Source organism: Bacillus sp. EU52, from assembly GCF_037964975.1.
In the GTDB taxonomy this organism is placed as follows: domain Bacteria; phylum Bacillota; class Bacilli; order Bacillales; family Bacillaceae; genus Bacillus; species Bacillus subtilis.
This window is the reverse complement of the sequence record NZ_CP150177.1, coordinates 4,002,513-4,058,924: the sequence shown is the minus strand read 5'-3', so window position 1 is coordinate 4,058,924 and position 56,412 is coordinate 4,002,513. Positions and strand designations below refer to the sequence as shown.

Genomic DNA, 56,412 nt, shown 5'->3' with positions numbered 1-56,412 from the left:
AATATAATAAGTAAGACTGTCTTTAACAGCTATTCCTCGAGGGAGGTGTCATAAATGAAAAGAACATTCCAACCGAATAACCGTAAACGCAGCAAAGTTCATGGCTTCAGAAGCCGTATGAGTTCAAAAAACGGTCGTCTAGTTTTAGCACGCCGTCGCCGCAAAGGCAGAAAAGTATTATCAGCTTAGGCCACTGAATAATGTCAGTGGTCTTTTTTCACGTTATGGGAAAAGATAGATGTGATGCGTAATGAACCGGGGCATGCTTCCTGGTTCAGATGCATCTCATGTTCATAATAAATTTTAAAAGTTTCTGCCAGCCAGTATCGGAGTGAGTCATTTGAAGAAGCGAAATCGTTTAAAGAAAAATGAAGATTTTCAAAAAGTGTTTAAACATGGGACATCAGTTGCAAACCGCCAGTTTGTCTTATATACGCTTGATCAGCCTGAAAATGATGAACTGCGTGTCGGGCTTTCCGTCAGCAAAAAAATTGGCAATGCTGTGATGCGAAATCGGATCAAACGTTTGATTCGGCAGGCCTTTCTTGAAGAGAAAGAGAGACTGAAGGAAAAGGATTACATCATTATTGCCAGAAAACCGGCGAGCCAGCTGACATATGAGGAAACGAAAAAAAGTCTGCAGCATCTATTCAGAAAGTCTTCATTATATAAGAAATCTTCGTCAAAGTAGGCATCACCACTGCTTTCTTACAACTTTTAAAAGCGCTTCCTTTCTGGTTGATCAGAAAAAGACACCATTTAAAACTGAAAGATGCTAAAATACATACAAGTATGCTTTGCAATAAAAGAGTGTAAAGATTAATTATAGGAGGAAATGTTGTTGAAAAGGAGAATAGGGTTGCTATTAAGTATGGTTGGCGTATTCATGCTTTTGGCTGGATGCTCGAGTGTGAAAGAGCCGATCACTGCAGATAGTCCGCATTTCTGGGACAAGTACGTAGTATATCCATTGTCTGAGCTCATTACTTATGTAGCGAAATTGACGGGAGATAACTACGGGCTTTCAATTATTCTAGTTACCATTTTAATTCGTTTATTAATTTTACCGCTGATGATTAAGCAGCTGAGAAGTTCGAAAGCGATGCAGGCTTTACAGCCGGAAATGCAAAAGCTTAAAGAAAAATACAGCTCAAAGGATCAAAAAACGCAGCAAAAGCTTCAGCAGGAAACAATGGCTTTATTCCAAAAGCATGGTGTCAATCCATTGGCGGGATGTTTCCCGATTTTGATCCAGATGCCGATTTTAATTGGATTCTATCACGCGATCATGAGAACACAGGCGATTTCAGAGCACAGCTTCTTATGGTTTGACTTAGGAGAAAAAGATCCTTACTATATTCTTCCTATCGTTGCTGGTGTTGCTACATTTGTTCAGCAAAAACTGATGATGGCGGGCAATGCGCAGCAAAATCCGCAAATGGCGATGATGCTTTGGATTATGCCAATTATGATTATCGTATTTGCGATCAACTTCCCGGCGGCTCTTTCTCTTTATTGGGTAGTTGGTAACTTGTTTATGATTGCGCAAACTTTCCTCATTAAAGGACCTGATATTAAAAAAAATCCTGAGCCGCAAAAAGCCGGAGGAAAGAAAAAGTGAGGAATGTGACTGCTGCAGGGCGAAATGTCGATGAAGCAGTACAGTCCGGATTGCAAGAGTTGGGATTAACGAAGGATAAGGTAGAAATTACTGTTATTGAAGAGGGAAACAAAGGGTTTCTCGGTATTTTCGGTAAAAAGCCTGCGATCGTAAAGCTGGTTGAAAAGATTGATCCGATTCAGCAAGCGAAGTTATATCTTCAAACGATTGCCGAAGCCATTGCCGGGAAGTCTGATGTGACTGTTCAAGAAAGCAAAAAGACAGTGAGATATCATATAACAGGTGAAAAGGCAGCATTGTTGATTGGGAAAAGAGGACAAACCTTAAACGCCCTTGAAACTTTGACACAGCTTGCCCTTAACCGTTATCCAGGCCAATATAAAAATGTGACGGTGGATGCAGAAAACTATCGTTTGAAAAGAAAAGAAACACTGAGCCAGCTGGCCATCAAGCTTGCTGACCAGGTTTTGAAAACGAAAAAATCCATCCAGCTTGAGCCCATGCCGTCCAGCGAAAGAAAAATTATTCACGATACTCTTTCTGGATATGCAAACCACCAGATCAAAACATATTCAATGGGTGAAGGCGAAAATCGTCATCTCGTTATTTCCCATAAAAGATAGCATAAAACCGAAGTCCGATAAAAATCGGATTTCGGTTTTTTTGTATCCGAAAAATCTACTTTTCCTAGTAATATCAAGGTTTTGCCGTTTAAGTTTTTTCTTTTTAGGTGTATCCTGTTGATAAAAAGGAAGTTCAGGAAATAAAATTAATTGTTATTCACATGTGGATAAGTTAAAGTAATAAGGGACGAATTTCTATTTCTGTGGATAACAAATCTTCCACTTCGAACTAAACTATGTTATCTTTTAGTTTTGGCATAATAAAAATTTTTTTATATAGATGAAGTATAAGTAAAGAGAGGTGAACAACATGGATACAATTGCGGCAATTTCCACACCGATGGGAGAAGGCGCGATTGCGATTGTACGGTTGAGCGGACCAGAAGCCATTCAAATCGCAGATAAAATTTATAAGGGACCGAAGGGGAAAACACTCAGCTCGGTCGAATCACATACGATTCATTATGGTCATATCGTAGACAGACCTTCGGATCGTGTCGTTGAGGAAGTAATGGTATCAGTGTTAAAAGCGCCGAGAACTTTTACACGGGAAGATGTTATCGAGATAAACTGTCACGGGGGAATTGTGACTGTGAACCAAGTGCTTCAGCTCGCATTGAGAGAGGGAGCGAGACTGGCAGAGCCTGGCGAATTTACGAAACGTGCGTTTTTAAACGGGCGTATCGATCTTTCACAGGCGGAAGCGGTTATGGACTTAATCAGAGCGAAAACGGACCGGGCAATGAACGTTGCTATGAATCAAATGGAAGGGCGTCTTTCTGCTTTGGTGCGCCGTTTGCGCAGTGAGATTTTAGAAACACTGGCCCATGTTGAGGTGAATATCGATTATCCGGAGTATGATGATGTAGAGGAAATGACGCATCAGATTTTAGTCGAAAAGGCAACCGCCGTGAAAAAGGAAATTGAGGCGTTGCTGAGGACTTCTGAGCAAGGAAAAATCTTACGTGAAGGTCTTTCTACCGTCATTATCGGCCGGCCAAACGTAGGAAAATCATCTCTTCTGAACAGCCTCGTTCATGAGGCAAAAGCCATTGTAACCGATATTCCCGGAACGACACGGGATGTGATTGAGGAATACGTGAATGTAAGGGGCGTCCCGCTTCGTCTGGTTGATACAGCAGGTATTCGTGAAACAGAGGATATTGTTGAGCGAATCGGTGTTGAACGTTCTCGCCAGGTTCTAAAGGAAGCGGACCTGATTTTACTTGTGCTTAATTATAGTGAAGAGCTTTCTGAAGAAGACGTGAAGCTTTTTGAAGCCGTTGAGGGCATGGATGTTATCGTGATTTTGAATAAGACTGACCTTGAGGCGAAGATTGACACTGAACGTGTCCGTGAGCTTGCCAATGGACGTCCAGTTGTTACGACATCTCTTTTAAAAGAGGAAGGCATCAATGATCTGGAAGAAGCGATTCAATCACTGTTCTACACGGGTGCCATTGAAAGCGGTGATCTGACTTATGTCAGCAACACACGTCACATCTCTATTTTACAGCAAGCAAAACGCGCCATTGAAGATGCGCTTAGCGGCATCGAACAGGATGTCCCGATCGATATGGTGCAAATTGACCTTACAAGATGCTGGGAGCTTTTAGGGGAAATCATTGGAGATTCTGTCCACGAAAGCTTAATTGATCAGCTCTTTTCTCAATTCTGTTTAGGAAAATAATTAAAGGAGGAACTAGAATCATGGGGTATGAAGCAGGCCAATACGATGTGATTGTGATTGGCGCCGGGCATGCCGGTGTTGAGGCTGCCCTCGCATCTGCACGCCAAGGCGCCAAAACGCTTGTCTTGACCATCAACCTAGATATGGTTGCATTTATGCCATGTAATCCGTCTGTCGGCGGCCCCGCAAAAGGGATTGTCGTCCGCGAAATTGACGCGCTCGGCGGAGAAATGGGAAGAAACATCGATAAAACGCATATTCAAATGAGAATGCTGAATACAGGAAAAGGTCCTGCGGTTCGTGCATTGCGTGCGCAAGCAGACAAATTCCAATATCAGCACGAAATGAAAAATACGCTTGAAAAAGAACCAAACTTAACATTGCTGCAAGGAATTGTGGAGCGGCTGATCGTTGAAGACGGCGAATGCCGAGGCGTTATTACACAAACCGGCGCACATTATCGTGCGAAAGCAGTTGTCATGACGACAGGGACATATTTAAGAGGACGTATCATTCTTGGCGATCTGTCTTACTCAAGCGGCCCGAATAACCAGCAGCCTTCTATTAAGCTTTCTGAGCATTTGGAGGAACTCGGTTTTGACCTTGTTCGTTTTAAAACAGGTACGCCGCCTCGCGTTAAAAGCGACACGATTGATTACAGTAAAACGGAAATTCAGCCTGGTGACGATGTGCCTCGCGCTTTCTCATATGAAACAGTGGAATATATCACAGATCAGCTCCCTTGCTGGCTGACATATACAAGCCCTGAGACACATGAGATTATTGACAGCAACCTGCACCGTTCACCGATGTATTCCGGTATGATCAAAGGTACGGGCCCAAGATACTGCCCATCCATTGAAGACAAAGTTGTCCGTTTTAATGATAAACCGCGTCACCAAATCTTCCTTGAGCCGGAAGGCAGAAATACACAGGAAGTCTATGTCCAAGGTTTATCTACAAGTCTTCCAGAAGACGTACAGCAAAGAATGCTTGCAACGATTCCTGGACTTGAAAACGTGCAAATGATGAGAGCCGGCTATGCGATCGAGTATGATGCAATCGTACCGACACAGCTCTGGCCGACACTTGAAACAAAAAAAATCACAAACCTTTACACTGCAGGCCAAATTAACGGAACATCCGGTTATGAAGAAGCTGCGGGACAAGGGATTATGGCGGGAATCAATGCAGGACGAAAAGCGCTTGGAAAAGAAGAAGTAATTCTAAGCCGTTCTGACGCCTATATTGGTGTTCTGATTGATGACCTTGTGACAAAAGGTACCAATGAGCCATATCGTCTTTTGACATCACGTGCTGAATACAGATTGCTGCTTCGCCATGACAATGCTGATTTGCGTCTGACAGAAATCGGACACCGCATTGGATTGATTTCTGATGAGCGCTATGCGGCTTTTGAGAAGAAAAAAGCGGCGATCGAGGCGGAGAAAAAACGTCTTCATTCTGTAATTATCAAGCCGTCTCCGGAAAATCAAGAATATATCCGTTCTCTTGGCGGAAGCGAATTGAAAGATGGAGTTCGCGGCACAGACTTGATGAAACGTCCTGAAATGAACTATGAAACAGTCACAAAACTGGCGCCGCCAGAAGTGCCGGTTCCTCAAGACGTGGCAGAACAAGTAGAAATCCAAGTGAAATATGAAGGATATATTGAAAAATCTCTTCAGCAAGTGGAAAAACTGAAGAAGATGGAAAATAAAAAAATTCCAGACCGAATTGATTATGACGCAATTAAGGGGATTGCGACCGAGGCGCGTCAAAAACTGAAAAATGTACGGCCTTTGTCTGTTGCCCAAGCTTCCCGCATTTCCGGTGTAAACCCGGCGGACATTTCAATTCTATTGGTGTATTTAGAGCAGGGACGCATTGCGAAGATAGCCGAATAGAAAGGATGACGGCATGAATATTGAAGAATTTACTTCTGGTTTGGCGGAAAAAGGGATCTCCCTTTCTCCCCGTCAGCTAGAGCAATTTGAGCTGTATTACGACATGCTGGTTGAATGGAACGAAAAAATCAATCTGACTTCAATAACAGAGAAAAAAGAAGTGTATTTAAAGCATTTTTATGATTCCATTACAGCTGCTTTTTATGTCGAATTCAATCAGGTGAACACGATTTGTGATGTCGGAGCGGGAGCGGGTTTTCCAAGTCTGCCGATAAAAATATGCTTTCCGCACCTCAATGTCACAATCGTGGATTCACTGAACAAACGGATCACGTTTTTAGAAAAGTTATCTGAGGCTTTGCAATTGGAGAATACAACATTCTGCCATGACAGAGCTGAAACGTTCGGGCAACGGAAAGACGTGCGTGAAAGCTATGATATTGTGACAGCGCGAGCAGTTGCGAGATTATCTGTTTTGAGTGAGCTTTGCTTGCCTCTGGTGAAGAAAAACGGTTTATTTGTTGCTTTAAAAGCCGCATCAGCAGAAGAAGAACTGAATGCAGGCAAAAAAGCAATCACGACGCTTGGAGGAGAACTTGAGAATATCCATTCTTTTAAGCTGCCTATTGAAGAAAGCGATCGTAATATTATGGTGATACGCAAAATAAAAAATACACCTAAGAAGTATCCAAGAAAACCGGGAACTCCTAATAAATCGCCAATTGAAGGGTAATTTAGACAGCCTGATATGACAATACCATCATATTTTCATCAAAATTGATGGATGTACAGCAGGAAAAACCATGAGAAAATAGAATTATAAAAATGGCAGTTTTTAAAGGTGGTGTAGGTACATGAAGCATTCATTCTCTCGTTTCTTCGGGCTTGGTGAGAAGGAACAGGAGCCGGAGATTGCTGAACATGATACAAATAAAGAAGAGATTCTGGAAATACCGGTAAATGCTATCGTTCCCAACCGTTTTCAGCCACGCACCATTTTCTCAGATGAAAAAATCAAAGAGTTAGCAATGACCATTCATACACACGGCATTATTCAGCCGATTGTTGTTAGGCATACAGAAGAAGAAGGCCAATACGAACTCATTGCAGGTGAAAGACGCTGGAGAGCGGTGCAATCGCTTGAGTGGGAAAAGATTCCGGCAATTATTAAGGATTTTTCCGACACGGAAACCGCTTCTGTGGCGTTAATCGAAAACTTGCAGCGGGAAGAACTGTCTTCTATTGAGGAAGCGCATGCTTATGCTAGGCTGCTTGAGCTGCATGATTTAACACAGGAGGCACTCGCACAGCGCTTAGGAAAAGGGCAGTCTACAATCGCGAATAAGCTTCGGTTATTAAAGCTGCCTCAGCCGGTCCAAGAGGCGATTATGGAGAAGAAAATCACCGAGCGCCATGCCAGAGCGCTGATTCCGCTGAAACAGCCTGAGCTCCAAGTCACACTGCTCACAGAGATTATTGAGAAAAGTTTAAATGTAAAGCAGACGGAAGACCGCGTGGTGAAAATGCTGGAGCAAGGCAAGAGAAAGCCAAAGCCGAGACGCAAAGCATTCAGCAGAGATACAAGAATTGCGATGAACACGATTCGCCAGTCACTATCAATGGTGGAAGACAGCGGTGTAAAATTGAATACAGAAGAAGAAGAATTTGAAGAATATATTCAATTAACGATTCGCATACCAAAATAGAAGCTCTCCTGAAAAGCAGGAGAGCTTTTTATATTTTGCATAAAAGGTAATTACTAATCAAAAGGTAATTACTTACTTTTAGTGAATATTATTATATTAGAATTCTTTTCTTTGAGCTTGTGGATAAATTCTTCAGATTTTTGCGGTGAAATCACTGCATGTCCCCATCCCCCCTGATAATATATCGTGATGGCATGGCGAGAGCCGATCAGACGAAAACCGGACCACAGTTTCTTTTTTTGAACGACTTTATCGATGTTTTTGTAAGGAATTTGATGTTTGATCAGTCCGGCTTTAATGATCAGGTGGTGTTCCTTCAATACATATTTCAGGTCAATAAAGCTCCAAATGATGAGTCCATTTAAAAGAGTCAGCAGAATAAAAATGATCCAGCCGGAAACTCTCATATTTCCCAGCACAAAAGGAACAATGGCATCTGCTTGTATCAGTAATATGAGAAACACAATCATCAGCGTAACGGGTACATCTCTCTTCGTTTGATAAACCATTTTCTCACCATCCTGTTTCCACGTTCTGTACTGTGACTTCTTCTTTTTTTCTTTAAGAAATTCTTTTTTTAAGTCAAAAAAACATAGAAATTGCAGAATTTATAAGAGAAAGCATAAAGCGTGCTTGAATTTTCAATTATTTCCCTTCTGATTCGGAACAAAATGATGAAAAAAATGAAACGCTTTAATCTTTTTTTGATAGAATAGAAGCAAGATAGTACATGTTCATGTGAAAGTAGGTGACATCGTGGGAAAAATCATAGCAATTACGAACCAAAAAGGCGGGGTCGGCAAAACAACGACGTCTGTCAACCTTGGGGCATGTTTGGCTTACATAGGGAAAAGGGTTCTGCTGGTAGATATTGATCCGCAGGGAAATGCGACAAGCGGATTAGGGATTGAAAAAGCCGATGTAGAGCAGTGTGTGTACGATATTTTAGTAGATGATGCAGATGTAATAGATATTATTAAAGCAACGACAGTAGAGAACTTGGATGTGATTCCTGCGACGATTCAGCTTGCAGGGGCTGAAATCGAGCTGGTTCCTACAATATCAAGAGAAGTGAGATTGAAGAGAGCGCTTGAAGCAGTAAAGCAAAATTATGATTATATTATCATTGATTGTCCGCCGTCATTGGGCTTGCTGACGATTAATGCCCTTACTGCCTCGGATTCCGTTGTGATTCCTGTACAGTGCGAATATTATGCCTTGGAGGGTCTCAGCCAGTTATTAAATACAGTACGTCTTGTGCAAAAGCATTTGAATACTGATTTAATGATTGAAGGTGTATTGCTGACAATGCTTGATGCCCGGACAAACCTTGGCATTCAAGTGATTGAAGAGGTTAAAAAGTATTTTAGGGATAAAGTATATAAGACAGTTATTCCGCGTAATGTCCGTCTGAGTGAGGCACCGAGTCACGGAAAACCCATCATTTTATACGATCCGCGGTCAAGAGGTGCGGAAGTATATTTAGATTTAGCAAAGGAAGTGGCTGCGAATGGCTAAAGGCCTTGGAAAAGGGATTAATGCGTTATTTAATCAGGTAGATTTGTCTGAAGAGACAGTTGAAGAAATTAAAATTGCCGATTTACGCCCTAATCCTTATCAGCCAAGAAAACACTTTGATGACGAGGCATTAGCTGAACTAAAAGAATCTGTGTTGCAGCATGGCATTCTTCAGCCGCTTATCGTCAGAAAATCTTTAAAAGGCTATGATATTGTTGCAGGTGAACGGCGTTTTCGAGCGGCAAAGCTGGCAGGTTTAGATACAGTTCCGGCCATTGTCCGTGAATTATCAGAGGCGTTAATGAGGGAAATTGCTTTATTAGAAAACCTTCAGCGTGAAGATTTATCTCCGCTTGAAGAGGCTCAGGCATATGATTCCTTGTTGAAACACTTAGATCTCACACAAGAGCAGCTTGCCAAACGTCTTGGGAAAAGCAGACCGCATATTGCGAATCATTTAAGACTGCTGACACTGCCAGAAAATATTCAGCAGCTTATTGCCGAAGGTACGCTTTCTATGGGACATGGACGCACGCTTCTTGGCTTAAAAAACAAAAATAAGCTTGAACCGCTGGTACAAAAAGTGATTGCGGAGCAGCTCAATGTTCGCCAGCTTGAGCAGCTGGTTCAGCAGTTGAATCAGAATGTTCCACGTGAAACAAAGAAAAAAGAACCTGTGAAAGACGCGGTTCTAAAAGAACGGGAATCCTATCTCCAAAATTATTTTGGAACAACAGTTAATATTAAAAGACAGAAGAAAAAAGGCAAAATCGAAATTGAATTTTTCTCTAATGAAGACCTTGACCGGATTTTAGAGCTTTTGTCTGAACGAGAATCGTAAATGAAGAAACCATCTTTCAAGCGAAGATGGTTTTTGTTTTATATGCGCCCAGTGAGCCTTTGCAACGGGTTAAGGCGTTCTTGCCTCCACTCTGTCCGATCTGTTAAACTCAATCCTTCCGCGAGAACATTGGCCATATTCATGACCAAGTTGAGTCTTGTATTTTGCAATACAAAATATTCCATGAAACCGCTAACATTCACGATTCCGTTAATATGAAGATCTCCCACTTCAGGAAGGTCTTTTTGTACACCGGCTCCGGGCTTTAATGGCCCGTCCCCGATTTGAAATGAACCCACACTCTTAACGCGGCCTAAGCATGCATCGACTGCTATAACAAATGGGTTTTTATGTAATTTATGAATGTCATTGATTTTATCCTTCATGTTCACAGCATGGACGGGGTCAGATAAGGTTCCGTAGACATGGAATCTGGTGAGCTGCATCTGTTTGAGTTTCATTCCTACGAGCGGGCCCAATGAATCACCGGTTGAACGGTCTGTTCCGATACAAACCACAACAATTGGTTTGCCGGCAGCTTTACGTAAGGATGAAGAAAGGATGGTTTGGATTTGTTTTGCCGCTGCAGCATCTGTATGTGAAACATATTGCTTTACTCGTTCCTGAGAGGAAAAAAGCCCGCCTTTTCGATTCATGGGTTTCACTTCCTTGTTATAGTAGGTAACAGAATTGCTATGGTGTGTGTTTCGTTATGTAAGGTTGTTTACAGTATATCCAGCAGTACGGTTTTTTATGCTTTGTGTATGGCACCGGAGATTTTAAAAAAGTAGAGGGCATGATATGAATGGTTAGTGGGCGATTACAAGTATTGTCCCTCATTGCCTCGATCATGATCAAGCAATTGTCTGCTTATGAAACACTTTATAGATAGGAATGGTTAATGAGGTTCATTCCTTCATTCCACTGCAAAATGATATATTTTTAGACTGCCTCCATTAGCAGTCTTTTTTTTATGTGTATTTCGTATGATAATTTCACCTTGTGTTCAAATGTCTATGAAAATATGGCATGTTTGCTTTCCTTTATTTATATAGTAACAATAACGGGAACAAGCTGAACTTTGTCTATGAGGTGATAGTGTTGTGGAGAGCCGGAATGAAGTGGATGCTGCTCATATTAGGGAGCCTGATCGGGGCCGGATATGCGAGCGGTCAGGAGATATGGCAGTTTTTTGGGGCGGAAAGCGGACTTGCTATTGTGCTGTTTACAATTATGTTCATTTTCTCGTCTTATATTGTGATGAAAATCAGTTTTAAGGTTCAATCCACTCATTTTCTGCCGGTTCTGGAGCATTTAATGGGGCCATGGCTGGCGAAAATTTATGATGTCCTCATCATTTTTTATTTGTTTTCGACGACTATGGTGATGATTGCCGGAGGCGGTGTGACCCTGCAAATGTACAAGCTTCCTTTCTGGTGGGGAATCACGCTGATTTGCATCGTGACAGTGTGTTTGTTTTTGTGGGATGTGAAAGGAATATTATCTATAAATAGTATTTTGATTCCTGTGTTAGTAGCGGGGCTTTTATATGCGCTGATCTCCTTTCAGAGCACACATCACCATACGTGGACGATTGATTTGTCCCAGCAGTATAACTGGCCTGCGAGCATTACGTTTACCTCTTTAAACATCCTTTCAGTTGTTGCGATTTTATCCTCTGTTGGGAAAGAGATGAAAGGGCTCGGAGAAGCAAAAATCGCAAGTGTGGCAAGCGGTCTTATTTTTGGCGTGATCTCATTTGTTTATAATGAAACGTTGGTGGAGCTGGCGGGCTCCCTTTCTCAGTTTGAAATACCGCTGTTTGCCGTTCTGGAGGGTGCGCCTTATTTCCTTTTTTTATGTATGACGGCGGTGCTGTGCCTGGCGATTTACACAACGACGGTAGCTGGTTTGCTGGGGCTGTCCAGCCGGCTGATGGCGTTTATTCATATGCCTAGATGGATGATTGTGTTGATTTTGTTAGTGTTAATGGTACCTTTTACTTCTTTCGGATTTTCTGATTTGATCGCGTTCTTGTATCCGATATATGGGATGCTCAATTTGTATTTGTTAGTTTGTCTGCTCTTATATCCTATTTTGAGTAAATGGAAATAAGAGGATGGATTTCTTTTCGGGTATCTTGATTGCTCTTATGATCAGTTTTTTTGTACAATAGATACAGCAGTTTAGGAAAAGAGGTGAAGGGTCTTGGCGGATAAAGACTTTGGCCTGAATGATATCGTAGAAATGAAAAAACCGCATCCATGCGGAGCGAACAGCTGGAAAATTATACGCATGGGAATGGATATTCGAATTAAGTGTGAGGGATGCTCTCACAGTGTTATGATTCCGAGAAGAGAATTTGAAAGAAAACTAAAAAAAGTACTAGTCAAGCATGAGGAGCCTACTTCATAAATAGGCCGACACTCATGCTTTTTCATATAGAAGGTAAGGAGAAGACGGCGATGAGCAAAGTGCATCAGTCGGCATGTCCGCTGAATTGTTGGGACAGCTGCGGCTTTTTGGTGACTGTTGATGATGGAAAGGTAACAAAAGTGGACGGAGATCCAAACCATCCGATTACGGAAGGTAAAATCTGCGGCCGCGGCAGAATGCTTGAGACAAAAACAAATTCTCCTGATCGGCTTCGCTATCCAATGAAAAAACAAAATGGCGAGTTTGTGCGGATTTCTTGGGAGCAGGCACTTGATGAAATTGCCGATAAACTTCGGGAAATCAAGGAAATGTCGGAGACGACTGCTGTTTTGCACAGCCATGATTATGCGAATAACGGTCTGTTAAAAGCGCTTGATCAGCGTTTTTTTAATGGATATGGAGGCGTGACTGAAATCGTCGGAAGCATATGCTGGGGCTCCGGCATCGAGGCGCAAAGCTGGGATTTTGGCCGTTCGTACGGTCACGGCCCGCTTGATATTTACAACAGCAAGCATGTTGTTGTGTGGGGAAGAAATGTATCCAGAACAAATATGCACTTATACCATCACTTGCAGCAGGTGAAAAAGAAGGGCGCCACGATTACGGTGATTGATCCGATCTTCAACCCGACTGCTAAGCTTGCTGACCGCTATATCTCTGTAAAGCCTGGAATGGACGGCTGGCTTGCGGCAGCCGTTTTGAAGGTTCTGATTGAGACGGGAAGAACGGATGAAACGTTTATTTCTGAGCATTCTGTCGGTTTTGATGATGTGAAAGAGCTTTTGAAAACTGTTTCTCTAGAAGAGTTTATTGTGAAAACAGAAACTTCTATGGAGGAGCTGGAGTATCTGGCCGGTTTGTATGCTGATGGTCCGGTGTCTACTTTTATGGGGCTTGGCATGCAGCGATATAAAAACGGCGGCGGAACGATTCGTTGGATTGACGCACTCGTTGCGGCAAGCGGAAATGTCGGAATTAAGGGCGGCGGCGCGAATTTCGGAAATGTCCAGATTGGCGAGAGCTTTGCAAAAACAAAGCTGACGTTGCCGGAATTAAAAACAACATCACGTTCTTTTTCAATGATGACGCAGGCTGAAGAAGTGTTGACCGCTGCTGATCCTGCGATTGAGATGATTATTGTGACGTGCGGAAATCCGCTGACTCAGGTGCCGAATACAAATAAGGTGAGACAAGCTTTTGAAAAGGTTCCCATGACGGTTGCGATTGATTCCATTATGACAGATACCGCAAAGCTGTGTGATTATGTTTTGCCGACTGCCACTGTTTTTGAAGAAGAAGATATCTACTATTCCAGTATGTATCATCATTATGTTCAGTACGGGAAGAAGCTTGTGGAGCCGCAGGGTGAAGCGAAGTCGGACAGCTGGATCTGGTCAGAGCTTGCAAAACGTCTTGGGTTTGGCGAGCTGTTTGAATACAGCACTCAAGAATTTTTAGAGATGGGGCTTTCTTCATTGGAAGCAGAGGATGTGACACTTGAGCGTTTAAAAGAAAAAGGCCACCTCCCTCTTCCAGTAAAACAGGTGCCGTGGGATGATTATCAGTTTTTGACGCCGAGTGGAAAATTTGAATTTACTTCGTCGCTAGCTGAGCAAAAAGGATTTAGCGGCTCGCTTCAATTAAATGTGCCCGAAGAATCTGTTTTCCATAATGAGGAGTTAGCTGAAAAGTACCCTTATACGCTGTTATCCATTCATCCGCAGCGTTCCAACCATTCACAGCATGTGCCGTTTATTGAAAAGCTTCAGCACGTTCAGGTCGATATTTCTCCAGATATAGCGGCTGAGCAGGATCTTCAGGATGGAGACGAAGTTGTCATCTTTAATGACCGCGGAAGCTTGAAGGGCAAGGTGAAAGTGATGAAGCAGGCTCATGCGAAGACGATTAATATAGATGAAGGCATGTGGGCGGCTTTTGGAGGGTCAGTAAATGCACTGACAAATGATACAAATTCTGATAATGGACTGGGAAGTACGCTTTTTGACTGTTTAGTAGGCTTGAAAAAAGCATAATCAAAGGGATTGGCAGGCTGAAAATGCTTTTTTGTCAGCTTGTCTTTTCCAGTGAACCTCCTTATAATTGCTCTAGGTTCAAAATACGTTCATACAATGACGGTTTTATATAGAGGAGATGAAAGAATGGCTTTAACAGCTGGAATTGTTGGTTTGCCGAACGTCGGAAAATCAACACTATTTAACGCAATTACACAGGCCGGTGCCGAATCAGCCAACTACCCGTTCTGTACAATTGATCCGAACGTGGGAATTGTAGAGGTGCCGGATGATCGTCTGCAAAAGCTGACTGAGCTGGTCAACCCGAAGAAGACTGTGCCGACTGCTTTTGAATTCACTGATATTGCAGGGATTGTAAAGGGCGCATCTAAAGGAGAAGGACTCGGCAACAAGTTCCTATCTCATATTCGCCAAGTTGACGCGATTTGCCACGTTGTCCGTGCTTTTTCCGATGACAACATTACACACGTTTCCGGAAAGGTTGATCCGATTGATGACATTGAAACGATCAACCTTGAGCTGATCCTCGCTGATATGGAAACGGTTGAAAAGCGGATTACACGCGTCAGCAAGCTTGCGAAGCAAAAAGATAAAGACGCTGTATTTGAGTTTGAGATTTTATCTAAACTGAAAGAAGCGTTTGAGAGTGAAAAGCCTGCTCGATCTGTAGAATTCACTGAGGAGCAGCAAAAGCTTGTGAAGCAGCTCCATTTACTGACTTCGAAGCCTATTTTGTACGTGGCCAACGTAAGTGAAGATGAAGTTGCTGATCCATCTGGCAATGAAAATGTAGCGAAGATTCGCGAGTACGCTGCCGGCGAAAACGCAGAAGTTATCGTTGTGTGTGCAAAAATCGAATCTGAAATCGCTGAGCTTGAAGGCGAAGAAAAGCAAATGTTCTTGGAAGAGCTGGGCATTCAAGAATCAGGTCTTGATCAGCTGATCAAAGCGTCTTACTCTCTTCTCGGCCTCGCAACATATTTCACAGCCGGAGAACAGGAAGTCAGAGCTTGGACATTCAAAAAAGGCATGAAAGCCCCTGAGTGTGCAGGAATTATTCATAGTGACTTTGAGCGGGGCTTCATTCGTGCTGAGACAGTTGCTTATGAGGATCTTCTTGCGGGCGGCGGTATGGCAGGAGCTAAAGAGGCAGGAAAAGTCCGCCTTGAAGGGAAAGAATATGTGGTTCAAGACGGAGATGTTATTCATTTCCGATTTAATGTATAGGATGCAGTTGTAAAGGGACAAGAGCTTTGGTATAATATAAAATTGTGAGTAATAGAATTATTGCTCCTTGCCCATTATGGGCCGCTTAGTCCAAAAGGAGGTGCAAACAGATGAGAAAGTACGAAGTTATGTACATTATCCGCCCAAACATTGACGAAGAGTCTAAAAAAGCAGTTATCGAGCGTTTCAACAACGTTCTGACTTCTAACGGTGCGGAGATCACTGGAACAAAGGATTGGGGTAAACGTCGTCTTGCTTACGAAATCAACGATTTCCGCGACGGTTTCTACCAAATCGTAAACGTTCAATCTGACGCTGCGGCAGTTCAAGAATTTGACCGTCTAGCTAAGATCAGTGACGATATCATTCGCCACATTGTTGTTAAAGAAGAAGAATAAGCAATTTTGAAATATATAATGGTAAAAGGTGGTCTTTCTTATGCTTAACCGAGTTGTATTAGTCGGAAGACTGACAAAAGACCCAGAGCTTCGTTATACGCCAAACGGTGCGGCTGTTGCTACGTTTACTCTTGCTGTGAATCGTACATTTACGAACCAGTCCGGAGAACGTGAGGCCGATTTCATTAATTGTGTCACTTGGAGAAGACAAGCCGAAAACGTTGCAAACTTCTTGAAAAAAGGAAGCCTTGCAGGCGTAGATGGCCGTTTACAAACAAGAAACTATGAAAACCAGCAAGGACAGCGTGTCTTCGTGACAGAGGTCCAAGCTGAAAGTGTTCAATTTCTTGAGCCGAAAAACGGCGGCGGTTCTGGTTCAGGTGGATACAACGAAGGAAACAGCGGCGGAGGCCAGTACTTTGGCGGAGGCCAAAATGATAATCCATTTGGGGGAAATCAAAACAACCAGAGACGCAATCAGGGGAACAGCTTTAATGATGACCCATTTGCCAACGACGGCAAACCGATTGACATCTCGGATGATGATCTTCCATTCTAATGTGATTATCACCTAAAATGAAAAAGAAAGGAGGGAAATGACAATGGCAGGAGGACGCAGAGGCGGTCGTGCGAAACGCCGTAAAGTGTGTTATTTCACTTCTAACGGTATCACGCACATCGACTACAAAGATGTAGATCTTCTTAAAAAGTTTGTTTCTGAGCGCGGTAAAATTTTACCACGTCGTGTAACTGGAACAAACGCTAAATACCAACGTAAATTGACTGCAGCGATCAAACGCGCACGTCAAATGGCTTTACTTCCATACGTAAGTGGTGAGTAAGCTGATGCGTAAAGAGCAAGAACCTTCGGGTTCTTGCTCTTTTTTATAGGGGGGAGGATGAAACATGAAGTTGATTTCATGGAATGTAAACGGCCTGCGGGCTGTGATGAGAAAAATGGATTTCCTCTCTTATTTGAAAGAAGAGGATGCAGATATTATATGTCTTCAGGAAACGAAGATACAGGACGGCCAGGTTGATCTCCAGCCTGAAGGCTATCATGTGTACTGGAATTATGCAGTGAAAAAAGGATATTCCGGCACAGCTGTTTTTTCTAAGCAAGAACCGCTGCAGGTCATCTACGGTATCGGAGTAGAAGAGCATGACCAAGAAGGCAGAGTGATTACGCTGGAATTTGAAAACGTGTATGTGATGACTGTTTACACGCCCAATTCCAGAAGGGGATTAGAGCGGATTGATTACCGCATGCAATGGGAAGAGGCTTTATTGTCTTATATTCTTGAATTGGATCAGAAAAAACCAGTGATTTTATGCGGTGATTTGAATGTAGCCCATCAGGAGATTGATTTGAAAAATCCAAAGGTGAACCGGAATAACGCTGGATTTTCAGATCAAGAAAGAGGGGCATTCACTCGTTTCTTAGAAGCTGGCTTTGTTGATTCTTTCCGTCATGTTTATCCTGATCTTGAAGGCGCTTATTCCTGGTGGTCGTATCGTGCCGGCGCCCGGGACAGAAATATCGGATGGCGGATTGATTATTTTGTTGTTTCTGAAAGACTTAAGGAACAGATTGAAGATGCCAGCATATCAGCGGACGTCATGGGTTCCGACCATTGTCCTGTTGAACTTATCATCAATATATGATGAGATAGCAGTAAGGATTTTACACTTACTGCTTTTTTTATATGAAAAGGAGAAAGAGATGGCAAATATAAAAGAGATCGCAAGACTGGCAAATGTATCTGTTTCGACTGTCTCGCGTGTATTGAATCATCATCCTTATGTGTCTGAAGAAAAGAGAAAGCTTGTTCATCAAGTCATGAAGGAATTGGATTATACGCCAAATCGAACCGCAATCGATCTCATTCGCGGGAAAACCCATACGGTCGGTGTGATTCTGCCTTATAGCGATCATCCCTGCTTTGATAAAATCGTTAACGGAATCACCAAGGCGGCTTTTCAGCATGAGTATGCAACGACCCTCCTCCCCACCAATTATAACCCCGCTATTGAAATCAAATATTTAGAGCTGTTAAGAACGAAGAAAATAGACGGTCTCATCATTACTTCCCGCGCCAATCATTGGGACAGCATTTTAGCTTATCAGGAATATGGGCCGATCATCGCTTGTGAGGATACCGGATACATTGATGTCCCTTGTGCTTTTAATGACAGAAAAGCTGCTTATGCAGAGAGCTTTCGCTATTTAAAGAGCCGCGGACATGAGAATATTGCTTTTACGTGTGTCAGAGAAGCTGATAGGAGCCCGAGCACGGCTGATAAAGCTGCGGCCTATAAAGCTGTCTGCGGAAGGTTGGAAGACCACCATATGCTGTCCGGATGCAACGATATGAATGATGGTGAGCTGGCAGCTGAACATTTTTATATGAGCGGGCGGGTTCCGACTGCTATTTATGCAAATAGTGATGAAGTGGCAGCTGGAATTCATCTATTTGCCAAAAAGAATAATTGGGATGTTGAAATCATAGGCGAGGGAAATACTTCTATCAGCCGTGTTCTTGGTTTTCCGTCGCTTGATTTGAATCTTGAGCAGCTCGGCATCGCAGCATTTTCTCTATTTTTGCAGGATGAACCCGCTGATATCAAAATTCAGCATAAATTTAAGAAAAAAGCTTGAACTGAAATGCATTTCATACCTTATAACTTCATTGAAGGCGAAGGAGGAGGAAGAAATGCAGATTGAACATACAGCGGTCTGGGTCAATGATTTAGAGCGAATGAAGTCTTTTTATGAATCGTATTTTAATGGCGAAGCGAATGATTTGTATCATAATGAGAAAAAAGATTTTAAGTCTTATTTTATTACGTTTGATTCCGGAGCAAGGCTGGAGATTATGAAAAAAGGGAATGTGACCGATCCGCCCTCACAAACAATGACAGGCTGGGCACATATTGCCTTTTCCGTTGGGAGCCGGGAGAAAGTTGACGAACTGACTGATCGATTGAAGGCGGATGGTTTCGCAGTAGTAAACGGCCCGAGGACAACAGGAGACGGCTACTATGAAAGCGTGATTGAGGATGATGAAGGAAATTTGATCGAGATTACAATCTGACATCTGGAGTGACTTACATGCTGAGGACAGAAAAAGAAAAAATGGCAGCCGGAGAATTATACAATTCGGAAGATCAACAACTATTACTAGAACGCAAACATGCGAGACAGCTGATTAGACAATACAACGAAACACCGGAAGATGATGCAGTGCGGACGAAGCTTTTGAAGGAGCTGCTCGGTTCGGTTGGGGATCAAGTCACGATTTTGCCGACATTCCGCTGTGATTATGGCTATCACATTCATATCGGAGATCATACATTTGTTAATTTTGACTGTGTCATTTTAGATGTGTGTGAGGTGCGTATCGGCCGTCATTGTTTGATTGCGCCAGGTGTACATATCTACACGGCCGGTCATCCTCTTGATCCGATCGAAAGGAAATCCGGGAAGGAGTTCGGTAAGCCTGTGACAATTGGAGATCAAGTTTGGATTGGAGGCCGGGCGGTGATTAACCCGGGAGTGACAATCGGTGATAACGCAGTGATTGCTTCTGGATCTGTTGTCACTAAGGATGTACCCGCTAATACTGTTGTAGGCGGAAACCCCGCGAGGATTTTGAAGCAATTGTAATGAGATCAGTGCGGCAGATCCGCACTGACTTTTTTAAATCTGTTTCGCATTCGTATTAGGACCGAAGAAGATTAACAGCAAGGAGCATGCGAGCCAGCAGCCCCCAATAAATAAGAAGACGCTGATATAGCCGAGCTGAACGGCAATAAATCCGACAAGCAATGAGCCAAAAATGTTTGAAAAACGGCCAAGACCATAGGCTAAACCGCTGCCAGACGAGCGGTATTCAGTCGGATAAGGTTCAGATGTATAGGCGTATAAGTTCGAGGTAAAGACCCGTTCTGTGATATTCACGATAAAACCAAATACAATGATCATGATGGGAATAAAAGTCATACCATATAAGAGCCCGGCGATGGCCGTCAGAAACGCACTCGCAGCTAAAATCCATTTTCTTTGAAATCTTTCGGAAATCATGGAGCCGAGCAGTGCACCAAGCGGAGCGCCGACGGAATGCAATACGTTATACCACAATGTATTTTCCATGGTGACGCCATTGCTTTTTAGCAGGCTTGGAACCCATGAGGCAAATCCGTAAAACCCAAACGTTTCAAAAATCCATACAGCAGATAATACGATGGTGATTTTGAGGTTTCTGCCTTTCAATAAGCCGGCATAACCTGCATTCTGCTTAACAGTTTCGCTTACTTTAGGCTGGGATGCTGCCGGAAGCGGGCCTTTCTCCTTTTCAACCTGTGCCTCAATTCGGTTGAGGATCGCATCGGCTTTCGCATATTCCCCGCGATTTTCGTGCCAGCGAGGCGACTCTTCCAGCCGTCGAATAAAGAAAAAATAAATAAGGCCGACGGCACCCCATACAAATACTAGCCTCCATCCCCATGAACCAAGAGGAATGACAAAGGCAGACACAATGTTGGTGATCGGAACCCCGATCAATCCAATCATGGCACAAAAAGAAATATATTTTCCACGTACACTTGAAGGGAAAAATTCCGCCAAATAGCTATTCGTAATGACCATGGCGGCTGCAACGCCAAATCCGGTGAGAAAACGGAATGTCATTAAAGATGGAATGTCCCATGCCGCAGCATTGCATAGCGATGCGATTGAGAAAACAAAGACAAATAGATTTAAGGCTTTTTTGCGGCCAATTCGATCGGACAGCCGTCCGCCCAGTGAAGCGCCTAAAAACATGCCTAAAAACGAAGCAGCCGTTACGTTAGCAATAGTTGAAAGCGGGATGCCCCAATGCTCGATCAGTGCCGGCGCTACGTTGCTGAGGGTAAATAAATCTGCGAGATCAAAGAAATAAACAATGCCGAGAGCGGTTAACACTTGGAAATGAACGCGTGAAATCGGAAGGCGGTCTAAACGATTCGCTGCGTTTGAGAAAGGATGTGTATTCTTTTGTTTGAAGATCGTATTCATAAAAAACCCCCTTTTAGTAGTAAGAAAAGACTGAAAATTCCCCTCTTGGGACTATTATAAGTATCTTGGTTCATTGGCAACAGAGTTCAAATCACTAGATGGAAGAACTAAATTCACACTTTATATTTTAATTTTGCTTAAAAGATTTCCAAAACAGTAGATTCATAGACCAATTTATGCAAATATATAGTGATATTCTCATTGAAAGGAAGAGACATAGAAGGAATGAATTCATTTATCCGTCCTATAGAAGGAAACAATACGTTGACGAGATATTTTTTGGCTTTTTTGGTGATGGTAGGGTTATATGTATTCGGGAATATAGCTTACCTTTTCGCTATACTGTTCACCGTTATTGTGAATCCCAATATCACGTTTGATTTGGATGAAGCTGTACTGAGTGATCCCCTCGTAGATCTTTATTTGTCCCATGTGATTTATTTATTCGCCATTCCGGGAGTTTGGCTGGCTGTGCGCTTTATTTTGAAGCGGCCTTTCCGAACGATGATTACACCAAATTCAAAGATGAATTGGCGGAGAATTTCCTTTGGTTTTATTGCTTATTTCTTGCTGATGATCGCCGTACAATTGATTGATTTTGCGATGCATCCTGATAGCTATTCAATGCAAGAGTTTAATGCCTCACGCTTTATCTGGCTGCTAGCGGCTGCCCTCATTTTGGTTCCGATTCAGACATCAGCTGAGGAACTGTTTTTCAGGGGATTTTTGCTTCAAGCTTTCGGGAGATTGACGAAAAATCCTCTATTTTTGACACTGATTGTCGGAGGATTGTTTGGCGTATTGCATTTTGCAAATCCAGAAATGAACAATGGCGCTGTCTGGGCAGGAATTGAGTATTTAACATTTGGTTTTGTGTGGACCTATTACACGATTAAAACTGGAAGCATCGAAATATCACTTGGCGCCCATGCCGCGAATAATATGTTTTTGTGTATGTTTATTACAGAAAAAAACAGTGTGTATGGAGGAATTCCTTCTCTCTTTACGGTTACGCGGGGGAACCCGATGTGGGAGGCTTTCTTTACGATAGCGGTCAATCTTGTGTTTGCGGGGATCGCTTTATGGTACCATAAGAAATCAAAAAGTAAGCAGCAAGGGTCTTAATCCCTGCTGCTTATTAACGTGTGGATCGCTTCTTCGATATTTGTTGTCGGCTGCTGGCAGGCGAAGTTTTCACAAATATACACAGTTGTTTTGCCGTCTATGATGCGGTAGTCTGCCGCGAATGGCGCAATGTCTTTGCATTGCTCGGGCTGCTCTGCCACCAGAATGGAGTCGTTAGGCTTAAAGGCTTTTTGAAGCTCCGTTATGATTTGTTTTCTGGCTGGATCGTCTGCACTTCCAAAAATCACGATTTCTTTCTTAGGCATCAGATGCCTTAACACACTTTGCATAAAGAAAGCATGGCCGCTCGGATACGCGTCGATGTCTGGCTTGAACACGGAAAACATCGTTTCCGCTTTTTCGATCAGTGATAAGTCGCCTGTGACTTGTCCGAGACGCAGCAGCTGAACAGCTGCCACACTGTTTCCGGAAGGCACGGCGCCGTCGTACACTTCTTTTTCCCGTACGATTAAGGCTTCTGCATCGTGTCCGGTGAAGTAGAATCCGCCATGCTCCTCATCCCAAAATAAGCTGATCATATCGTCTGTCAGTTTCTTCGCTTTTTGTAAATAAGAAAGATCAAATGAAGCTTCATAGAGATCGAGATAGGCCCATAGGAGAAAAGCGTAATCGTCGATAAAGCCTTTGTTTTTCACTTCGCCATCACGATATCGGACCATCACACGGCCGTCGATGATTAATTTGTTTTCAATAAATGTGATGGCGTCTTTCGCTAGGCTGAGATATTTCGGCTCCTGGTATACCTTTGCCGCTTTCGCAAGACCCGCGATCATCAGCGCGTTCCATGAGGTCAGCACTTTATCATCGACATGCGGATAGGTTCTTTCCTCGCGTGCCTTCAAGAGCTGCTGTCTTGCGTCTTCGAGTTTGAGACTGAGCTCTTTTTCGGTTAACCCGGCATCCGCTTGGATTTGTTCTCGCTTTGTGTGAATGAGGTTAGGAATATTTTTGCCTTCAAAGTTTCCTTCTTCAGTGATGTCATACACTTGGCAATACAGCGTTCCGAGATCGTCCCCGAGCGTTTTCAGAATTTCTTCCTTTGACCACACGTAGTACTTTCCTTCTTCTCCTTCTGTATCCGCGTCTAAAGCAGAGAAAAAGCTTCCGTCTTCATGAGTCATTTCCCTCTGAATGAACGTAATGATCTGCTCACAAATCTCTTTATAGCGGCTGTTTTGCGTGACCTGATAGGCTTCTGTATAAGCGGTCAGCAGCAGCGCATTGTCGTACAGCATTTTTTCAAAGTGGGGAACGAGCCACTCGTCATCGGTCGAATAGCGGGCGAACCCATAGCCGATATGATCGTAAATGCCGCCATTCGCCATGCTGTCCAGCGTTTTCGTCACGTTGTATAAAGCGTTCTCCTGCCCCGTATTGTGATGATAACGAAGCAAATACATCAGCATATGGGGCATCGGAAATTTTGGTGCCTGCCCGAAACCGCCGTAGATCGTATCAAACCCGCTGGCAAGCTGCTGGAATGTCCGGTGAATCGCTGACTCGCTAAGGCCTTCGCCTGATTTGGCGGCTGTTTTGGTCTGCAAATGTTTAGCGGCGTTCTCCGCAATATCCTCGACATGCTCACGGTCGTTCGCAAACGTCTCAGACAGATGCTCAAGCACATCAACAAAACCGGGACGATTGAATTTGCTCGTCTTTGGCAAATATGTACCCGCGTAAAACGGCTTTTGATCAGGCGTAATAAATACATTCAGCGGCCAGCCGCCCTGCCCGGTCATCAGCTGGCAGATTCTCATATAAACAGAATCCACATCAGGCCGCTCTTCCCGGTCGACTTTAATCGCCACAAACCGTTCATTGAGAAGACGCGCGATTTCTTCGTCTTCAAAGCTTTCGTGAGCCATCACGTGGCACCAATGACAAGTCGAATAACCGATGCTGACCAGAACCGGCTTGTTTTCGCGTTTCGCTTTTTCAAATGCTTCATCTCCCCAAGGGAACCAGTCCACAGGGTTGTGGGCGTGTTGGAGTAAGTATGGTGATTTCTCATTGATTAATCTATTGGGTTTATTTTTGTTTGGCATGGGATCACCTTCTTCCTAAGTTGGTTATATTCAGGTTACCACAGTTATCCTAAACAAATACAATAACTGACTGCTTATCGATAATTGTGATGTGAAAATATAAACTAATGTTTCATTTTGCCACTTGAGATAAATGCGAATAACGTTTTTCCTTGTTTCGCAATCTGGTCAAATTTTTATAAAAAAAGTAAAAGTTTAAACCTTAGTCTATATATAATAAGATCATATCAATTAAATGTAGGGGGAGTTATTATGAAGTGCAATAAAATGAACAGGGTACAATTAAAAGAGGGAAGCGTATCAATGACCCTATAAACTGCGTCTGCCCTCATTAATGGAGGGGAAATTGTGAATACGTCTTATTCACAATCAACTTTACGGCACAATCAAGTTTTGATTTGGCTTTGTGTTCTATCATTTTTCAGCGTATTAAATGAAATGGTTCTGAACGTCTCATTACCTGATATTGCCAACGAGTTTAATAAACTGCCAGCAAGTGCAAACTGGGTGAATACTGCCTTTATGTTAACCTTCTCCATTGGAACAGCTCTATATGGAAAGCTATCAGACCAGATGGGCATCAAAAATCTGCTTCTATTTGGGATTATGGTAAATGGCTTAGGGTCGATCATTGGATTTGTTGGACACTCTTTCTTTCCTATTCTCATTCTAGCCCGATTTATTCAAGGGATTGGTGCAGCCGCATTCCCAGCTCTTGTGATGGTTGTCGTTGCGCGCTATATTCCAAAAGAGAACAGGGGGAAAGCATTTGGCCTGATCGGGTCCCTGGTAGCAATGGGAGAAGGTGTTGGGCCAGCTATTGGCGGAATGGTTGCTCATTATATCCATTGGTCGTATTTGCTGCTTATTCCAACTGCAACAATTATCACCGTTCCATTCCTTATAAAATTGTTGAAAAAGGAAGAGAGAATAAGAGGACACATTGATATGGCAGGGATTATATTGATGTCTGCAGGTATCTTATTTTTTATGCTGTTTACAACATCTTATAGATTTTCTTTTCTGATCATCAGTATTCTTGCTTTCTTCATATTTGTAAAACACATTAGGAAAGCTCAGGACCCTTTTGTTGACCCTGAATTAGGGAAAAACGTCTTTTTTGTGATTGGAACCCTTTACGGAGGACTAATATTTGGTACAGCAGCAGGATTTGTCTCTATGGTTCCTTACATGATGAAAGATGTTCACCATTTAAGTACTGCAGCAATTGGAAGCGGCATTATTTTCCCCGGAACAATGAGTGTCATCATCTTCGGTTACATTGGGGGATTGCTTGTTGATCGGAAAGGTTCCTTGTATGTACTAACTATTGGAAGTGCCTTGCTTTCTTCCGGCTTTTTAATCGCTGCCTTTTTTATAGATGCAGCACCATGGATCATGACAATTATAGTAATTTTTGTTTTTGGGGGGCTATCTTTCACAAAAACAGTTATATCTACAGTTGTGTCTAGCAGTTTGAAAGAAAAGGAAGCGGGCGCTGGAATGAGTTTGCTTAATTTCACGAGCTTTTTATCAGAGGGAACGGGTATTGCGATTGTAGGCGGTTTATTATCTATCGGCTTCTTAGACCATAGGCTGCTGCCTATTGACGTTGATCACTCTACCTATTTGTATAGCAATATGCTCATACTTTTTGCAGGGACCATTGTTATTTGTTGGCTAGTAATCTTGAATGTATATAAACGTTCGCGGAGGCATCGCTAAATGAGTGAAAGGGTCAATCTTGTGAAAGTAATCCAAGGTTGATCCTTTTTTGTAAAATGAATAAACATGGCATCAATAGCATGTTCTTTAGATTAGCCATCGTTAGCTATACCCCATAGATACGAGAACAGGCTTGTTTTCGCGTTTCGCTTTTTCATATGCTTCTTCTCCCCAAGGGAACCAGTCCACAGGGTTATGAGCATGTTGAAGTAAAATAAGTAGACTTCTCAGCGATTAATTCTATTGGGTTTATGGTTAGTGGGCATAGGATCACCTCTTAGCCGATTTACTTAAAAGAGGGAGAATGAAATATACTATAATGTTTAATTATGTTAATGCGTCCTTTCCAGTCTTCTTTTCTTTTAATACAAGAGAATGGATATTTTTAGCTCTGTTAAAGTTGATAATTCAATAGTATTAAGGGGAACCCATTGGAGTCCCCTTTAGTTCAATAAGAAAAATAACTGTCGAGTGTTACCTTACAATGTATATTTTGGAGGGAAAGATTTTTTTAGCCATTCCAATGATAAACGATTTGCACAACGCCAGAGGAAAATGTTCTTGTATTCACCATTTTTAAATTTATCCTCTGTTTTACATCAATAAACAACGGTTTTCCTTCTCCCAAAACAACAGGGTGAATAGATAATCTAAATTCATCAACAAGCCCCAAATTTATAAAAGTTGTAATGAGACTCGCTCCACCATATAGCCAGATGTCTTTGCCAGACTTTTTCTTCAATTTATTTACTTCTTCAAGAATATTATCATTTATAAATATGGCTTGATTATCAATCTCATTTTGTGTTCTGGAAAAAACATATTTCTTTTTACTATGAACCAATTTCCAAATTTCCTTTTCTGTATCAGGGTCTTCATCTTTTGGAATATATTGTCCCCATAAATCGTAGCTTTTTCTGCCATATAAAATAGTATCAATTTGATTTAAGAAATCAGTAAACCCCATATCAGGGTCCATAATGCACCAATCAACTTCTCCATTTTTCCCTTCAATAAAACCATCTAAAGTAACTGCTAAATCTAAAATGATTCTTCTCTGTTTTAAGTTATTTGTCATAACTATTCATCCTTTTCCATAAGAAGTTGGTAGAAATTCTTCTCCCACTCTCGCACCAGATAGACTAAGTTGCGTTTATGGACTGAGTGAAGAACAGTATCCTAAAATGAAAGTGCCCACTACTCTTCGCAGCTTGATTAGCCGGAACACTCTTTATCTTCACTTGGTTAAATGAAAGCTCTGCTCGATTAAGTTATAGATTTCGCCTTCTGGATCTGTCCGTTCTAAAACAATTGAAATCCAATGTTCCTTATCCATATGATATCCGGGTAAGACATTTTCCCCATTTCTTAAGCTATCACTTATTTCAGGGGGACATTTTAGATTTAGAATATCTATTTCGCCATGACCATCCAAGCCTAATTTTTCTGGGAGAACATTCATGATAAGACCGTACCATTTTTTGTTTGATGTATGTCTCAAAGAAGCATAGTTTGGGTATTTCTCCCACGGGTAATCAGGCGATGTACCGTATTTTTCTTTGAAGTGTTTAAAGATATCTTCTCTTGTTAACATACTCAATCACTCCTTTATTCACTCTCATTCTTTCATAGAAAAAACAAAGGTCAACGGATTTTTGGTAGTCTTTTGGACATGTCACCAATGGCAGAGTTATATCTAATGCTTCTAATCCCCACGGGTACCATTCAATGGCGGGTTGAAGGAAGTATGCTTTTTCATATTGATGAATCTATTATTGTTAGTAGGCACGGGATCATCTATTCCTTTTTACTGTACCACAAGCCTCTGTTGAAATACCCCATTAAGACAGTGAAATAGAAAAATCGCTATATATAAAAGGTGATGGATGCTGTTCTTGATCGAAACGAGTATGCTAATATAATCTCGTTTAGGAGGGGATTGATATGATCAAGAAAATGACTCAAATGAATTTGAAAGATTTCAATAAACCAAACGAACCTTTCGTTGTTTTTGGGAGAATGATACCTACTTTTGAAAACGGTGTTTGGACATATACTGAGGAACGATTTTCTAAACCTTATTTTAAACAATATGAAGATGATGAAATGGATGTTAGTTATATTGAAGATGAAGGGAAGGTTGTCTTTTTATATTATGTTGAAAACAACTGCATCGGCCGGATTAAGATTCGTTCTAACTGGAATGGGTATGCACTAATAGAGGACATTGCCGTTGCAAAAGACTATAGACAAAAAGGCGTTGGAACAGCATTATTACATAAAGCGATTGAGTGGGCAAAGGAGAATCGCTTTTGTGGTCTTATGCTTGAAACACAAGATATTAATGTTTCAGCTTGTCGTTTTTATGCCAAACATCACTTTATAATAGGTGCAGTTGATACGATGCTTTATTCCAACCTTCCAACAGCAAATGAAATTGCGATTTTTTGGTACTATAAATTTTAATTTATCATAAAATTATTGAACGAAACGTAGCTTGTTTTGCGTTTCGTTTTTTCAAAGAAGAGGTTTTTTAACCCCTTCTTTTTTTTGATAAGAATTGTTTTTCCACAATAGGCATAAAAACGTGAAGGATCATTCCTCCTAAACAGACGGTTAATAGGGTTCCGATGCCGATAGGGCCTTTAAAGATGATGGCTAATACTAAGAAAAGAGCGTATACCAATGTTCTTGAAAACAAGATTGTTCTTTTGGAGAGATCTCGGATAATAAGTGTTAAATGATCGATGGGTGTTGATGCGAATTTCGTCTGAAGATAGATGGCTGTTCCAAGACCGATGAGCACCAATCCAATTCCGAAACAAATCAGTTTGCTTAACAACGCATTTAGATAGATGGTGTTTTTTACAACAAACAACCATAGGTCAATGCCTATTCCAGTAATGAATGCTGTAATTAAGCCTAGCAAAATAGGTTTTTTTCTCGTTAATATAGCGTTGCAGATTAAGAGGATCACAGAAATAAGGACCTCCCAGCTCCCTACGGTAAGACCGATTTCTTTTGACAGACCAACCAAAAGGGCATCGAAGGGTGATGTGCCCAGTCCTGATTGTATGGTTAAGGAAATGCCCAAACTTAATATGAGTATGCCTAATCCGTAAAAAATATATTTCATGTTAAATCCGCGATATGTCTTTTGTCATCAAGACATGAGGGATGCCGTCTTCCATAAATGCCTGTGAAGAAATCTGGTAGCCCAGTTTTTGATAAAAGCCTGCTGCTTGTGTTTGACCATGCAGCTTACATGCAGTCAGTCCTTTTTCTTTTATGATTTCTTCTAACCCGCTTACGATGACTTTCCCCAATCCATACTTACGGTAAGGTTTTAGGATGCAGATTCTTTCCAGCTTTGCTGTATGGTCAACGATGCGCACACGGCCCGTGCCGACAGGCTGATTCTCATGATATACCAAGACATGCTGGCATTGTTCCTGGAGCGTATCAAATTCATCAAACTCTTCGGATTCCGATACATGTTGCTCCTCAATGAAAACCGTCTTTCTAATATTCAAAGCTGCATGTAAATCAGCTTCAGTTGTTATTCTTTTTATATTCATTATGAATCAATCCTTTTCTGATATTAGTCTGGACTGTACAGTATGCATGTGGTCTTATAATAGTAAGGTTAAAACATTTTTGTTGTAATTGCAACAAAAAAATACGTGAGGGGTTTTAGGAATGAATGATATTTTGCGTGAGATCGGCATGATAGCAAGAGCGTTGGATTCCATAAGCAACATCGAATTTAAAGATTTGGACTTAACAAGAGGGCAGTATCTCTATCTCGTACGTATATACGAAAATCCGGGAATTATTCAAGAAAAATTGGCGGAAATGATAAAAGTGGACCGGACAACGGCCGCGCGGGCCATTAAGAAGCTGGAAATGCAGGGATTTATTCAAAAACTGCCGGATGAGCAAAATAAAAAAATAAAAAAACTGTTCCCGACTGAGAAAGGGAAAAAGGTATATCCATTGTTAAGAAGAGAAGGAGAACATTCCACGGAAGTGGCCTTGTCCGGTTTTACTTCAGAGGAAAAGGAAACCATTTCTGCACTCCTTCATAGAGTGAGGAAGAATATAGAACGTGATTGGGAATATGTGAAGAAGGGGAACAAAAGGGATTATTAATGGACAATGTTAACAAGTCGAGCTGATGCTGGCGAAAATCGACGCCTCCTTCTCAAGAATCTAGTTCACTTCTGTTTTCTTTAAAACTATCAAAAAATTTCCACAGGAGATGGTTTGCGTGAACTTGAGACAATTATCAGAGCATGTCTATCAATGTGAATTTGAGCTTGATGTGCCTCTTCGGATTCCGGTTCATACCTGGTTTATCAAAGATGGTGATGATGTATATATTGTTGATACGGGAATAGAACGTTTTGCTGATGCTCAAATTAGGGCAGCGTTAGCGATCGGCAATCCAAAAGCCATTTTGCTTACCCATGGCCACAGTGATCATATCGGAGGTGCATCAAAATGGTTAGAGAGATTTGATATTCCGATTTTTGCGCACCAGAAAGAACTAAAGTACATCAATGGGGAAGAGCCATATCCGAACAAAAATGAAGTGGAGAACACAGGGGTAGCCCATATTATCCCGCCGCTGACGGAGCAAACGCTTGCTCACCTGCCTCTGAAATACTATTTAACACCTGGCCATTCGCCGGGGCATGTCGTGTATGATCATAAAATCGATCGTACGCTATTAACGGGCGACCTTTTTATCACAAGTAAGGAGGATTTACACCCACCTATAAGAAGATTCAGTGTTGATATAAATGAGAACATCGATAGCGGCTCAATCATAGATCAAATCAAACCAACGCTCATTTGCTCTTCACATGGCGAAGAAATACTTTATAACGAAGAATTGTATAAAAACAATGTGGTAAGGTATAGGGATTAATGGAAGTGAAAAACATAAGCTGAAAATTCTTCAGCATGGTGCAGCTCTCGATCCGATTTACTCACACCCAAAAAGAAAAAATGGCAGCTGCCTGCCGCAGAGGCTTTTGCGGAGCTTGTTTTACATTCGATTCATGAGCAAAAGGAGTGAGTGTCAGGCTCACTCCTATTCTATTTAAATTGCGGCTGTGAGCTTTGGTTTTACAAATTTCATGAAAATCCCTCTGACTAATGGGCCCATAATCAGTAATTGCAATGGATAGGCCAGGATGAAATTTTTCAACACAATCATAAGATAAGCACTGAAGAGGCTGTCCCCGTTCAGCCCATTTGCTAGAACCGCTGTCACTAAACCGAACACAGACATACAAAGTACCATGCCAATCACCATACAAGTTGACATGGCAAGGATGACATAAATTTTTTTAGTCTTGTCGAACGGCATGCGGAATGCAATCTTCTTGGCGAGGGGGCCCACTAACAGTAAATCTAACAGGAGGGCGACCATAAAACCGATGACCATTTCAAAAACTGTCATCAGTGAAAAATCCTGAATGGCTCCGTTGATGATGGCATTGTAAATCGACATGACGCAGACCATTCCAAAACACATCATCACGCCAAATATAAGACCCTCTTTTTTATTTGCTGGCATACAATCATTCCTTCTCTCCATAATCGGTGATTAGTATACCAATGAACCGTTCATGCTCATAAGTGACAAATTTGTGAACAATCTAGCAGAATCGTCTTGTTTTGTCATCAGCACATGCGGAATGCCGTCCAGCATAAATTCATCTGATGCAGTCTGATAGCCGAGCTTTTCATAAAAGCCTGCCGCCTGTGTCTGGCCGTGCAGTTTGAAGGCAGAAATGCCTTGTTCTTTCACAATACGTTCTAATGCATCGACGATCACTTTTCCCAAACCGAATTTGCGGTAAGACTTCAGAATGCAGATTCGTTCCAGTTTCCCCGTGTGGCCAACGATACGGACACGTGCAGTGCCAACAGGTACATTCTGATGATAAGCCAGGATGTGCTGGCAATCACCGTGGAGTGTATCGAACTCATCGAATTCATCCGAAATGGGACAGCCTTGTTCCTCTACAAATACTGCCTTTCTGATTTCAAACGCTGTATGTAAATCCTGTTCTGACGTGATTTTTTTGACATTCATGCTTGAATCCTCCCTACTCAGAAAAATGGCTGATCACATATTGTTTAAAGGTCTCAGCAACCGGTGATAAAAACCTGCCTTTTATCCAGGCAATTCCTATGACACGCTGACATTCCGGCCAGCTGACGCGGATTTTGGTGATTTTGCTTTGGTCTAAGCCTTTCAGGTCTGGGAGAATAGATATGCCCAGTCCGGCTGCCACAAAACCTGCGGCAGTAGCTGCTTCTTCTCCTTCAAACATAATGTTCGGCTGTATATCGGCCTTCTCAAACAGCTCATCGACCGTCATCCGAAGCGCATAGCCCTTTTTCAATAAAATAAAACGCTCCCCGGCAATCTCATTCAGGGTAATGCTTTCGCGACTGGCTAATGGGTGATCATTTGGCACAAATACAAAGAGTTCTTCACTCCACAGCTTGATCCATTGGATCGGATTTTCAGGCTTAATCGAAGCGAGGAGACAGAGGTCCAGATCCCCGGATTTTAATCGTTCAAGCAGCCAATAAGAGTGGTTTTGCTTCAGCTGGAAGGAAATGTTGGAGTATTCCTGCTGAAAGGAGCCGATGAGATCGGGCACGAGCGTGGTGCCTAATGTATGTAAAAAACCGAGAGAGACTACGCCTTGGTCTGGCTTTAATAAGGCTTGGATTTCTTCTTTTCCTTCGGTGTACTCCTTCATCATCGCCTGAACCCGCCGCAAAAAAATGTGTCCGTATTGATTTAAGCTAATGGATCGTCCTTGCCTGTCAAATAGCGGCACGCCCAAATGATTTTCCAGCCTGGCGATAGAGCGTGAAAGCGCAGGCTGTGTGATGGAGAGGCTTTTTGCGGCTTTCGTGACGTGCTGCATTCGGGCCAGTGTTTGAAAATATTCAAGTTGTTCCCATTCCAATTATCATCCCTCCTTTATTACATATAAGCATGAAAATAATATTTTATATGCATTATACAACATATATCAACGGTGCTAAGATAGTAATATAAACAGACTCGAGGATGTTTGAATTCGGAAGAAATAAAGGATGATTGTTTATGAATGGCAGTGCTCCACAACATGATGAGGGACCAATAAAGTCCCGATGACATACATTCAAAAAGGCACACCGGTTTTTCGAAAAATTACGTTTGCTTTCTTCGCTGCGGGTTTCAATACATTTGCGATTCTATATTGCGTACAGCCGCTCATGGAGGAATTCACGCGGGAATTTCATGTAACGCCTACTGCGGCGAGTCTTTCTTTATCTGTTACCACAATGCTGTTAGCTGTGAGCATGCTTGTCTTTGGTTCATTATCCGAGGTGTGGGGGCGCAAGCCGATTATGGGTATTTCCATGCTGGCCGCATCGGTTCTCTGTCTGGCATCGGCCTTCAGTCCGAGCTTTCATACACTGCTCGTATTGAGAACTGTTCAAGGCGTTGCGCTCGCAGGCCTTCCGTCGATTGCGATGGCTTATCTTGGGGAAGAAATTGAACCCGGAAGTCTTGGATCAGCGATGGGGCTATATATCAGCGGAAATGCAATCGGCGCCGTTTTCGGAAGGATCGTTTCCGGGCTCCTGAGCGAGTACTTGAATTGGCATATGGCGATGGGGGCAATTGGTGTCATTAGTTTGATTGCTAGTATTATATTTTTTATAAATTTGCCGCCATCCAGGCATTTTACGCCAAGAAAATTGAAGCTCGGGAAATTGGGAATGTCTCTGATCGGCCACTTGAGGGACCGTAAACTATTCAGCTTGTTTCTCATTGGTTTTTTGCTGCTCGGAAGCAATGTTGCATTGTTTAATTACATTGTGTATGTGCTGTTGGGCCCGCCGTATTCGCTTAATAAAGCATTTGCCAGCTGGATATTTATTGTGATGATTGTAGGCATTTTCAGCTCGTCTTTCATTGGAAGAATGGTTGATCGATATGGCTATCCAAAAATACTGGTGATGAATATTTTCATCGTCATTGCAGGTGCTTTATTCACGATAAACAGTATGCTGGCAGTGAAAATTCTGGGGATTGCCCTCTTTACATTCGGTTTTTTCGGCGGACATTCAGTTGCCAGCAGCTGGGTGGGCAGGAGAGCCCTTCATAACAAAGCACAGGCTTCATCGCTGTATTTGTTCTTTTATTACGCCGGTTCAAGTGTTTGCGGAACAGTCGGAGGGCTATTCTGGTCTGCTTTTCACTGGCTGGGCGTCGTCGGTATGATCACCTTCATGCTGCTGGTTGCGTTATGGCTGTCGGGATACTTGGCAAGAAGTGCGAAAGTGCCGGATAAAAGGAACGAAAAAGGATTGAATTGATCAGTAAAAAAGGACCGTTAGCGGGTCCTTTTTTATTTCCAATGGGCAGGGATTCGTAAAGACAGCGGCAGCTTTGTGTTCGAATCGCCGTTGGCGGCGTTCACCTGTGCCTGTGTCAGAAAGATGCTCCCGGTCAGGTCGGCGCCGCTGAGATCAGCGTCTCTCATATCTGCACCGATAAAGTCTGTCATTCTCAAATCGGCATTTCTCAGATCGGCGGCTATGAGCAGCGCCCCTCTTAGATTTGCTCCTCGCAGATCAAGCCCTTTCAGTTTCGCGCCGATCAGGACACTTCCCCGGCTGACTTTTTTCGGGAGTTTTGGATGGCGGGCTTGGGCACGCACCAGCTCACTCGTTTTTAACAGCCATTCATTGACCTCAGCTCGATGCTCGTCCACCTGCAGTGTCAGCAAGCGTTCTTTGCTGAGCCTGGTGAGCCTTTCTATTTTTTCGAAACTGGTTCTCAGTTCAGGATGAATCGGCTTGGCTATATCTATAGAAAGAGCTTCATGTAAATACCAGAGCATTTCGTGCAGCTGCTGCATGATAGGAAAAACGTCAAACATCTGGTTGGCCGTTTCGGGGCTGTTTCGCCAATCCTTTCCCTCATAAGTGATTTGGGATACTTTTTGGCCGGCGCCAAAGCATTCATATGCAGAGCAGCCTCGAAATCCTTTTTCTCTGAGATCTTTATGTATAGAACATTGATAGTTTGATTGTAAGTTGCGGCAAGGTGTGCCCCCGTCTTTATCAAAAGCAAAATCTGCCGACTTCGCATAAGGCAAGGCGACACAGCACAGGCCAAAACAGTGCTGGCAATCCGCACTTAAATCATGATGTATATTGTCATGTAACGTTACTTCCGCAGACAATAATGTCCACCCCTTCACTTGGGTACTTTGTTAAATATATCTATTTGATTATATAGGAAAATAGGATACTTTTCATTTTGTTTTCACGGTTTCAGTGAACTAACGATGTATAATATATCCAATCATGATGATTGGGGGAATTCATTTGGAACAGCAATTGAAAGACATCATCTCTGCGTGTGATTTGGCAATCCAAAATGAAGATTTTGATACACTGATGAATTATTATTCGGAAGATGCCATTTTAGTTGTGAAGCCGGGCATGATCGCGCGAGGCAAAGAAGAAATCAAAAAAGCGTTTATCACGATTGCAAACTATTTCAATCATCATATTGTCCCGACACAAGGGGAAATGATCCTGTTGGAAGCAGGTGACACGGTACTCATCCTTTCTCAGACACTGCTTGATTCGGATAAAAAGGACTCCGAGTATGCGATGGAAAGAAGGGCGACCTATGTATTTAAGAAGAATGCGCAAGGCGAGTGGCTTTGTGTAATCGATAACTCTTATGGTACGGATTTAATTGGTGTGTAAGATATGTCTTTGATGTGCCATTCCTGCATATAATGATTCATTCAGCTGATTAGGGAAGGTGACACAATTGAATGTGTATGACATCAGAATGGCTCCTTATTGGTTTTATGAAAGCAGAGGATTTGTTCAACATCCATACGTATTTCGGCAGCCCGTCTCCTCACGTGCAATCATTGCATCTACCCGCGGCGATGTAACGGGAGACGGCGTTATTGACGAGGTCTTTCTAACTGGAAATCAAATGCCCGGCAGCCCGTTATGGAGAGATATCACATTGGTGATCCGTGATGGCAGAACCCATCAGGAGCAGCAGATTCAGCTTCAAAACAATATGGGATACAATCCGTCACTTTTTCTGGGGGATATGACAGGCGACAAGATTGAGGATGTGGCAGTGGTAATGGATACAGGGGGAAGTGGCGGTGCTATTTATGCATATGTGTTTGCCTATCTAAACAGGCAGTTCCGGCGAATTTTCAATTCAGATGTATTGAATGATGAATTAAAGTACAGTGTGAGGTATCAAAATCAATATAAAGCGAGCGTCATCAGTCATCAGCAAAACGAAACGTATATCCTCGACCTTACTTACAAAGGCAGGGAATATTTGAATGAGATTTATAACAGCCAAGGTGTGTTAAAAATGCCGATAGAAGGATGGGTGAATCCTTTATCGGGCTTGTATCCGGTTGATTTTGACAGAGACGGCGTATACGAATTATTGGCGTACCAGCGGATAGCGGGAAGGTATAACGCCGACTCATTGGGATATGTTCAAACCGTATTGAAATGGAACGGACGGCGTTTTGCCGTGGACCGGCAGAATGTTTCGATTGTTGGCGGGGCTGTCTCGTAATCCTGATGGCTGTCACCCTATAAAGGGTGACAAAACACTACAGGTGTTCTGCAACGACAACCAAATAATAAGATAAACCGGTTTGCTGCTCTTCTAACATTCCTCTATGGAAATCATCTTGCATAAAAAAACGTGTTTGTTTTACGTAATCTTCTTTACTTGTCGGATGCCCGTTCTGATTTAGGAACTTAAGATGATTCATGACATGCTCTTGCACGGAAGGGTCATGATACGTTACACCATTTCTTAAAAAATCAGCCATCCTATCAAGAAAATGTTTAGCCTCTATTGCCATTTTGTTCATTTCATCGACATTGATTGTATGTGTATCCAATTCAAAATCGTAACGCTCTTTTAAATACCCATTTTGTTCTGCTAAAGATTGTTTCCATTCTTCAGCGCTTTCAAATCCTTTAAACATTACCTTATGATCCATGTTTTCACCTTTTCTCGTGTATTCTAAAGATGTGTTGACTGTTTGAATGAGACGCTGATACTTTTCAATTTTCTTTTCAAACAGCTTTTTTTGTTTTTCTAATGTACTTGTTCTTTTAGCATCCTCATTTAGTAATGTTTTGATTTCTGACAAAGGAATATCTAATTCTTTGTAAAAAAGGATTTCCTGCAGTCTTTTTAGTTCGTCAGCACCATAGTACCGATATCCGGCTTCGCTTATTTCCTTTGGGGCTAGCAAGCCGATTTTGTGGTAATGATAAAGCGTTTTGATTGTGACATTCGCAATATTGGATAGTTCTTTTACTGTTAATTTCTCCATCCGACTCCTCCTTTCTTCTTTCACTATGAGGCCTTACCTTTGGTTGGAGTCAAGGATAAAATGGTGGTGTTTTCGTCCGAAGACAGACTAGTGAATGTGGGAGAAAGAAAATAACACCTGGCGGATTCAAAGAAAAGAGTGCTTTTCAGCAAGCACTCTTCATTCCAGTTTAATTCGTTTTACATCCCCTAAAACAAACACATAAAAAACCAATCCCAGCAACAGCACAAAACCAGCTACCAGAAAGCTGAGTGTAAAGGAGCCTGTCACATCAAACAAATACCCTGTCAGTGACGCAGCAATAATGCCTCCGAACAGGTTGTTTGCGAGATTCACCATGGAGCTCAGCATGGATACGGAACCGATCGGCGCGAGTTCTGCGGAGATGGACCAGCCGACCGGAGCGGTTGCTGAAATTCCGGCGAGTCCGATGGAAATGCAAATAATGGCTACGGTAATATTGTTCGTCAGAATGGAGCCTAAAAAGAAAAAGCCAAAGCTCATTCCGACTATGATTACGGTTCGGTACACCTTGGTGTTAGGATAGCCTTTCTTAATAAAATAATCGACGAGCCAGCCGCCGACGGCAATTCCGGAAATGGTTGAGATCAGCCACGGCACTGCCGTAAATAAACCGGACGACATGAGATCCATACCGTATGTATGTTTAAAGAAAGTCGGAAGCCAGGTGAGCAGCAGGTTGAATGTATACCCGTACCCTGTAAATCCGATCATTAAGCCCCATACTTTCCGATTGGTGAAAAGCTTTTTTAAAAGCGGGCCCGTTTTGTAAGGGATTTGCTCTGTTGTAATGGCATTGTGTTTTTGAATATAGTTTAGTTCACTTTTAGAAATACGTTTGTGCCGTTCAGGCTGTTCATAATACTGCCAGAAAAAGATCGTAAACAGCACATTGATGCATCCAATCGTCAAAAAAGCGACACGCCAGTCAAATGTTGTGACAAGAAAGGCGACCAATGGCGCGCCGATTACATTTGAAAACTTGGCGGCCGAATCGAACAGTGAGTTTGCCAATCCCCGCTCACTTGGAGGAAACCAGAGAGCGGTTGCTTTAGAGGCAGCAGGGAACGCAGAGGCGCTCGTCAGCCCAATGAGAAACCGGAACAGATACAACAGCAATTTTCCTTGCAAAAAAGCAAGAAGGATCGTTAAAAAGCTCCATATTGTCATTCCAACCCTCGTGACCCATGCGACCCCAAAACGGTCCAGCAAACTTCCGACAGGCAGCTGCATCAGTGTATAGGAATAGGTGTAAATGGAAAACACGATGCCGAGTTCAGTTGCAGTAAGGTGAAACGAATCTTGTATCGCAGGGGCCGCTACCGAGATGGCCACTCGGTCAAAATAATTAAGAATAATAATGCCGCTAAGTAACGAAGATATGTACCATCTGGTATGCCCAGGCCGTTTCACGCGCTCTTGACTCATGATGAAAACCTCCTCTGTCATAGCATGATCTCCTGATGGAAAAACCATTCAAATTTTAAATACCACAGCGCGCTTTTATATAAACGGCAGGAATTTGACTGGAACAGATCGGTGCTTTAGAATGAAAGTAATAAAAATGAACACTCCAAAGGGGAGTAGCTTTCACAGTAAAGTCGTCATTACGGGACAAGGTGTCCTCGGCTTTGCTGGCAATCTCATTGTTAGCGAGACCTTTGCCAAATCTGATTTGGTGAAGGTCTTTTTGTTTCAGGAACTTCACCAAATTGGTGGAGTTTTTTCATTTTTACCAAAAAGGGAGAGGAGCATCAGAATGTCTAAGCTGAAAAAGTGGCTGAAGCGTGAATTGGTGAGGAAAGGGCTGCCGTTAGCGAAAGAGAAATTGATTCCGATCTTAAAAGAAAAAATGAAAAAGAAACAATAAGGGGGCTGAAGATGAAGATCATTTTGACAGTACTTGCCGGAGTGGGACTTTTGAGTGCAGGCGGATGTGGCATGCTTGATCAGGTGAACGACGGATTGAACTATACGAGTGAAGCAGCTGGTTATGTGGAGAAGGTGAAGACATTTGCAGAGGAAGCGCCTGAATTGGCTGAGAAAGCTGTAAATGACACCGAGGCGAAAGAAAAACTTGAAGCGCAGCTTGAGTCGATTCAGAAGGCTGCCGCTGATTTTAATGAATTAACGCCGCCTGATGCCGCAGCGGAGATTCATCAAACCATTCAGGAACATAACGAAACCTTGCAGAAAAGCGCTGAAGATGTGTTGAAACAAGCCGAGGAAGGCAAGGTATCGCTTAAAGAATTGGAGCAGTCAGACCTGGTCCAAAACGCAAAGCAAATTACTGATGTGATGGGACAAATTGAGAAGTTGGGTGAATAAGAAAAAGCATCCCGACGCGGGATGCTTTTTGCTTATTCAGCCATTGCGTCTGTTAAGACAGGAACGACTTGTTTTTTACGGGAAACAACGCCTTTTAAGAGGGCTGTGTTGTTTTCTAATGTAACGTTGAACGCTTTTTCCACTTTTGCTGCTTCGTTACCGATTGCAAGAGCAAGTGAATCATTTTCTAAGATATCTGTGATAACGAGAAGGAAGAGATCAAGATTCTTCTCAGCCACAACTTTTGAGATCACAGCTTCTAATTCAGCTTGGCGTTTTTTCACATCTTCAATGTCCACTGTATTTACTTGTGCGATTTCGACTTTCTTGCTGCCGAGCGTAAATTCTTTCGCATCAAGAGAAATGAGCTCTTCCACTGTTTTTTTGCTTAGATCAGCGCCTGCTTTCAACATGTTCAAGCCGTATTCTTCAGCATCTACGCCAGCGATCTCCGCAAGCTCTTTTGCTGCTGCTACGTCTTGGTCCGTGCAAGTTGGAGATTTAAATAACAGGGAATCAGAAATGATCGCAGACAGCATAAGGCCGGCAATTTCTTTCTCGATTTTCACGTTATTCTCTTTGTACATTTTGTTTAAGATGGTAGCCGTACAGCCTACAGGCTCAGCACGATAGTAAAGCGGCTCAGCTGTTTCAAAGTTAGCGATGCGGTGATGGTCGATAACCTCTAAAACCTGAACCTCTTCAATGTCTTTGATGCTTTGCTGGCGTTCGTTATGGTCAACCAGGATAACGCCGTTTACTTCGTTTGCAGCTGTTTCAACAAGACGCGGGCTTTCTTGTTTGAAATAGTCAAGCGCGTATTGTGTTTCGCCGTTGACTTGTCCGAGGCGGACAGGCTCAGCATTGAAGCCGAGTTTGTTTTTCAAATCAGCATAAGCAATCGCAGAACAAATCGTATCTGTATCTGGGTTTTGGTGTCCGAAAATAAGTATCTTTTCCATGATAGCTCCTATCCTTTTTTAAGTAGTGTAATCTTTATATAGTTTAACACGTCTTGCTGCAGGTGTAATCATGCAAACCCTTAAAAATTGATGTGAATAAGAAGCATTTTCTTTGAGCTAAGGAGAAAAGGTGTGTAAAATACTGGGTAGCTTAGTTGCAAAATGTAATGTAGTATCAAAAAAGGTACTATTGGAGGGTCAAGAATGAGTGGAAAAAAGAATATATACCCGAACAAAGAAGGCTGTCCAGTTGAATTTACTCTAGATGTCATTGGCGGAAAGTGGAAAGGAATTCTTTTTTATCACATGATAGATGGCAAGAAACGATTTAATGAATTTCGGCGAATCTGCCCGAGTATTACTCAAAGAATGCTTACTCTTCAGCTGAGGGAGCTGGAAGCGGACGGCATCGTGCACCGTGAGGTTTATCACCAGGTGCCGCCCAAGGTAGAGTACTCTCTGACAGAATTCGGGCGAACGCTTGAACCGATTGTTTTGCAAATGAAAGAATGGGGAGAATCCAACAGAGACGTGCTGGAATCTTATCGTTCGAACGGCTTAGTGAAGGATCAGCAGAAATAGCAGCAAAGGGAACTCCTTTGCTGCTTGTTTTATTTCATTGAAATGGCTCTGTTGGCGTTTCTGACATCGTTTTTCAACAGTTCAGAAAGGTTGTAAGAGAGATAATATCCATGCTGATACATGTATCGATAAACTTGGGCGTGCAGCTGGATGGCAGCATTCAGCTGTTTGACCAGTACGTTTCTTAATTGAGGTGTTGCTGTTTCTGTAATTGCGATGGCATAGCTGCGGACAGATGTTTTGGCAAAACCGAGCAGGTCACCGCTGTAAAATGGGTTATCTGCGCGTTCTTCTTCCTCATCTTCTCTGTGCGGAGCCTGTGGAAAGAACGGAAGAAGCTCTCTCAAATTTTGCTCAACACCCTGAATAGACACGTTATAAAGCTGTCTGAGCTGAGGGTCTTTTACTTCTCTTATCATTTTCTTCAGTTTAATGAGTCCGTTTGATTGAAAAGCAACCAGCTCGTGCATTTCTAATGTTTCATGCCAAGCCAATGTTCTGCGTTCATCCATGTGAAAATTCTCCTTTATCGATCAGATTCCATATCAGCATATGCCCAATGCTCAATGTTGTTCATGATGTTTTGAAGTTTTTAAAAAGGGAAATTCACCTTATATAGGATACGGGTTGAGAACATGCACAAAGAGGTGAAACACAATGTGGGACATGATAAAGAACTTTTTCTTGTTTAGCAGCGGCGTTCTGCAAGCAACAACCCTTTTACTGGTGATCTTAATTTTTATGTATGTCAGAAAAACGAAAAAGAAAAACAAGGAATCTTCTGGCTTTATGGATGATAAACATTAATTGTGATGGGCATTCTTTTCAAAGAATGTCTTTTCATTTTTCATGTTTCACATGAAACATTAGCGTTATTTTACTTGCGATTTGGACTTATGTTAAAATATAAAAGTAAAATTTAGAGATGATATAAAAACATTCGGTGCAACGTATGTTGCAGCGATGAAAAAGAGCAGTCGTTTATGCTGCTCTTTTCTATTCGTATGTTCAGGATGATACGAGGTGACTAAGTGAAACAAACGAGAGCTTTAATGGAAGGTGCTATTTTAATCAGTCTGTTTGCGATCATTACGCTTCTGGTTGTTTATGTTCCTGTGATTGGAACAATTCTGTTATTTGCACTGCCGCTGCCAATGATCTTGTACACGATCAGACATGGATTGAAGCTAGGGATATGGATGGGCGCTGTCAGTCTTCCGGTTGTTTTTATTGTCGGGTCCTTTAACGGGCTTATTGTAGCTTTTATGTCAGCTTGCGCCGGCATTGCCATGGGACATTTTTTCAAAAGGAAAGAGCCCGGGCACGCCATTATTTCGGGCGCTCTTATTTATATGCTTAGTATTGTCTTCTATTTTGTGATAAGCATTCAGTTTTTGGGTATCAATATCATTGATGAGGCGATGACACAATACCGGCAATCTCTTGATATTGTAGAAACTGTAGCGAAGCAGTCGGGCAATGCTGGACAGTTTGAGAAGCAATTAAAACTGATGGAAGAACAATTGGGTATCGTTCAATATCTTTTTCCAACAGCTATTGTGATGGTAGGAGTTATTTTTTCTTTCCTCAGTTACCTTATCGCTAAGCCGCTCTTAAGGCGATTCTCCCCCGATATTCCTAATCTAAAGCCTTTTAGAGAGTTGAAGTTTCCGCAAAGTGTTGTAGTACTGTATTTGATTATTGTCATGCTTTCATTTTTGCCTTTAGAAAAAGGCCAAATGCTGTACTCTATCGCTTTAAATGGGGAGTTTATACTCGGGTTTCTGATTTTCATCCAAGGTTTATCATTTATCTTTTTCTATTGCCATAAGAAACAATATCCAAAGGCTGCGGCTGTGATTGCTGTCATACTTGGGTTTGTTCATCCGGTCTTCATGGCGGCCATTCGCATTTTAGGCGTTTTAGATTTGGGCTTTCATATAAGGAATAAGGTGAAGTGAACATGAGTTTTACTCACATGGTGGGGAGTGATAGAAATGCCAAGCTTTTATGAAAAACCGCTGTTTCGGTATCCCATCTATGCATTGATTGCTCTGTCAATTATTACAATCCTCATCAGCTTTTATTTTAACTGGATATTAGGAACCGTCGAAGTGCTGCTGCTGGCAGTTATTTTGTTTTTTATTAAGCGTGCTGATTCTCTTATTCGAAAAGAGATTGATGCTTATATTTCTACGTTGTCCTACAGGTTGAAAAAAGTCGGTGAAGAGGCATTGATGGAAATGCCGATTGGAATCATGCTTTTTAATGACCAATATTATATAGAATGGGCAAATCCGTTTCTTTCCTCTTGCTTTAATGAAAGCACTTTAGTGGGGAGATCACTTTACGATACTTGTGAATCGGTAGTGCCGCTTATCAAACAAGAGGTGGAATCGGAAACGGTTACATTGAATGACCGCAAGTTTAGGGTTGTCATCAAACGGGATGAGCGTCTCTTATATTTCTTTGATGTAACAGAACAAATTCAGATTGAAAAGCTATATGAAAACGAAAGAACCGTCCTGGCATATATTTTCCTTGATAACTATGATGATGTGACACAAGGATTGGATGACCAGACGAGAAGCACGATGAACAGCCAGGTGACATCTTTGCTGAACGCTTGGGCGCAGGAGTACGGGATCTTCTTGAAAAGGACGTCTTCAGAACGCTTTATCGCTGTACTTAATGAACACATCTTAACTGAACTCGAAAATTCGAAGTTTTCGATTCTTGATGAAGTGCGGGAAAAAACCTCATTTGACGGTGTAGCGCTGACGTTAAGTGTCGGTGTCGGGGCTTCAGTCTCTTCCCTGAAAGAACTTGGCGATTTGGCGCAATCCAGCTTGGACTTAGCACTGGGACGCGGTGGGGACCAGGTAGCCATTAAGCTGCCAAACGGCAAGGTGAAGTTTTACGGCGGTAAAACAAACCCAATGGAGAAACGAACAAGGGTGCGGGCCCGCGTGATTTCTCACGCCTTAAAGGAAATCGTCACCGAAAGCAGCAATGTGATTATCATGGGGCATAAATTCCCCGACATGGATTCTATCGGCGCAGCGATCGGGATTTTAAAGGTGGCTCAGGCAAATAACAAAGATGGTTTTATCGTGATTGACCCAAATCAAATCGGATCAAGTGTGCAGCGTTTGATTGGGGAAATCAAAAAATATGAAGAACTGTGGTCAAGATTTATTACGCCTGAAGAAGCAATTGAAATTTCCAATGATGACACACTGCTTGTGATCGTTGATACACATAAGCCGTCACTCGTCATGGAGGAACGGCTGGTCAATAAAATTGAACATATCGTGGTCATCGACCATCACCGCAGAGGTGAGGAGTTTATCAGAGATCCGCTGCTTGTTTATATGGAACCATACGCTTCTTCCACAGCGGAATTGGTGACAGAGCTGCTTGAATATCAGCCGAAGCGCTTAAAAATCAATATGATTGAAGCAACAGCCCTATTAGCTGGTATAATAGTGGATACAAAGAGCTTTTCTCTCCGCACGGGCTCGCGGACTTTCGATGCGGCTTCTTATTTAAGGGCAAAAGGCGCCGACACGGTGCTGGTGCAGAAGTTCCTGAAAGAAACCGTTGATTCCTATATTAAACGGGCGAAGCTGATCCAGCATACGGTCCTCTATAAAGATAACATTGCGATTGCTTCTCTTCCTGAAAATGAAGAGGAATACTTCGATCAAGTGCTGATTGCGCAGGCTGCCGATTCGCTGCTGTCGATGAGTGAGGTTGAGGCTTCATTTGCGGTGGCGAGACGGGATGAACAAACGGTTTGTATCAGTGCACGGTCGCTTGGCGAGGTAAATGTTCAGATCATCATGGAGGCCCTAGAAGGCGGAGGGCATTTAACAAATGCGGCGACTCAGTTGTCCGGCATTTCAGTTTCTGAAGCGCTGGAACGGCTGAAGCACGCCATAGATGAGTATTTTGAGGGAGGCGTACAGAGATGAAGGTTATTTTCTTACAAGATGTAAAAGGAAAAGGAAAAAAAGGCGAAGTCAAAAACGTAGCAGACGGTTATGCGCATAACTTTCTAATTAAAAAAGGCCTCGCGGTTGAAGCGAACGCGTCAAACATCAGCGCGCTAAACGGACAAAAGCAGAAAGAGAAAAAAGAAGCCATTGCTGAGCTTGAGCAGGCTAAGAGCTTGAAAGAGACATTAGAAAAACTGACTGTTGAGCTTAGCGCAAAATCAGGTGAGGGCGGCCGTTTATTTGGTTCAGTGACAAGCAAGCAAATTACTGAACAGCTCCAAAAAGATCATAACATTAAAGTAGATAAGCGGAAGCTTGAACTGCCGGACGGCATTCGTGCATTAGGATATACAAACGTGCCTGTGAAACTGCATCCTGAAGTGCAGGCTGTGTTAAAGGTACATGTAAAAGAAGAAGCTTAATAGAAAAGAGGCTTGGATGAATCCAAGCCTCTTTTTTTATTCCACGAGATAAAGAGTTTGCTGGCTTTCTCCACCAGGTCCTCTTCGCATTCCCTGCACGCTGTTTGTGCTGCTGGAGGAACCGCTGTACTCGCCAGATGTTATTTCTTTTCCGTTTTTCTTAATCCAGGAAACAAGTTCGCTGTTGCCTGAGTTGTTTTCTGACAGAAGGAAGTATTTCACTTTGCCTTCTTTGATTAGTTTTTTCAGTTCCGACACAGTCAGAATGGGATCCGTGCCGTTAAATCCGCCCATTGCCATAACAGATTCATTTTCGTAAATGATGTATGGCGCAGCTGTTACGGTTGTCAAAGTAGCAAATAAATACTCTTCGCCGGTATTGTGTTTTCTCAGATAGGACAGGAGCCCGCTGTCGACCTCTGAAGAGAACATGTTCCCGCCGTTTGCTGAGCCTTTGAGCTGCGGGCCAGATTCAGGAAGGACGCTGTTACCACCGTATAGAAGCGGCGTTGCTGACCAGTAAACTGGTGTGAGAAGCAGAACGCACAAGCTGATGATGGTCAGCAGCTTACTGAACGGATGGCTGCGTTTAAGCATCAGAAGTGCAAGGGTGATGCCCAGTCCTAAGAGCCCCAGGACATACATCCATACACTGCCGATTTGGCTTGTATAAGCGCTCAGAATATACATCTGAAACACGGCTGTGATCAAGACGGCTGCCGGCAGAAGATAGCTGGACCAGTCTTTATTATTTTTGTATAAGCGGTGCATCGTATACCATCCGATACCAGAAAGGGCGGCAATTGGCGGTGCCAGCATAATCAAATAATACTGGTGGAAGAATCCTGCGATGCTGAAGAAACCAGCCACGGGAACAAGCCAAGCCGCCCAGAATAGCGTTTCTTTCATTTTAGCAGCATGTCCGCGGCGATCACGGTACCAGCTGACGATTGCGCCCAGTAATCCGATCAATGAGAATGGAAGCATCCAGCTGATTTGGCCGGAAAGTGCTGATTGGAAAAGACGAAGCGGGCCAGGATCACCGGTGCCGAACATATTCATGCTTTTTCCGCCGCCAGGCCCTCCATTTCCAGGTCCGTTGCCACCTGTGGGAGGTGTGCCTCCGCCTCCATTGAGAGCGCCGGTTTGTCCGTTAGGCGGCTGAGGCGCCTGTGAATGGTTTCCGAATGATTGATTTCCGTTCTGAGAAAAAGATGATTTTGGCGCTTGCATGTTGTCTTGATTCTGCATGTTCCCTCCGCCAGCAGCATTCATATCACCCTTTGCAAGGCCCGTAGTTTGCCCAAGCAGACGCTCTGTGCCGTTGTAGCCAAAGGCCAGTTCTAGCACTGAGTTAGTCTGGCTGCTTCCTACATAAGGCCGGCTTGAGGTAGAGGCTGAATCCACTGCAATCGCCCATGAGAGTGAAAGGCCTGTCAGAAGGACAAGAGACAGAAGCAGGGAACCGATTTTTTTCTTCAGAGAAACCCGAGATGCAATCAGGTAGAATAACACAAATGCAGGCAATACCATAAACGCTTGCATCATCTTCATATTAAAGGCGAGCCCAATCAGGGCAAATGCCGTCAGCAGCCAAACCAGCTTGCCTTGTTTTACTGCCCTAAGCAGACAAGTTGAACCGAGCAATAAGGTAAAAACAAGCATGCTGTCGATATTGTTTGTCCGGCTGACAGCTACTGCGATAGGGGTCAGTGCCATGACAAGTGCGGCAATGCGGGCCGCCCCAATTCCAAAAGTCGGCTTAATCATTCTGTAGAGAAGGAATACAGACCCAACTCCGGCAAGAGCCTGGGGAATGATGACACTCCACGTGTGAACACCGAAAATCAGTGCGAAAATCGTTTGAATCCATAACACGACAGGAGGCTTATCTACTGTCACAAATCCAGAAGGGTCAAATGACGCATAAAAGAAATTATGGAAGCTTTGCGTCATGCTTTTTACAGCCGCCAAATAGTACTGGTTCGCTGTATCATCCTGCCAAACGTGATACGTATTCAAAAAAGCTGCTGCCAGCAAAATAAGAATAAGGGCTGCGTCGAATCGTTTGGTTTTCATCGTTTTTCACCTCTTTATGGTGTCTCATTGTAAAAAACAAATATGAAAAACTTATGAATAAACCATAAATATTCAAAGAAAAAAGCGGAGATATTTACCCCGCTTTTATGCTGAATTTCTTTTTTTTTCTGACTGAAAAATGTATCGATCTCGTCCGGCTCCCTGTCCGGCTGCTCCCATTACGATCAGGGCAGCAATGAGAAGCACAATCGGCATCGTCCAAGAATGCGTCTGGTCAAAGAGATAGCCGACAAAGATTGGCCCGACTGCTGCCAGCAGGTAGCCGAATGACTGAGACATGCCTGACAGCGCAGCGGCCTGTTGGGCATTTTCACTGCGGAGACCAATCAAAGTGAGCGCCAGACTAATGCTGGAGCCTTGTCCGATACCGATAATGATCATCCAGATGGCAAGCAATGTATGGCTTCCGCCCGCTAATAATCCGCAAAGGCCGATCAGATAAACTGAGGCCAGCGCCGCAACGATACCGCGCTGCTGTTTCACACGGTCAGCTAAAACTGGTGTCAGAAAAGTGGAAGGCAGACTCGCAAATTGCATGAGTGATACCATCCATCCGGCTGTTGCCGTGTCAATCCCGTGTGAACGGAGGATTTCAGGAAACCAAGCGATGCTGCTGTAAAATAAAAACGATTGCAGGCCCATAAAGATGGTGACATACCATGCCATTTTGGAAGCCCAAATGGAACTGGATTGCAGCTTCATTGTCTGGTTTGCCGTATCTCGATGGCGCAGCTGAGGTATCCAGATCAGCAATGCAAGCAAAGCCAGCCCGCCCCATAAGAGAAAGGCTTGTTTCCATCCGCCATTCATCTGGGTCGCTAAAGGAACGCTGACACCCGATGCTAAAGCTGCGAATATATTCATTGATGTCGTATACAGGCTGATCATGATCCCTGGCTTTTCAGGGTATTTATGTTTGATTAAGCTTGGCAAAAGTACGTTACCAATCGCAATCCCGACGCCGATAAGTGCCGTTCCGAAAAACAAAGCGGCAGTATAACCGGTAGAACGAGTCAAAACACCGATAAGCAGTATCACGAGACCTAGCCATAAAGTTCGCTCATTTCCGAGGCGCTGTCCAAGCTTAGGTGCAAGCGGAGAAAGAACTGCAAACGAAAGCAGCGGCAGTGCGGTCAAAAAACCGGCTGCCCCATTGGACATGTGCAGCTCTGCCCGGATAGAGCTGATGACCGGACCGACTGAAGTGATCGCGGGCCGTAAGTTAAAGGCGATAAAGATAATGCCGGTGATCAGCCAAAATGATTGGATTTTTTTATTATGTGGATGTGGCAAAGCAGTTACTCCTCTTTTCTAACATATACATGATATTATCCCGAAACAAGTAAGCAAGTATGTGAATGAAGGCTATGATTTGTCCTCTTTTTGCAGTTCAGCCATTTTGGCAAGCAGAATATGCTGAGGCATATGCATGATCTGTTCAAGCGGCAGATTCAAGGACTCTGCAAGCTTTTGTGCAGTTTCAGCAGAAATTTGCAAAGGTCTCACAAAAGATCCCTCCTCTCTTCTGTCCATTGTACAAGAATCAGATGTGAAATGTAAGAAGATGTCACAAAGGAATAGAGCAATCGGAAAATGACCGTTATAAAAGAGGTAAGGAGGGTTCTTATGCACGCACCGTTGTCTTTATTAAAACAAATGCTGAAGGAACACCAAATAGACACTGAAAAAGCTGTCACTTTCGAAGAATATATAGCAGTGAGGCTAAAGCTTCAGGAGCTGATGGGGAAATTTGCTTCGATCGGAGAGTGGGATCTGTATCAAAAAGCGGCAGATTTGATGATGCACATAGGCATCCAATGGATGAAATAAACCGATAACCGCTAAAAAACCCTCGCTGCAGCGAAGGCTTTCATTCATTAAAATGAGTGTTCTTCTTCCACATTTTTAAACTGGTCATAAATTACAAGCTTAGACGGACTGTTTTCCTTAGCCACCTGTTTGGCTTTTTCAATAGCGGCGTCTTTAGACGTATACAAAGCTGTCGGCGCTACATTCTCCACCTCAATAAACCAGCCGTCCGCATCAACATTAGGTGTAATCGCATATTTCTTTATCATCTTTCATTCCTCCCTCATGTTTTATTGCATTTTTCCCGCCTTGTTACTGTCCGAAACGATCCAATCTGCTAACTGAAAAAAACAGGAAACAGACAATTTTTCTATTTTTTTTCTGTAGAAATGGTAGAATGGAGGTTGGAGATTTTTTAATGAGAGGACGGTGCTTAGCATGACAGACCTTCTGAATGACCGGCTTCCTCCGCAAAATATAGAAGCCGAACAAGCCGTGTTAGGCGCTATTTTTTTACAGCCGTCTGCTTTAACACTGGCTTCAGAAGTATTGATTCCAGATGATTTCTATAGAATGTCCCACCAAAAAATCTATAATGCGATGCTGGTGCTCGGTGACCGAGGTGAACCGGTTGATCTGGTGACAGTAACATCAGAGCTTGCGAACACAGACCTGCTGGAAGAAGTAGGCGGCATTTCATATTTGACAGATATCGCAAACTCGGTGCCGACAGCGGCTAACATAGAATATTACGCGAAAATCGTTGAGGAAAAATCGATTCTTCGCCGATTAATCAGAACTGCGACAACGATTGCTCAAGACGGGTATACCCGTGAGGATGAGGTCGAGGATTTACTAAGTGAAGCGGAAAAAACGATTATGGAAGTGGCACAGCGCAAAAACACGAGTGCCTTCCAAAATATTAAGGACGTCCTTGTCCAGACCTATGATAATATCGAACAGCTTCACAATCGAAAAGGTGATATCACGGGGATTCCAACAGGGTTTACGGAGCTTGACCGGATGACTGCGGGTTTCCAGCGCAACGACTTGATCATTGTGGCTGCCCGTCCGTCAGTAGGGAAAACAGCCTTTGCCCTGAACATCGCACAAAACGTGGCGACGAAGACCGATGAGAGCGTAGCGATTTTCAGTCTTGAGATGGGTGCCGAGCAGCTCGTTATGCGTATGCTCTGTGCCGAGGGAAATATCAATGCCCAGAATCTCCGTACAGGTAACCTGACCGAAGAGGATTGGGGCAAGCTGACGATGGCAATGGGAAGCCTGTCGAACAGCGGGATTTACATCGATGATACACCGGGTATTCGGGTGAGTGAAATCCGTGCCAAGTGCCGCCGCTTGAAGCAGGAAAGCGGGCTGGGCATGATTTTGATCGATTACCTGCAATTGATTCAGGGAAGCGGTCGTTCAAAGGACAACCGTCAGCAGGAAGTATCTGAAATTTCCCGTGAACTGAAGTCGATTGCCAGGGAGCTGCAAGTCCCTGTTATCGCCCTTTCTCAGCTTTCCAGGGGTGTTGAGCAGCGTCAGGATAAACGTCCGATGATGTCTGATATCCGGGAATCAGGAAGTATCGAGCAGGACGCGGATATTGTCGCGTTCCTTTATCGTGATGACTACTATGACAAAGAAACCGAGAATAAAAATATTATCGAAATTATTATCGCCAAACAGCGTAACGGCCCGGTAGGAACCGTGTCTCTTGCGTTCGTAAAAGAATACAACAAATTCGTCAACCTGGAACGGCGTTTTGATGACGCAGGCGTTCCGCCCGGCGCATAAGCCCCAAGAGCTGCTCTTGGGGTTTTTTTTTCATTCGAAAGATGGAAGAAATACCGTTCGCTCAGCGGATGAAAATTTGAAAGCGTTTTAATAAAATGGTGCAAAAAGGAGATGGTAACAATATGGGAAAACGTTTTTCGTCTTTTCAAGCAGCACAAATCCGAATTGCGCGTCCTACGGGCCAGCTTGATGAGATTATTCGTTTTTACGAAGAGGGACTGTGTTTGAAACGAATAGGAGAATTTTCACAGCATAACGGGTATGACGGTGTCATGTTCGGCCTTCCTCATGCCGATTATCATTTGGAATTCACCCAGTATGAAGGTGGAAGCACTGACCCCGTTCCCCATCCCGACAGCCTTCTTGTTTTTTATGTGCCGAATGCAGATGAACTGGCAGCGATCACTTCAAAGCTAAAGCACATGGGCTATCAAGAGGTCGAATCAGAGAACCCGTACTGGAGCAATGGGGGAGTGACGATAGAGGACCCGGACGGCTGGCGGGTCGTTTTTATGAATTCAAAAGGGATATCAGGCAAGTGATTCTTTCTTATGCTAAAGGATGAAAGTTTCGCAAGATTTTTATGACAAAACCGTGAGAAAACGCTTATAAAACGAATGGAAGCGAACGAATATAGATTTACAATAATTTAATGTTCGGATTTACAATTGACTTTCTGTTTCTTCACTGATAAACTTGATTTGTTTGAATAGAATCGTTTTGAAAGGTTAACGGAGGTGCACGGACATGTCTTCAGTAGTTGTAGTAGGTACGCAATGGGGCGATGAAGGAAAAGGTAAAATTACAGATTTCCTATCAGAAAATGCAGAAGTGATCGCCCGTTATCAAGGCGGAAATAACGCAGGGCATACAATCAAGTTTGACGGAATCACATATAAGCTTCACTTAATCCCGTCTGGAATTTTCTATAAGGATAAAACGTGTGTAATCGGAAACGGAATGGTTGTAGATCCGAAAGCATTAGTCACAGAGCTTGCGTATCTTCATGAGCGCAACGTCAGTACAGATAACCTGAGAATCAGCAACAGAGCTCACGTCATTCTGCCGTATCATTTGAAATTGGATGAAGTGGAAGAAGAGCGTAAAGGGGCTAACAAGATCGGCACAACGAAAAAAGGAATCGGCCCTGCTTACATGGATAAAGCAGCCCGCATCGGAATTCGCATCGCGGATCTGTTAGACCGTGACGCGTTTGCGGAAAAGCTTGAGCGCAATCTTGAAGAAAAAAACCGTCTTCTCGAGAAAATGTACGAGACAGAAGGGTTTAAACTTGAGGATATCTTAGACGAATATTATGAGTACGGCCAGCAGATTAAAAAATATGTTTGCGATACATCTGTTGTCTTAAACGATGCTCTTGATGAAGGGCGCCGTGTATTATTTGAAGGCGCACAAGGGGTTATGCTCGATATCGACCAAGGAACATACCCGTTTGTTACGTCATCTAACCCGGTTGCCGGCGGTGTCACGATCGGTTCTGGTGTCGGCCCGACCAAAATCAAGCACGTTGTCGGTGTATCAAAAGCATATACGACTCGTGTCGGCGACGGTCCTTTCCCGACTGAGCTGAAAGATGAAATCGGCGATCAAATCCGTGAAGTCGGACGCGAATATGGAACAACAACAGGCCGCCCGCGCCGTGTCGGCTGGTTTGACAGCGTTGTTGTCCGCCACGCCCGCCGTGTGAGCGGAATTACAGATCTTTCTCTGAACTCAATTGACGTCCTAACAGGAATTGAAACGTTGAAAATCTGTGTGGCATACCGCTACAAAGGCGAAATCATTGAAGAATTCCCAGCAAGTCTTAAGGCACTTGCTGAATGTGAGCCGGTATATGAAGAAATGCCAGGCTGGACTGAGGATATTACAGGTGCGAAGAGCTTGAGCGAGCTTCCGGAAAATGCGCGCCATTATCTTGAGCGTGTGTCTCAGCTGACAGGCATTCCGCTTTCTATTTTCTCTGTCGGTCCAGACCGCTCACAAACAAATGTCCTTCGCAGTGTGTACCGTGCGAACTAAATAGAATATGTCTGCAAGCCCCTATATCAGGGGCTTGTTTTTTGTTTGAAAGCCGCATATAAGTTGGTCTGAGAAAAAAATATGAAAAAAAACCAAAAAAGTTATTGCCACTTCTATTTGTTCGTGATATTATAAATCTCGTTGTTACGGAAACTGCTTCAATAGAGTACAAGATGAGAACTAGATTTAAGTCGTTTGCTCTATAGAAATTCCGACATCTTTAAGAGCCATTAGCTCAGTTGGTAGAGCATCTGACTTTTAATCAGAGGGTCGAAGGTTCGAGTCCTTCATGGCTCACCATTTCGTGAAGGCCCGTTGGTCAAGCGGTTAAGACACCGCCCTTTCACGGCGGTAACACGGGTTCGAATCCCGTACGGGTCATTGATTTACTTTAGCGTTATTGCTAAATTCCTTATTTGTCTGTGAGAGCTGACACGACAGCTCTCCGGGCAATTACTGTAAGGTCCGGTAGTTCAGTTGGTTAGAATGCCTGCCTGTCACGCAGGAGGTCGCGGGTTCGAGTCCCGTCCGGACCGCCATTTTACTTTACTTAGTAGAGAAAAATAAAACATTTGGCTCGGTAGCTCAGTTGGTAGAGCAACGGACTGAAAATCCGTGTGTCGGCGGTTCGATTCCGTCCCGAGCCACTTACCAAACGCATCTGCAATCGTAGGTGCGTTTTTTCTTTTAGGAAAAAGGCAAACATGAGGAGTGTTATAATAGAAGAAAAAGGGAGAACCGGCCCTGCGGCCGGTTCAAAGAAGAAGACGTCATTGATAAAGACGCACTCCGGTGAGGGGAGGTTTCAATAAAGTTATCTTTTTTAAAAAAAGTTGACCAGCATGACAATAGATAAACAACTGGCGATAAAGGTGAAACATGTGTTTTTTTTCTAAACCTTTATTTTTTTTATCTTTTGACCTTAAACCGTTATAATAGACAAGGACCCATTCTTTACATGGGCCATAAGTGATGAAACGAATGTTATATAGATGAAATAAAGTCATTCGGCAGGAGGAAAATCAAAATGATGGATAAAAAGATCCTTGTAGTAGATGATGAAAAACCGATTGCAGATATATTGGAATTTAACTTAAGAAAAGAAGGCTATGAAGTGCACTGTGCCCACGACGGAAACGAAGCCGTTGAAATGGTAGAAGAGCTTCAGCCTGATTTAATTCTTTTAGATATTATGCTCCCGAATAAAGACGGCGTTGAAGTATGCCGTGAAGTCAGAAAGAAATACGATATGCCAATCATTATGCTGACGGCTAAGGATTCAGAAATTGACAAGGTTATCGGGCTTGAAATCGGTGCTGATGATTATGTCACAAAACCATTCAGCACACGCGAGCTCTTGGCGCGTGTAAAAGCGAACCTGCGCCGCCAGCTGACAACAGCGCCTGCGGAGGAAGAGCCTTCCTCTAACGAGATTCATATCGGCTCTCTCGTCATCTTCCCTGACGCGTACGTTGTATCAAAACGAGACGAAACAATCGAATTGACTCATCGTGAGTTCGAATTGCTTCATTATTTAGCAAAACATATCGGACAAGTGATGACCCGTGAACATTTGCTTCAAACCGTTTGGGGCTATGATTACTTCGGCGATGTCAGAACGGTTGACGTAACAGTCCGTCGGCTTCGTGAAAAAATCGAGGACAACCCGAGCCATCCAAATTGGATCGTCACACGCCGTGGTGTAGGTTATTACTTGAGAAACCCAGAACAGGACTAATGCCCATATGAATAAGGTTGGTTTTTTTCGGTCGATCCAATTTAAGATTACCTTGATTTATGTGCTTTTGATTATCATTGCCATGCAAATCATTGGTGTGTATTTTGTCAATCAGGTAGAGAAGTCGCTGATCAGCTCTTATGAACAATCGCTGAATCAGCGAATCGACAACCTTTCTTATTATATCGAACAAGAATATAAGAGCGATAACGACAGCACCGTCATAAAGGATGACGTCAGCCGTATTTTGAATGACTTCACGAAAAGTGATGAGGTTCGGGAAATTAGCTTTGTAGATAAAAGCTATGAAGTGGTCGGTTCTTCAAAGCCGTATGGTGAGGAAGTGGCAGGGAAACAAACGACCGATCTGATTTTCAAAAGAATTTTTTCTACCAAACAGTCGTATTTAAGAAAATATTATGACCCGAAAAGCAAAATCAGAGTTCTTATTTCCGCGAAGCCCGTCATGACTGAAAACCAAGAGGTTGTGGGCGCGATCTATGTTGTCGCGAGTATGGAAGATGTCTTTAATCAAATGAAGACGATCAACACGATACTGGCGTCCGGCACAGGTTTGGCACTTGTTTTGACGGCTCTTCTCGGTATTTTTCTGGCAAGAACCATTACCCACCCGCTTTCAGATATGCGAAAGCAGGCGATGGAGCTTGCGAAAGGGAATTTCTCGAGGAAGGTTAAAAAGTACGGGCATGATGAAATTGGGCAGCTGGCCACAACGTTTAACCACTTAACGAGAGAGCTTGAAGATGCCCAGGCGATGACTGAAGGAGAACGCAGAAAGCTAGCCTCTGTCATTGCTTATATGACAGACGGCGTTATCGCCACAAACCGAAACGGAGCGATTATTCTCTTAAACAGCCCGGCGCTGGAACTGTTGAACGTTTCACGTGAAACAGCCTTAGAAATGCCGATTACGAGTTTGCTGGGGCTTCAAGAGAATTATACTTTTGAAGATTTAGTGGAGCAGCAGGATTCTATGCTGCTTGAAATTGAGCGCGATGATGAATTAACGGTGCTTCGCGTGAATTTCTCTGTGATTCAAAGGGAACACGGCAAAATTGATGGTTTAATCGCTGTCATTTACGATGTAACCGAACAAGAGAAAATGGATCAGGAACGCAGAGAATTCGTTGCGAATGTATCACATGAGCTGCGGACGCCGCTTACGACAATGC

62 protein-coding genes, 4 tRNA genes and 2 pseudogenes (1 of these 68 cut by a window edge) are annotated in these 56,412 nt (G+C 43.0%); 47 read left to right on the top strand and 21 right to left on the bottom strand.

The window, feature by feature from the left end; translation table 11 throughout:
* Positions 1-54: 54 nt before the first annotated feature.
* The 8 genes from rpmH (at position 55) to noc (ending at position 7,547) form a co-directional block, all read left to right on the top strand.
* Positions 55-189, top strand: coding sequence for a 50S ribosomal protein L34 (rpmH, locus tag NSU05_RS20880; RefSeq protein WP_003178075.1), 135 nt, complete (start codon positions 55-57; stop codon positions 187-189).
* Between the two features lie 151 nt (positions 190-340).
* A complete protein-coding gene (gene rnpA, locus NSU05_RS20875) occupies positions 341-691 on the top strand; it encodes a ribonuclease P protein component (protein WP_003242628.1) in 351 nt (116 codons plus the stop codon).
* 144 nt (positions 692-835) lie between these two features.
* Positions 836-1,621: a YidC family membrane integrase SpoIIIJ gene (gene spoIIIJ / locus NSU05_RS20870; protein ID WP_010886648.1), complete on the top strand. Its 786-nt coding sequence runs from the start codon at positions 836-838 to the stop codon at positions 1,619-1,621.
* On the top strand, positions 1,618-2,244 hold the full coding sequence (gene jag / locus NSU05_RS20865; protein ID WP_003243764.1) for an RNA-binding cell elongation regulator Jag/EloR: 627 nt from the start codon (positions 1,618-1,620) through the stop codon (positions 2,242-2,244). The genes spoIIIJ and jag overlap by 4 nt, the downstream gene beginning before the upstream one ends.
* Before the next feature lie 310 nt (positions 2,245-2,554).
* Positions 2,555-3,934 (top strand): tRNA uridine-5-carboxymethylaminomethyl(34) synthesis GTPase MnmE, encoded by a 1,380-nt coding sequence (gene mnmE, locus NSU05_RS20860; protein ID WP_014478576.1) that lies wholly within the window; start codon positions 2,555-2,557, stop codon positions 3,932-3,934.
* A 20-nt stretch (positions 3,935-3,954) separates the two neighbouring features.
* Positions 3,955-5,841, top strand: coding sequence for a tRNA uridine-5-carboxymethylaminomethyl(34) synthesis enzyme MnmG (gene mnmG, locus NSU05_RS20855; protein ID WP_003226825.1), 1,887 nt, complete (start codon positions 3,955-3,957; stop codon positions 5,839-5,841).
* Positions 5,842-5,854: 13 nt separating this feature from the next.
* On the top strand, positions 5,855-6,574 hold the full coding sequence (gene rsmG / locus NSU05_RS20850; RefSeq protein WP_038429974.1) for a 16S rRNA (guanine(527)-N(7))-methyltransferase RsmG: 720 nt from the start codon (positions 5,855-5,857) through the stop codon (positions 6,572-6,574).
* A 121-nt stretch (positions 6,575-6,695) separates the two neighbouring features.
* Entirely contained in the window at positions 6,696-7,547 is an 852-nt protein-coding gene (gene noc / locus NSU05_RS20845; RefSeq protein ID WP_015250778.1) for a nucleoid occlusion protein, read from the top strand.
* 68 nt (positions 7,548-7,615) lie between these two features.
* On the opposite strand, the gene NSU05_RS20840 is transcribed toward noc, so the two are convergent.
* Positions 7,616-8,056 (bottom strand): PH domain-containing protein, encoded by a 441-nt coding sequence (locus tag NSU05_RS20840; protein WP_038429973.1) that lies wholly within the window; start codon positions 8,054-8,056, stop codon positions 7,616-7,618.
* Positions 8,057-8,303: 247 nt separating this feature from the next.
* Here NSU05_RS20840 and soj point away from each other — a divergent pair, with 247 nt between their 5' ends.
* Positions 8,304-9,065 carry a sporulation initiation inhibitor protein Soj gene (gene soj, locus NSU05_RS20835; RefSeq protein ID WP_003219244.1) on the top strand — a complete coding sequence of 254 codons (762 nt, stop codon included), beginning with the start codon at positions 8,304-8,306 and terminating at the stop codon, positions 9,063-9,065.
* Positions 9,058-9,906: a stage 0 sporulation protein Spo0J gene (gene spo0J / locus NSU05_RS20830; RefSeq protein WP_038429972.1), complete on the top strand. Its 849-nt coding sequence runs from the start codon at positions 9,058-9,060 to the stop codon at positions 9,904-9,906. Before soj ends, spo0J begins: the two co-directional genes overlap by 8 nt.
* Before the next feature lie 38 nt (positions 9,907-9,944).
* Here spo0J and yyaC read toward each other — a convergent pair whose 3' ends face one another.
* A complete protein-coding gene (yyaC, locus tag NSU05_RS20825; RefSeq protein ID WP_003243890.1) occupies positions 9,945-10,562 on the bottom strand; it encodes a spore protease YyaC in 618 nt (205 codons plus the stop codon).
* Positions 10,563-11,004: 442 nt separating this feature from the next.
* On the opposite strand from yyaC, the gene NSU05_RS20820 reads away from it, so the two are divergent.
* The 11 genes from NSU05_RS20820 to NSU05_RS20770 all read left to right on the top strand — a co-directional run bounded on the left by NSU05_RS20820 (position 11,005) and on the right by NSU05_RS20770 (position 19,667).
* A complete protein-coding gene (locus NSU05_RS20820; protein WP_010886647.1) occupies positions 11,005-12,021 on the top strand; it encodes a membrane protein in 1,017 nt (338 codons plus the stop codon).
* Between the two features lie 93 nt (positions 12,022-12,114).
* Positions 12,115-12,321 (top strand): DUF951 family protein, encoded by a 207-nt coding sequence (locus NSU05_RS20815; RefSeq protein WP_003226838.1) that lies wholly within the window; start codon positions 12,115-12,117, stop codon positions 12,319-12,321.
* A gap of 50 nt (positions 12,322-12,371) precedes the next feature.
* Positions 12,372-14,375: a molybdopterin-dependent oxidoreductase gene (locus tag NSU05_RS20810; protein ID WP_038429970.1), complete on the top strand. Its 2,004-nt coding sequence runs from the start codon at positions 12,372-12,374 to the stop codon at positions 14,373-14,375.
* Positions 14,376-14,501: 126 nt separating this feature from the next.
* The gene (gene ychF, locus NSU05_RS20805; protein WP_003242727.1) at positions 14,502-15,602 is read left to right on the top strand and encodes a redox-regulated ATPase YchF; all 1,101 of its coding nucleotides are present in this window, start codon (positions 14,502-14,504) and stop codon (positions 15,600-15,602) included.
* Between the two features lie 110 nt (positions 15,603-15,712).
* Positions 15,713-16,000 (top strand): 30S ribosomal protein S6, encoded by a 288-nt coding sequence (gene rpsF, locus NSU05_RS20800; protein ID WP_003244064.1) that lies wholly within the window; start codon positions 15,713-15,715, stop codon positions 15,998-16,000.
* Between the two features lie 40 nt (positions 16,001-16,040).
* Entirely contained in the window at positions 16,041-16,559 is a 519-nt protein-coding gene (gene ssbA, locus NSU05_RS20795; RefSeq protein WP_003219228.1) for a single-stranded DNA-binding protein SsbA, read from the top strand.
* A gap of 43 nt (positions 16,560-16,602) precedes the next feature.
* Complete coding sequence (rpsR, locus tag NSU05_RS20790) at positions 16,603-16,842, top strand: 30S ribosomal protein S18 (RefSeq protein ID WP_003219224.1); 240 nt, start codon at positions 16,603-16,605, stop codon at positions 16,840-16,842.
* A 64-nt stretch (positions 16,843-16,906) separates the two neighbouring features.
* Positions 16,907-17,665, top strand: coding sequence for an exodeoxyribonuclease III (gene xth / locus NSU05_RS20785; protein ID WP_038429969.1), 759 nt, complete (start codon positions 16,907-16,909; stop codon positions 17,663-17,665).
* A gap of 58 nt (positions 17,666-17,723) precedes the next feature.
* A complete protein-coding gene (gene ccpB, locus NSU05_RS20780; RefSeq protein WP_038429968.1) occupies positions 17,724-18,659 on the top strand; it encodes a transcriptional regulator CcpB in 936 nt (311 codons plus the stop codon).
* 55 nt (positions 18,660-18,714) lie between these two features.
* Positions 18,715-19,095 (top strand): VOC family protein, encoded by a 381-nt coding sequence (locus NSU05_RS20775; protein ID WP_003244460.1) that lies wholly within the window; start codon positions 18,715-18,717, stop codon positions 19,093-19,095.
* Positions 19,096-19,112: 17 nt separating this feature from the next.
* Positions 19,113-19,667 carry a sugar O-acetyltransferase gene (locus tag NSU05_RS20770; RefSeq protein ID WP_033884396.1) on the top strand — a complete coding sequence of 185 codons (555 nt, stop codon included), beginning with the start codon at positions 19,113-19,115 and terminating at the stop codon, positions 19,665-19,667.
* A gap of 33 nt (positions 19,668-19,700) precedes the next feature.
* Here the strand turns inward: NSU05_RS20770 and NSU05_RS20765 are convergent, their stop codons facing one another.
* A complete protein-coding gene (locus tag NSU05_RS20765) occupies positions 19,701-21,056 on the bottom strand; it encodes an MFS transporter (RefSeq protein WP_029318525.1) in 1,356 nt (451 codons plus the stop codon).
* A gap of 225 nt (positions 21,057-21,281) precedes the next feature.
* Here NSU05_RS20765 and NSU05_RS20760 point away from each other — a divergent pair, with 225 nt between their 5' ends.
* The gene (locus NSU05_RS20760; protein ID WP_038429965.1) at positions 21,282-22,181 is read left to right on the top strand and encodes a type II CAAX endopeptidase family protein; all 900 of its coding nucleotides are present in this window, start codon (positions 21,282-21,284) and stop codon (positions 22,179-22,181) included.
* Here NSU05_RS20760 and NSU05_RS20755 read toward each other — a convergent pair.
* Entirely contained in the window at positions 22,178-24,247 is a 2,070-nt protein-coding gene (locus tag NSU05_RS20755) for a thioredoxin domain-containing protein (RefSeq protein ID WP_038429964.1), read from the bottom strand. The two genes, NSU05_RS20760 and NSU05_RS20755, sit on opposite strands and share 4 nt — an antisense overlap.
* Before the next feature lie 348 nt (positions 24,248-24,595).
* Here NSU05_RS20755 and tet(L) point away from each other — a divergent pair, with 348 nt between their 5' ends.
* Positions 24,596-25,972, top strand: a complete 1,377-nt coding sequence (gene tet(L), locus NSU05_RS20750) for a tetracycline efflux MFS transporter Tet(L) (protein WP_032722818.1) — start codon at positions 24,596-24,598, stop codon at positions 25,970-25,972.
* Between the two features lie 105 nt (positions 25,973-26,077).
* Here the strand turns inward: tet(L) and NSU05_RS20745 are convergent.
* The 3 genes and pseudogenes from NSU05_RS20745 to NSU05_RS20735 all read right to left on the bottom strand — a co-directional run.
* A pseudogene (locus NSU05_RS20745) lies at positions 26,078-26,225 on the bottom strand (DUF255 domain-containing protein); the annotation flags it as partial.
* 258 nt (positions 26,226-26,483) lie between these two features.
* Positions 26,484-27,050 (bottom strand): dihydrofolate reductase family protein, encoded by a 567-nt coding sequence (locus NSU05_RS20740; protein WP_038429963.1) that lies wholly within the window; start codon positions 27,048-27,050, stop codon positions 26,484-26,486.
* A 159-nt stretch (positions 27,051-27,209) separates the two neighbouring features.
* Positions 27,210-27,566 carry an MmcQ/YjbR family DNA-binding protein gene (locus NSU05_RS20735; RefSeq protein WP_038429962.1) on the bottom strand — a complete coding sequence of 119 codons (357 nt, stop codon included), beginning with the start codon at positions 27,564-27,566 and terminating at the stop codon, positions 27,210-27,212.
* A gap of 350 nt (positions 27,567-27,916) precedes the next feature.
* Between NSU05_RS20735 and satA the strand changes: the two genes are divergently transcribed.
* Positions 27,917-28,438: a streptothricin N-acetyltransferase SatA gene (gene satA, locus NSU05_RS20730; protein ID WP_014481497.1), complete on the top strand. Its 522-nt coding sequence runs from the start codon at positions 27,917-27,919 to the stop codon at positions 28,436-28,438.
* A 67-nt stretch (positions 28,439-28,505) separates the two neighbouring features.
* Here satA and NSU05_RS20725 read toward each other — a convergent pair whose 3' ends face one another.
* Positions 28,506-29,108 carry a YitT family protein gene (locus NSU05_RS20725; protein ID WP_017695807.1) on the bottom strand — a complete coding sequence of 201 codons (603 nt, stop codon included), beginning with the start codon at positions 29,106-29,108 and terminating at the stop codon, positions 28,506-28,508.
* A gap of 1 nt (position 29,109) precedes the next feature.
* Entirely contained in the window at positions 29,110-29,550 is a 441-nt protein-coding gene (locus tag NSU05_RS20720) for a GNAT family N-acetyltransferase (RefSeq protein ID WP_038429960.1), read from the bottom strand.
* A 121-nt stretch (positions 29,551-29,671) separates the two neighbouring features.
* On the opposite strand from NSU05_RS20720, the gene NSU05_RS20715 reads away from it, so the two are divergent.
* From NSU05_RS20715 to NSU05_RS20705, 3 genes and pseudogenes are all read left to right on the top strand, one after another.
* A complete protein-coding gene (locus NSU05_RS20715) occupies positions 29,672-30,124 on the top strand; it encodes a MarR family transcriptional regulator (protein ID WP_003226875.1) in 453 nt (150 codons plus the stop codon).
* Between the two features lie 118 nt (positions 30,125-30,242).
* Entirely contained in the window at positions 30,243-30,905 is a 663-nt protein-coding gene (locus tag NSU05_RS20710) for an MBL fold metallo-hydrolase (RefSeq protein WP_038429959.1), read from the top strand.
* Between the two features lie 16 nt (positions 30,906-30,921).
* Positions 30,922-31,055 (top strand): annotated as a pseudogene (locus NSU05_RS20705) (LysR family transcriptional regulator); the annotation flags it as partial.
* 24 nt (positions 31,056-31,079) lie between these two features.
* Here NSU05_RS20705 and NSU05_RS20700 read toward each other — a convergent pair.
* From NSU05_RS20700 to NSU05_RS20690, 3 genes are read right to left on the bottom strand one after another with little or no spacing between them, the layout of a single operon-like run.
* Positions 31,080-31,559 (bottom strand): DUF2798 domain-containing protein, encoded by a 480-nt coding sequence (locus NSU05_RS20700; RefSeq protein ID WP_038429958.1) that lies wholly within the window; start codon positions 31,557-31,559, stop codon positions 31,080-31,082.
* Between the two features lie 30 nt (positions 31,560-31,589).
* Positions 31,590-32,081, bottom strand: a complete 492-nt coding sequence (locus tag NSU05_RS20695) for a GNAT family N-acetyltransferase (protein ID WP_046381480.1) — start codon at positions 32,079-32,081, stop codon at positions 31,590-31,592.
* Positions 32,082-32,094: 13 nt separating this feature from the next.
* Complete coding sequence (locus NSU05_RS20690) at positions 32,095-32,973, bottom strand: LysR family transcriptional regulator (protein WP_038429957.1); 879 nt, start codon at positions 32,971-32,973, stop codon at positions 32,095-32,097.
* 187 nt (positions 32,974-33,160) lie between these two features.
* On the opposite strand from NSU05_RS20690, the gene NSU05_RS20685 reads away from it, so the two are divergent.
* Positions 33,161-34,375 (top strand): MFS transporter, encoded by a 1,215-nt coding sequence (locus NSU05_RS20685; protein WP_038429956.1) that lies wholly within the window; start codon positions 33,161-33,163, stop codon positions 34,373-34,375.
* Positions 34,376-34,407: 32 nt separating this feature from the next.
* On the opposite strand, the gene NSU05_RS20680 is transcribed toward NSU05_RS20685, so the two are convergent.
* Positions 34,408-35,247 (bottom strand): pentapeptide repeat-containing protein, encoded by an 840-nt coding sequence (locus NSU05_RS20680; protein ID WP_038429955.1) that lies wholly within the window; start codon positions 35,245-35,247, stop codon positions 34,408-34,410.
* 145 nt (positions 35,248-35,392) lie between these two features.
* Here NSU05_RS20680 and NSU05_RS20675 point away from each other — a divergent pair, with 145 nt between their 5' ends.
* On the top strand, positions 35,393-35,782 hold the full coding sequence (locus NSU05_RS20675) for a nuclear transport factor 2 family protein (protein WP_038429954.1): 390 nt from the start codon (positions 35,393-35,395) through the stop codon (positions 35,780-35,782).
* Positions 35,783-35,849: 67 nt separating this feature from the next.
* Positions 35,850-36,638 (top strand): hypothetical protein, encoded by a 789-nt coding sequence (locus NSU05_RS20670; protein WP_038429953.1) that lies wholly within the window; start codon positions 35,850-35,852, stop codon positions 36,636-36,638.
* A gap of 37 nt (positions 36,639-36,675) precedes the next feature.
* On the opposite strand, the gene NSU05_RS20665 is transcribed toward NSU05_RS20670, so the two are convergent.
* Both NSU05_RS20665 and NSU05_RS20660 read right to left on the bottom strand, forming a co-directional pair.
* A complete protein-coding gene (locus NSU05_RS20665) occupies positions 36,676-37,413 on the bottom strand; it encodes a MerR family transcriptional regulator (RefSeq protein ID WP_038429951.1) in 738 nt (245 codons plus the stop codon).
* Between the two features lie 159 nt (positions 37,414-37,572).
* Positions 37,573-38,883: an MFS transporter gene (locus NSU05_RS20660; RefSeq protein WP_014478548.1), complete on the bottom strand. Its 1,311-nt coding sequence runs from the start codon at positions 38,881-38,883 to the stop codon at positions 37,573-37,575.
* Between the two features lie 100 nt (positions 38,884-38,983).
* Between NSU05_RS20660 and NSU05_RS20655 the strand changes: the two genes are divergently transcribed.
* Complete coding sequence (locus NSU05_RS20655; RefSeq protein ID WP_033884415.1) at positions 38,984-39,304, top strand: hypothetical protein; 321 nt, start codon at positions 38,984-38,986, stop codon at positions 39,302-39,304.
* 11 nt (positions 39,305-39,315) lie between these two features.
* The gene (locus tag NSU05_RS20650) at positions 39,316-39,762 is read left to right on the top strand and encodes a DUF6376 family protein (protein WP_014478547.1); all 447 of its coding nucleotides are present in this window, start codon (positions 39,316-39,318) and stop codon (positions 39,760-39,762) included.
* 32 nt (positions 39,763-39,794) lie between these two features.
* Here the strand turns inward: NSU05_RS20650 and NSU05_RS20645 are convergent, their stop codons facing one another.
* Positions 39,795-40,724, bottom strand: a complete 930-nt coding sequence (locus tag NSU05_RS20645; RefSeq protein ID WP_003226902.1) for a manganese-dependent inorganic pyrophosphatase — start codon at positions 40,722-40,724, stop codon at positions 39,795-39,797.
* A 204-nt stretch (positions 40,725-40,928) separates the two neighbouring features.
* Between NSU05_RS20645 and hypR the strand changes: the two genes are divergently transcribed.
* On the top strand, positions 40,929-41,306 hold the full coding sequence (gene hypR, locus NSU05_RS20640; protein WP_033884417.1) for a transcriptional regulator HypR: 378 nt from the start codon (positions 40,929-40,931) through the stop codon (positions 41,304-41,306).
* 29 nt (positions 41,307-41,335) lie between these two features.
* Here hypR and cotF read toward each other — a convergent pair whose 3' ends face one another.
* Complete coding sequence (gene cotF, locus NSU05_RS20635) at positions 41,336-41,818, bottom strand: spore coat protein CotF (protein WP_038429950.1); 483 nt, start codon at positions 41,816-41,818, stop codon at positions 41,336-41,338.
* 145 nt (positions 41,819-41,963) lie between these two features.
* Here cotF and NSU05_RS20630 point away from each other — a divergent pair, with 145 nt between their 5' ends.
* The 4 genes from NSU05_RS20630 (at position 41,964) to rplI (ending at position 45,729) form a co-directional block, all read left to right on the top strand.
* Complete coding sequence (locus NSU05_RS20630) at positions 41,964-42,113, top strand: hypothetical protein (RefSeq protein ID WP_003226909.1); 150 nt, start codon at positions 41,964-41,966, stop codon at positions 42,111-42,113.
* A gap of 224 nt (positions 42,114-42,337) precedes the next feature.
* Positions 42,338-43,267: a YybS family protein gene (locus NSU05_RS20625; RefSeq protein ID WP_038429949.1), complete on the top strand. Its 930-nt coding sequence runs from the start codon at positions 42,338-42,340 to the stop codon at positions 43,265-43,267.
* A gap of 36 nt (positions 43,268-43,303) precedes the next feature.
* On the top strand, positions 43,304-45,283 hold the full coding sequence (gdpP, locus tag NSU05_RS20620) for a cyclic-di-AMP phosphodiesterase GdpP (RefSeq protein WP_038429948.1): 1,980 nt from the start codon (positions 43,304-43,306) through the stop codon (positions 45,281-45,283).
* Positions 45,280-45,729: a 50S ribosomal protein L9 gene (rplI, locus tag NSU05_RS20615; RefSeq protein WP_003226915.1), complete on the top strand. Its 450-nt coding sequence runs from the start codon at positions 45,280-45,282 to the stop codon at positions 45,727-45,729. The genes gdpP and rplI overlap by 4 nt, the downstream gene beginning before the upstream one ends.
* 36 nt (positions 45,730-45,765) lie before the next feature.
* Here rplI and NSU05_RS20610 read toward each other — a convergent pair whose 3' ends face one another.
* From NSU05_RS20610 to NSU05_RS20600, 3 genes are all read right to left on the bottom strand, one after another.
* Positions 45,766-47,808 (bottom strand): glycosyltransferase family 39 protein, encoded by a 2,043-nt coding sequence (locus tag NSU05_RS20610; RefSeq protein ID WP_038429947.1) that lies wholly within the window; start codon positions 47,806-47,808, stop codon positions 45,766-45,768.
* Between the two features lie 105 nt (positions 47,809-47,913).
* Entirely contained in the window at positions 47,914-49,122 is a 1,209-nt protein-coding gene (locus NSU05_RS20605) for a CynX/NimT family MFS transporter (protein WP_038429946.1), read from the bottom strand.
* Between the two features lie 72 nt (positions 49,123-49,194).
* The gene (locus tag NSU05_RS20600; RefSeq protein ID WP_003242786.1) at positions 49,195-49,335 is read right to left on the bottom strand and encodes a YycC family protein; all 141 of its coding nucleotides are present in this window, start codon (positions 49,333-49,335) and stop codon (positions 49,195-49,197) included.
* A 120-nt stretch (positions 49,336-49,455) separates the two neighbouring features.
* On the opposite strand from NSU05_RS20600, the gene NSU05_RS20595 reads away from it, so the two are divergent.
* Positions 49,456-49,659: a hypothetical protein gene (locus NSU05_RS20595; RefSeq protein WP_015250806.1), complete on the top strand. Its 204-nt coding sequence runs from the start codon at positions 49,456-49,458 to the stop codon at positions 49,657-49,659.
* A 47-nt stretch (positions 49,660-49,706) separates the two neighbouring features.
* Here NSU05_RS20595 and NSU05_RS20590 read toward each other — a convergent pair whose 3' ends face one another.
* Positions 49,707-49,907, bottom strand: coding sequence for a DUF2188 domain-containing protein (locus NSU05_RS20590; protein WP_003226922.1), 201 nt, complete (start codon positions 49,905-49,907; stop codon positions 49,707-49,709).
* A gap of 169 nt (positions 49,908-50,076) precedes the next feature.
* Here NSU05_RS20590 and dnaB point away from each other — a divergent pair, with 169 nt between their 5' ends.
* From dnaB to walK, 9 genes are all read left to right on the top strand, one after another.
* On the top strand, positions 50,077-51,441 hold the full coding sequence (gene dnaB, locus NSU05_RS20585) for a replicative DNA helicase (protein WP_003226923.1): 1,365 nt from the start codon (positions 50,077-50,079) through the stop codon (positions 51,439-51,441).
* A 122-nt stretch (positions 51,442-51,563) separates the two neighbouring features.
* Positions 51,564-51,983: a VOC family protein gene (locus NSU05_RS20580; protein WP_038429944.1), complete on the top strand. Its 420-nt coding sequence runs from the start codon at positions 51,564-51,566 to the stop codon at positions 51,981-51,983.
* Positions 51,984-52,188: 205 nt separating this feature from the next.
* Positions 52,189-53,481: an adenylosuccinate synthase gene (gene purA, locus NSU05_RS20575; RefSeq protein ID WP_003226929.1), complete on the top strand. Its 1,293-nt coding sequence runs from the start codon at positions 52,189-52,191 to the stop codon at positions 53,479-53,481.
* 224 nt (positions 53,482-53,705) lie between these two features.
* Positions 53,706-53,781: transfer RNA gene (locus NSU05_RS20570), tRNA-Lys, on the top strand.
* A gap of 9 nt (positions 53,782-53,790) precedes the next feature.
* Positions 53,791-53,862: transfer RNA gene (locus tag NSU05_RS20565), tRNA-Glu, on the top strand.
* An 81-nt stretch (positions 53,863-53,943) separates the two neighbouring features.
* Positions 53,944-54,020 (top strand) — tRNA-Asp (locus NSU05_RS20560).
* Positions 54,021-54,055: 35 nt separating this feature from the next.
* Positions 54,056-54,128: transfer RNA gene (locus tag NSU05_RS20555), tRNA-Phe, on the top strand.
* Positions 54,129-54,511: 383 nt separating this feature from the next.
* On the top strand, positions 54,512-55,219 hold the full coding sequence (gene walR / locus NSU05_RS20550) for a cell wall metabolism DNA-binding response regulator WalR (RefSeq protein ID WP_003244363.1): 708 nt from the start codon (positions 54,512-54,514) through the stop codon (positions 55,217-55,219).
* A gap of 7 nt (positions 55,220-55,226) precedes the next feature.
* A protein-coding gene (walK, locus tag NSU05_RS20545; RefSeq protein ID WP_024572714.1) for a cell wall metabolism sensor histidine kinase WalK crosses the window boundary here: on the top strand, positions 55,227-56,412 show its 5' portion. The gene runs 650 nt beyond the window's last position; the window shows 1,186 of its 1,836 coding nt (coding positions 1-1,186); it begins with the start codon at positions 55,227-55,229; the stop codon falls past the right edge of the window.

What these genes read in the sequence shown, in the direction of transcription:
- NSU05_RS20700 (WP_038429958.1), bottom strand. Translation starts at nt 31,559, where the DNA reads ATGCCAGCAAATAAAAAAGAGGGTCTTATATTTGGCGTGATGATGTGT.
- spo0J (WP_038429972.1), top strand. Translation starts at nt 9,058, where the DNA reads ATGGCTAAAGGCCTTGGAAAAGGGATTAATGCGTTATTTAATCAGGTA.
- ccpB (WP_038429968.1), top strand. Translation starts at nt 17,724, where the DNA reads ATGGCAAATATAAAAGAGATCGCAAGACTGGCAAATGTATCTGTTTCG.
- ychF (WP_003242727.1), top strand. Translation starts at nt 14,502, where the DNA reads ATGGCTTTAACAGCTGGAATTGTTGGTTTGCCGAACGTCGGAAAATCA.
- purA (WP_003226929.1), top strand. Translation starts at nt 52,189, where the DNA reads ATGTCTTCAGTAGTTGTAGTAGGTACGCAATGGGGCGATGAAGGAAAA.
- NSU05_RS20695 (WP_046381480.1), bottom strand. Translation starts at nt 32,081, where the DNA reads ATGAATGTCAAAAAAATCACGTCAGAACAGGATTTACATACAGCGTTT.
- NSU05_RS20590 (WP_003226922.1), bottom strand. Translation starts at nt 49,907, where the DNA reads ATGATAAAGAAATATGCGATTACACCTAATGTTGATGCGGACGGCTGG.
- NSU05_RS20720 (WP_038429960.1), bottom strand. Translation starts at nt 29,550, where the DNA reads ATGAATATAAAAAGAATAACAACTGAAGCTGATTTACATGCAGCTTTG.
- NSU05_RS20810 (WP_038429970.1), top strand. Translation starts at nt 12,372, where the DNA reads ATGAGCAAAGTGCATCAGTCGGCATGTCCGCTGAATTGTTGGGACAGC.
- NSU05_RS20595 (WP_015250806.1), top strand. Translation starts at nt 49,456, where the DNA reads ATGCACGCACCGTTGTCTTTATTAAAACAAATGCTGAAGGAACACCAA.
- NSU05_RS20755 (WP_038429964.1), bottom strand. Translation starts at nt 24,247, where the DNA reads ATGCCAAACAAAAATAAACCCAATAGATTAATCAATGAGAAATCACCA.
- walR (WP_003244363.1), top strand. Translation starts at nt 54,512, where the DNA reads ATGGATAAAAAGATCCTTGTAGTAGATGATGAAAAACCGATTGCAGAT.
- noc (WP_015250778.1), top strand. Translation starts at nt 6,696, where the DNA reads ATGAAGCATTCATTCTCTCGTTTCTTCGGGCTTGGTGAGAAGGAACAG.
- NSU05_RS20735 (WP_038429962.1), bottom strand. Translation starts at nt 27,566, where the DNA reads ATGTTAACAAGAGAAGATATCTTTAAACACTTCAAAGAAAAATACGGT.
- NSU05_RS20580 (WP_038429944.1), top strand. Translation starts at nt 51,564, where the DNA reads ATGGGAAAACGTTTTTCGTCTTTTCAAGCAGCACAAATCCGAATTGCG.
- cotF (WP_038429950.1), bottom strand. Translation starts at nt 41,818, where the DNA reads ATGGATGAACGCAGAACATTGGCTTGGCATGAAACATTAGAAATGCAC.
- rpsR (WP_003219224.1), top strand. Translation starts at nt 16,603, where the DNA reads ATGGCAGGAGGACGCAGAGGCGGTCGTGCGAAACGCCGTAAAGTGTGT.
- rpsF (WP_003244064.1), top strand. Translation starts at nt 15,713, where the DNA reads ATGAGAAAGTACGAAGTTATGTACATTATCCGCCCAAACATTGACGAA.
- NSU05_RS20630 (WP_003226909.1), top strand. Translation starts at nt 41,964, where the DNA reads ATGTGGGACATGATAAAGAACTTTTTCTTGTTTAGCAGCGGCGTTCTG.
- NSU05_RS20765 (WP_029318525.1), bottom strand. Translation starts at nt 21,056, where the DNA reads ATGAATACGATCTTCAAACAAAAGAATACACATCCTTTCTCAAACGCA.
- NSU05_RS20775 (WP_003244460.1), top strand. Translation starts at nt 18,715, where the DNA reads ATGCAGATTGAACATACAGCGGTCTGGGTCAATGATTTAGAGCGAATG.
- spoIIIJ (WP_010886648.1), top strand. Translation starts at nt 836, where the DNA reads ATGTTGTTGAAAAGGAGAATAGGGTTGCTATTAAGTATGGTTGGCGTA.
- NSU05_RS20740 (WP_038429963.1), bottom strand. Translation starts at nt 27,050, where the DNA reads ATGACAAATAACTTAAAACAGAGAAGAATCATTTTAGATTTAGCAGTT.
- satA (WP_014481497.1), top strand. Translation starts at nt 27,917, where the DNA reads ATGATCAAGAAAATGACTCAAATGAATTTGAAAGATTTCAATAAACCA.
- hypR (WP_033884417.1), top strand. Translation starts at nt 40,929, where the DNA reads ATGAGTGGAAAAAAGAATATATACCCGAACAAAGAAGGCTGTCCAGTT.
- NSU05_RS20840 (WP_038429973.1), bottom strand. Translation starts at nt 8,056, where the DNA reads ATGGTTTATCAAACGAAGAGAGATGTACCCGTTACGCTGATGATTGTG.
- xth (WP_038429969.1), top strand. Translation starts at nt 16,907, where the DNA reads ATGAAGTTGATTTCATGGAATGTAAACGGCCTGCGGGCTGTGATGAGA.
- NSU05_RS20610 (WP_038429947.1), bottom strand. Translation starts at nt 47,808, where the DNA reads ATGAAAACCAAACGATTCGACGCAGCCCTTATTCTTATTTTGCTGGCA.
- NSU05_RS20760 (WP_038429965.1), top strand. Translation starts at nt 21,282, where the DNA reads ATGAATTCATTTATCCGTCCTATAGAAGGAAACAATACGTTGACGAGA.
- NSU05_RS20650 (WP_014478547.1), top strand. Translation starts at nt 39,316, where the DNA reads ATGAAGATCATTTTGACAGTACTTGCCGGAGTGGGACTTTTGAGTGCA.
- rsmG (WP_038429974.1), top strand. Translation starts at nt 5,855, where the DNA reads ATGAATATTGAAGAATTTACTTCTGGTTTGGCGGAAAAAGGGATCTCC.
- NSU05_RS20660 (WP_014478548.1), bottom strand. Translation starts at nt 38,883, where the DNA reads ATGACAGAGGAGGTTTTCATCATGAGTCAAGAGCGCGTGAAACGGCCT.
- NSU05_RS20725 (WP_017695807.1), bottom strand. Translation starts at nt 29,108, where the DNA reads ATGAAATATATTTTTTACGGATTAGGCATACTCATATTAAGTTTGGGC.
- NSU05_RS20715 (WP_003226875.1), top strand. Translation starts at nt 29,672, where the DNA reads ATGAATGATATTTTGCGTGAGATCGGCATGATAGCAAGAGCGTTGGAT.
- NSU05_RS20770 (WP_033884396.1), top strand. Translation starts at nt 19,113, where the DNA reads ATGCTGAGGACAGAAAAAGAAAAAATGGCAGCCGGAGAATTATACAAT.
- yyaC (WP_003243890.1), bottom strand. Translation starts at nt 10,562, where the DNA reads ATGAATCGAAAAGGCGGGCTTTTTTCCTCTCAGGAACGAGTAAAGCAA.
- mnmE (WP_014478576.1), top strand. Translation starts at nt 2,555, where the DNA reads ATGGATACAATTGCGGCAATTTCCACACCGATGGGAGAAGGCGCGATT.
- NSU05_RS20685 (WP_038429956.1), top strand. Translation starts at nt 33,161, where the DNA reads ATGACATACATTCAAAAAGGCACACCGGTTTTTCGAAAAATTACGTTT.
- NSU05_RS20645 (WP_003226902.1), bottom strand. Translation starts at nt 40,724, where the DNA reads ATGGAAAAGATACTTATTTTCGGACACCAAAACCCAGATACAGATACG.
- dnaB (WP_003226923.1), top strand. Translation starts at nt 50,077, where the DNA reads ATGACAGACCTTCTGAATGACCGGCTTCCTCCGCAAAATATAGAAGCC.
- ssbA (WP_003219228.1), top strand. Translation starts at nt 16,041, where the DNA reads ATGCTTAACCGAGTTGTATTAGTCGGAAGACTGACAAAAGACCCAGAG.
- rplI (WP_003226915.1), top strand. Translation starts at nt 45,280, where the DNA reads ATGAAGGTTATTTTCTTACAAGATGTAAAAGGAAAAGGAAAAAAAGGC.
- NSU05_RS20655 (WP_033884415.1), top strand. Translation starts at nt 38,984, where the DNA reads ATGAAAGTAATAAAAATGAACACTCCAAAGGGGAGTAGCTTTCACAGT.
- NSU05_RS20665 (WP_038429951.1), bottom strand. Translation starts at nt 37,413, where the DNA reads ATGGAGAAATTAACAGTAAAAGAACTATCCAATATTGCGAATGTCACA.
- rpmH (WP_003178075.1), top strand. Translation starts at nt 55, where the DNA reads ATGAAAAGAACATTCCAACCGAATAACCGTAAACGCAGCAAAGTTCAT.
- gdpP (WP_038429948.1), top strand. Translation starts at nt 43,304, where the DNA reads ATGCCAAGCTTTTATGAAAAACCGCTGTTTCGGTATCCCATCTATGCA.
- mnmG (WP_003226825.1), top strand. Translation starts at nt 3,955, where the DNA reads ATGGGGTATGAAGCAGGCCAATACGATGTGATTGTGATTGGCGCCGGG.